Here is a 50,943-nt window from a genome sequence, read left to right as displayed (position 1 = left end):
TAAACTCCTAAACTCCTAAACTCCTAAACTCCTAAACTCCTAAACTCCTAAACTCCTAAACTCCTAAACTCCTAAACCCCTAAACCCCTAAACCCCTAAACCCCTAAACTCCTAAACCCCTAAACCCCTAAACCCCTAAACCCCTAAACCCCTAAACTCCTAAACCCCTAAACCCCTAAACTCCTAAACTCCTAAACTCCTAAACTCAATAATAAGTTTCATATCAAAATCTAAAATTTGTAATTTAACCGTCTATGAATACCCACAACAACAACATCATCATACAAAATTATACCAACGGCATTTATAAAAATCCAGCATCAAATGATTGGATAGATAACTACGAACCTGCTTCCGGTAAGATATATAGTAAGATTGCAAATAGTAATGCACAAGATATTGAGGAGGCGGTAGCTTTCGCGAAAGCGGCATTTAAAACATGGTCTACGACTACTATTGATGAACGTAGCCGTATTCTTTTAAAAATTGCAGAAGGTATAGAAAGTAGACTTCAAGAGCTTGTCGAAGCTGAGAGTCGAGATAATGGAAAACCTGTAAAACTTGCTAAAGCTGTAGATATCCCAAGAGCTGCTTCTAACTTTCGGTTTTTTGGGCATGCCATTACACAATTTGCATCCGAGAGTCATGAGAGCGTAGGACTGCAAGCCATAAATTTTACATTGCGTAAACCTATTGGTGTTGTAGGATGTATAAGTCCGTGGAATCTTCCTTTGTATTTATTTACTTGGAAAATTGCTCCTGCAATTGCAGCAGGTAATTGCGTCATCGCAAAACCTTCTGAAGTCACCCCGATGACTGCATTTCTCCTAGGTGAGATTTGTACAGAAGCTGGTTTACCACCTGGTGTACTAAATATCATGCAAGGATTAGGAACAACGACAGGACAAGCCATTTTAGAGCACCCAGATATTAAAGCGATTAGTTTTACTGGAGGCACAAAAACAGGAGAACACATTGCTCGTACGTGTGCTCCTAAGTTTAAAAAATTATCACTTGAATTAGGAGGGAAAAATCCGAATATCATTTTTGCAGATTGCGATTATGACCGTATGCTAAAAACAACGCTACATTCTTCGTTTGCAAATCAAGGGCAAATATGCTTATGTGGCAGTCGTATTTTTGTAGAACGCCCATTATATGATAGGTTTAAAAAAGATTTTGTGGCACGCGTAAAAGAGTTGGTTGTTGCACATCCCGCTTCCGCGAAAGCGAACTTAGGGGCATTAGTATCTAAATCACATTTAGAAAAAGTACAATCTTATATAACACAAGCGCCTGAAGATGGCGGTACAATTCTATGCGGAGGAAACCAAGTAACTATTCCTGAATATGAAGAAGGGTACTACCTAGAACCTACGGTAATAGAAGTACAAAGCAATCGCTGTAAACTCAACCAAGAAGAGATTTTTGGCCCTGTTGTGACTATCATGCCATTTGATACCGAAGCAGAAGTACTTGAATACGCAAATGATGTTACCTATGGCCTCTCCGCTACCCTATGGACTAAAGATATAGACCGAACCATGAGAATGAGCAACCAAATACAAGCAGGTATTGTATGGGTGAACACATGGATGATGCGTGACTTACGTACACCATTTGGTGGTGTAAAAGCCAGTGGCGTAGGTCGTGAAGGTGGTTTTGAAGCATTACGCTTTTTTACAGAACCTAAAAATGTATGTATAAAGTATAGTTAAATTAATTTTTAATTGCATCACTCACTCTTCGCCAGTCTATAGTCAATAGAAAATGTAAACTACTTTTTGCTAAGTATTAAAAATTGTCTTTTATTCTTAGAAAGGTTAGCCATAATAAAAGTATTATAATCATAATTCCCACTAGAAGGACTATAAAAATCTTTACGGCCATCATTTTCTTTAATCATTTGATAGGTCTCTCCTCCTTGCTCATCAAATACAATATCAAATAATGCCGATTTCTCTAACCAACCCTTTTTGACTTTTTTTCTACCATTTGATTTTTCTTTAATATTCTTCCCTGTATTTAAAAGAATATGCAACTTTCCATCTACAGCAAATGCATTATAAGAAGGTGAATTTGACTTTTTAAGTATACTCCTACCCCAAACCAAGTTTCCTTCTTTATCAAACTTTATAGCAAGAATATTATCATAATGATATGTTGTAATTGTTGTAAACCCGCCATTAGGACCATTATTAACTGTATGTTGAGTAATATAAAACTGTTCGGCTGTTAAATAGGCATTATCTTCTTCATCTATAATCGTGTAATCTAAATAATAACTTCTAAATTCTTTTTCTTTCTTTTTACGACGTTCAGCTGCTGCTTCACTGTACAAATCATTATATATTGATTTTGGAAAAGGAGTAACTTTAGGAGTGACATTTGTTATATCTGTGCCATTAAACACATAAGAGATTCCTCCTTTCATTCTAAAGGAATTCTTTTCTGAATAGAACCCTAATAATCGAATAGCATTATCGGTTTGAGCAAATCGTACTTCTTGAATAAAATTTTCACCTAAATCGATGGTTTTATATGAATGATCATCTTCAGACACTTTATGAAGTACATATTCATAATTTGCTTTTCCTTTTTTCTTATCCTTAAAACCATCTTTATATAACTTCCCGGCTGTTAAAATTTCTGCCTCATCAGTTATTATAAAATCATCAAATCTATATAAGTTTTCAGTTTCTTTGACATACTCTCTTTCGTACATTTCTGTAAGACTTTTATCAAATACTTTTATAAGAGAACTTGTTGTTTTTGAATTTACATTATCTATAGAAAACGCTATATATTCACCATTAGGAGATACTCTAAAGTTTTCTTCATACTTTCTAGGAATTGGGTTAAATAATGTAAAAATACTTGTCTTACGGCGCTTTCCTGTTTCTTTTGAATATAGTTTTACCTTTTCTATTCTTTTAGAAGAGAGAAAATATGTACGACAATACACATCTATATTTTTTTTATCAACTTTATCTGAAGTAAATACCCTTACAAGTCCTTCGGTAGCTACACTACCTATAATAGTTTCTTTTTTTGACGTTTCTAGTTTGATATTAGCAATAAGGTTATGAGATGCATCAAAAGCACTTACTACATAGTCCTTTTTAATTGCGCGTATAAGAACAGCTTCTCCATTATCAAATTGATGTACTCCAAGGAGATTACTTCCCTTTTTTATATCTTTAAAAGGAGCTGTTTCCTCCACATTAAAATAAGTACTTTGACTATATCCTATTGAGTTTATAAAAATGAAGAATGTAATAAGTATAAAATAACGCATATTGATAATTTAATTTTTTGATTTACGAAAATATAGTTTTAATTCAATTAAAGATTCATATACCTTTACATTTACAAAACATACAACATATAAGTATACTCATCTTATTTCTGTTACATATGAATTTAAATCTTACCCATAAAAATGCATTAGTTTGTGGAAGTACCGCTGGTATTGGAAAAGCTACTGCTTTAGTACTTGCACAAGAAGGTGCAAATATTACACTTGTTGCTCGTAATGAAGACAAGTTAAAAAGTACACTTTCTGAACTTTCAAATAACGGATCTCAAACACATTCCTATGTAATTGCTGATTTTACAAATCCGCAACAAGTAGCACAGGCAGTTGTTAACACTAAAAATCAATATCATATACTCGTAAATAATACGGGAGGCCCTCCTGGTGGCGCTATTGTAGATGCAGATGTGTCTGCTTTCGCGAAAGCGTTTACACAACATTTACAAACCAATCATCTTTTGGTACAAACGGTCATTCCTGGCATGAAAGAACTCGGCTACGGAAGAATTATCAATGTGATTTCGACGTCTGTAAAACAACCTCTTGATGGTCTTGGCGTAAGTAATACCATACGAGGCGCTGTTGCCAATTGGAGTAAAACATTAGCTAATGAATTAGGTGCCTTTGGCATCACTGTAAACAATGTATTACCTGGCGCTACAGCTACAGGACGTCTTTCAGAGATCATACAGAACAAAGCAAAAAAGACAGGAAAAACAATAGAAGAGATTGAGGCAACAATGCAAAATGCTTCTCCTGCAAAACGCTTTGCACAACCAGAAGAAGTAGCAAATGCTATTACTTTTTTAGCTAGTGAAAAAGCAAGTTATATTAATGGAATTAATGTTCCTGTAGATGGAGGTCGTACAAAATCATTGTAACGCATCTCCTCACTTTACATTTTGTATTTTTATAAACTACTAACTAACACCATTTCTGCTTTGGCAGAAAATATATATGAAAAAAATACGCATTAACGGACATTCACATTTATTACCCTATCCTGAAGAGATTCCTCAATTTATGAAAGACAAAGGGATTTTTTGGGTGGATAAAGACCGAAAATTCATGCTCCAAAAAAATTGGAGTCGCCCAGTTACAGACTCTAGTTTTTTCTTGCATGAGAAGTTAGAATGGATGGAACGTAATAACGTAGATCATGCAGTAGTTCTTAATCTTTCTCAACTATATGGTAATGGACTCCGCTTAGAAGAGATGAAGCAAGCCTTAAAATTTCAGAATGATTTTAACGCTCGTGTACAAAAAGAACACCCCTCTAAATTTACAACAGGTTTTGTAGTACACCCTGGATTTGTACGTGGGGCTTTATGGGAAATAGAACGTTGTGTAGAAGTATTAGGTATGGATTTATTGTGTCTTCCTACGCATTATATGGATACAATTGGAACATGGCGTTGTATTTTTGATGAAGAGAATGAACCTATTTTTGAGCTAGCTAGCAAGTATAATCTCGCAGTAGAAGTTCATCCATATGATGGAGAAAAATTCATAAAACTAGAAAATACAAACTGGCGTTTTCACTTGATATGGATGCTAGCACAATGCGCAGATGCCTATCATTTTTTAACCCTAAATGGATATGCAAATAAATATCCTGGTATGCGTGTATGTTTTGCGCATGGAGGACAGCTTGCTCAAATAAATTTAGGAAGACGTATTCAGGGATTTGATGGCCGTCCTGATTTATTTGAAGGAAAAGAACATCCTAGAAAATCTGTCGGACACCCAAATATCTTTTTTGACACCTTAGTGCATGACACGAATTCGTTAAAATTAGTGATCGAAAATCAAGGAAGTAAACAAGTACTTATGGGACTGGATGATCCATATCCATTAGGAGAAATGGAAAGTGATTCCCAAAGTAGTTATCCTGGTAAAATTCTGGATCTTGCTTTAGAAAGAAAAATCATAAATGCTACAGAATACGATCAAATATGGGATGATAATGTAGTGCAATGGCTATATGGAGATGATGAAAAAAAGAAAAAAGCTTTTAAGAAAAGAATTCTGGGAAATTAATAACCAATAAAACCACTACGTGATAAAGCGGATGAAATTTCCGCTTTCGCGAAAATTAAATAGATGCACTTCCTGCCCGAAAATATAGACGGATATGTAGTTGCGCACTCTGCACAAGAGCCAACGTATCTCAATAATCTCACAAGAGAAACCTATCAAAAAGTATTACAACCGCGCATGCTTTCTGGTCCCTACCAAGGACGTGTATTAAGTATGATTTCAAAATTGATTAAGCCCAAAACCATTCTAGAAATTGGAACATTTACGGGCTATAGTGCTTTATGTTTAGCTGAAGGATTACCTATTGATGGACTATTACATACTATTGACATCAAAGAAGAATTGGTTGATTTTCAAAAAAAGCATTTTGACACTTCTCCTTATGGACATCAAATTCAACAACACTTAGGGCAAGCATTAGATATCATTCCAACATTAGACACCACATTTGACCTTGTTTTTATAGATGCCGATAAACGTAACTATATTAATTATTTTAACGTCGTTATAGATAAAATGAATCCTGGAGGAGTGATCCTTTCTGATAATGTCCTTTGGAGCGGAAAAGTAGTTGAAACTCTAAAAGAGAAAGACATCGATACAAAAGTACTATTAGAATATAATAAGCTACTTAATGATGATAAAAGAATAGAAACCGTATTACTCCCTATTAGAGACGGACTTACCATAAGTAGAGTTCGATGACTAAAAAATAGAATATTATAAAATTAAAAATAGCCCCATTATATGAGGCTATTTTTTCACTTATAAAACAAATCTATTGAACCGCTTGATTAGCGTCAATATTTCCGTATCCAAATGCGTTACTCCTATTTGGATATAACTCTGATGATTGCCTCATTCTATTAAGAACTTGCGTTCTACTCCAATTAGGATATTTAGCCCAAACCAATGCTGCAATTCCAGCTGTAGTAGCTGTTGCCACAGAAGACCCGCCTACATAATCATTATCGCCTCCATAAAAACCAAGAACAGCTGCTGTTCTACTATTATCGTTATCACGTTCCATTACAATAGTGAATTCAATTTGTGGTCCACTATGACACGTATCACAACGCTTATAATTATTAGCATCTGTAACTCCTGTTACTGCAATAGTCTCAGGCATGCTAGCAGGAAATATTACAGGATATGCATTTGTTATTTCTGTTGAAGTTCCACCTGCTGCAAAAATTAATTTCCCTCTGTTATGTGCATAACGCACAGCATCTCTCACATTTCTAATAGTCCATAAATAACCAATAGACATTGATATTATCTTTACATCACTTCTATCTCCTAACGCACGTAATGCGTTTGACACTCCTTTACGCTCATGATAATCATTAAGTAAAACATCAGCAGTACCTCTGTAAGAAACTAAGTTTGCATCATATGCGACTCCTACAGGTTTATTATCATTATTACGAGGTGCTGTTGCCGCCGATATCATACTAGTACCATGGCCACATCTGTCATTCGGCCCATCTATATTATTAGACCACCACCAAGGCGAATCTATATAAGTTCCGTATTTTTCTACCGTACGATTATTTATAGAATATCCATCTCCAAAACCAGAACTCCCAGGACTTAATAAAGGTTGGTTAGGAGAAATTCCGGTATCTATCACTGCTAACGTAACTCCTGCACCTGTACTTTCATTCCAAGCTTGTGTAACATTATGGTTATCTAAGGTCCAAGAAACTAATGATCCTGGTGCTATAGTACGATAATCATTTGTATTCAAGTTAGATCCTGACATATCACATCCACTTGAGGAGCGTTGTTGTGTAGAAACTGTCACCTCAGGCGTACTAGTGAAATAAGAATAACCGTTAGGTTCTAGGTACCTAATATTTGACATCGCTTTTAAATCTCTAATGGTTTCTAATCCTGTTACATGAATATCTATAACATTAAGAACAGCATCGCTAACATATTTAAGATTACTTTTTGTTTGTGATTCTGAAGCGGCTACCGTTAAAAGTATATCATTTTGTATTCCTTCTAAACGACTACTCTTTCCCTCTCTAAAACTTTCTCCTTTATTTCCATATCCAACAGTAATCATTTCTCTTCCGTGTACCGCAGCGCTCCACAATACATTTGCAGGCACATCATCCCAAGAAAAAGCTCCCTTTTCATTTAGGCTTTTATCTATTATAGTGTTTATCTCTTCAATCGTTAAAAATTCATCAGACTCCTGTTCTACAAGTACTACGTTTTCTTCTGTAATCGGAGATAAAACATCTTCATCACGGGTACAAGAAGAAAAAATAAGCAGAGAAGCCCCTGCAATAATAGCTAGTGTTTTTTTCATGGTTTTTGGTTAATTAGTTATGGTTCTAATATACTAAAATTTCACAATCATTATGCATGCATAGTATTAATTTCGTAAAATAAATGCTAATTGATTAACAATCATACAGAAATAATCAATTTTAATTACGAATAACTAGATATTACATACATATAGTTGATGTATGGAATATTCTTACAAAAGAAAGAATACCCTTTTTATCATACTATTTTATTTATAGGATAGTGCGAAGAAATCTTCTAGAAATAATAGCTAATAGAGTACCCACTAGGGCTCCAATGAGTAAATCTCCTGGATAATGCACACCTACAAAAATTCTACTAAGTGCAAAAAGTAGTGGCCATATAAGAATGAGCCAGATCCATTTGGTATGTTCTTTTAAAACGAGTATAACAAAAATGGAGACTGCAAATGAAACTGCAGAATGTCCTGAAAAAAAACTAAAATCAGTAGCTTCTTGCAAGACTCTTACGATCCCTTTAAGATCAGGTTCATTACTTGGTCGTATTCTTGTTACATAATTCTTTACAAGCGTTGTTATACCTAAAGTAACCCCCATAATAGCTAAGGTAGCTAGGGTGGCAAACAGTGCTTTTTTTCGCGGAAGCTTTTTCCAATATAATATAAAGAAAAGGATATAAAGTGGAATCCAATTTTCTATTTTAGTAATCGTTACCCAGAAATAATCCCAATTCCCAGTACTAAGTCCGTTAAGGTATAGAAAAAGCTCTTTATCCCAATCAAGAATTTGATCCATTAAAGCTGACGTTTAATAGGACCTGTAATATCATTAATATCTTCCTTTGCCTTTTCAATCTCCTTCTTAATATCTTTAGTCACATCAATATCAATACCTTGTTTTTCGGCACTCTTAGTGATTTCAGTTTTGATATCGTTGGTTGCGTCTTTTAGTGTGCGCATTCCTTTACCAAGACCTCTGGCAATCTCAGGAACTTTATCTGCACCAAAAACCATAATCACTATAAAAATAATGAAAGCAATTTCAGTTCCGCTTATAAATAAAGGAAGTGTAATCATAGTACAAAGATAGCAATTGTTATGTGTTGTAGCGTATATATTAGTAGCTGTTTTTGACGTAAAAATAAACGCCAACTAAAATAGTTGGCGTTTATTGATATAAAGTTTTAAAATATAGAAAGGACTATCCTTTTACATTCTCTTTGAATTTCTCAAACTTACCTATCTTTTTAGCCTTAGGCCAGCTGTTATTGGCTGTATCAATATCTGCTGTTTCTAAATCTGGATCTATCGTTACTTTTACAATCTCTTTATCTGATGCAATAGCTTTACTTACTTCGCTATCATTTTTACGCCAGATTTGAGCAGGATATGTAACTTTCTTTTTTGTTCCATCTGCATATTCATACTCTACAATAATAGGCATTGGAATTCCACCTGGTTTTTCAAAAACAATTTTATAAAGATGCTTAGGTTCTTTTATATTAGCACGCTCTTCTGGCGTAAAGTTATCCATAAGATATTCTTTAAGTGTCGCCGAGTTTTCTAACATAGATTTTCCTTTAAGTGCTGGATCAAAATCCTCACTATCTTCATCTACCACATATACCGCTTTTATCGTACTTGGATCTGTAATTCCAAAACGAGCTAATCGTTCTTTTCCTTCCTTAGTCACTTTATCAGTGATATAGTATGATTTTACTTCTTTCACACCAATATCTACACTTTCTGTACTGTAAAACCATCCTCTCCAGTACCAATCTAAATCTACTGCAGATGCATCTTCCATTGTTCTAAAGAAATCTTCTGGCGTTGGGTGTTTAAACATCCATCGTTGTGCGTAGGTTTTAAATGCATGATCAAATAGCTCTGGTCCCATGATAGTTTCTCTTAAGATATTCAACGCTGTTGCTGGTTTTCCATAAGCGTTATTTCCTAATTGATATACATTTTCAGGGTTTGACATGATAGGAGAAATAAAATCTTGATTCCCTTTCATGTAATTTACAATTCTTGAAGGCGCTCCTCTACGTGATGGATATGCTTTATTATCTCCTATAGCTTCTGGAAATTTTTCTCCAAATTCTTGTTCTGTAAGATATTGCATAAAGGTATCTAAACCTTCATCCATCCATCCCCACTGACGTTCATCACTATTTACAATCATTGGAAAATAGTTATGCCCTACTTCATGTATAATTACCGAGATCATACCATATTTTGTACGATCGCTATACGTACCATCTTCATTAGGACGTCCATAATTCCAACAAATCATTGGGTATTCCATTCCTTGTCCTTGTGCGTGTACAGAGATCGCTTTAGGATACGGATAATCAAATGTAAACTTAGAATACGTTTCTAATGTTTGCACTACTGCTTTTGTAGAATACTCTTCCCATAATGGATTTCCTTCTGGTGGGTAAATAGAAATTGCCATGACATTGCGCTCTGGGAAACGAACTGCTTGCGCATCCATAATATATCTACGAGAAGATGTAAATGCAAAGTCACGTACGTTTTCTGCTTTAAGCTTCCATGTTTTTGTCTTTGTTGAACTCCCCGCAGCAATCTGTTCTGCTTCAGCTTGTGTACGAATGATAACAGGAGCATCAAATGATTTTGTTGCTCTCTCCCATCGCTTGTATTCTTCTTTACTGTATACGTCTTTTAAATTTGTAATCTCTCCTGTACCATCTAGTAAGTGATCTGCAGGAACAGTAATATCTACTTCATAATCTCCAAATGGCAATGCAAATTCTCCATTACCCCAGAACTGGTAATTTTGCCACCCTTCTACATCATTATATACAGCCATTCTAGGGAAAAACTGAGCAATGATATACCCTTTATTTCCATCTTTATAGGTTTCATATCCAGAACGAGCTCTATTTACAGTATGATCAGGAATATTATAATCCCACTGAATAGAAAATTCAAAAGAATCACCAGATTTTAAAACTTCTGGCATATCTACACGCATCATCGTAAAATTAATTGTATGCTTGAGAGGTCTTCCATTTGCAGAAACTTTATTTATATTAAATCCACCATCAAAACCTTCTGTCATATACGTAGACACAAAAGAACCTGGCTGACTCACAGCACCTACGCCTCCACCATTTTTATCTTTAGCTGGTGAATCTTGTGCTCTAATATTTTGATCTAATTGTACCCAGATATACTCTAAATCATCCGGTGAATTATTTTTATAGGTAATCGTTTCATATCCAGTGATACGTTGATTTGTATCATCCAACTGAATACTCATTTTATAATCTGCTTCGTTTTGGTAATATTCATGCCCTGGTGCTCCAGAGGCAGTACGATAAGAATTTGGGGTAGACATCTCATTGTAAAGCTGTCTGAATTTATTTCCATTTTCATGGCCTCCTTGACGCTCTTCTTCTTGAGCGTATCCCATAGAAACACATAGGAATAGCATTGCGCATAATGCGTATTTAAAACGAATCATAGTTTGTTATAATTAAATTAAGGCTCTAAAATAGCCAAACCCCAAGTTTTTTAGGAATCTATTCAGAAAAGTTTAACACAGCTTTGGCATTACCATCCACAAGCAACAAACTTTTCTTTTTTCCAAGTATGTCAGTATGAACCATATTCTTCTGTTCTTCAAATGCATCCATAAGCAATGTATTCTCTATTTCAATACGTTGAATAGATGGCACATCAGTGATTTCTATATAGCAAACCACATAGTCATCTTCATACTCTTTCCCTAGATAAGAAAGGACCTTATCTTCTCCATTAACAGTAACTTTGATTTTCTTTTGTAGGTATTTTTTAATATATCCATCTAGCGTCTTTTGATCTGATGTAGCGTCTACAATAATGGTCTCATCATAACGCTCACGAAGAACATCTTCTAAGTCATCATAAAAAAGACGTGTAATCATTTGTAAAGATGCTTCCTTTTCATTGTACTCCATATCTGTTACACTTAAATAATATTTATGTACAGTAAAAGAGGAACATAAAAACAAGCAAATAACTGAGGTAATTCCGACTATTCTTTTCATGATATGTAGTTGTATACGCTTTCGCGAAAGCGTACTATGATTTTTTAAACAAAGGTATGCCTTTATTGTTTCCAAAAAATATGCCGTTATTCTTTTTCACTTTCTTTTAACTCAATATAAGGCTTAGATTTTTGCATCATAAACTCTAAAAGTCCCAGTGCATTATTAGCATCTACAAGCTCTTTTGCATGGGTATCTTCAAATACATAATACACAAAATCTTCTATAAGTTCTTCGGGAATATTTAGATTTTTCATGTACACCGTATCCGAAATACGATAACGACTCTCTTGTACTAATTTTTCAAATCGCGATACCTCAATATGTTTTTTGAGCATTTTAAGTCTCCCCGTAATCGAATTAATAAGGCCATCTAACGGAATACCTGATCCACTAGTAATCGCTGTATAATATCGTCGCTCTTCTATGGTGCGCTTAGGTGCTGTATTTTCAGGTATACCAAGTTCTTTAGCTGTTACTTCTTTTTTAAATTTAGTAGAACGAATATCTTTATTCAAATCTCCCGTAAGATCTATATTACTAATCTCCACAGTTTCTAATTCTGTAACTTTTGGAATAAGATATAGGGATATTTTTTTTCGATTATACATCGTTTCATTCACTACAAATTGTCTTGATTCATATTGAACAGCACTAATATTAATCGTATCATTAACGCGTGCTTCTATTTTAAAAATACCATTAGCATCTGTAGTCGTACCTTTCTTTAAAGAAATATTAACCACCGTAAGTTGTGCTTTATCAATAGTATCATTAAGAACCTGACCTTCTAATTGTATCGCTCTTTGCGCATATGCACTAGAACCAATTAAAAGAAAACATACTATACTAAATTTTATAATCTTATTCATGTTCTTTTTTCTTAATGAGTACTCCTTCTTTTTCTTTTAAAACTAAGTATTTTTTAGATTTTGCAAGCATATAATCCAATAATTCTATTGCATTCTCTGTGCCATCCTTTCCCTCTGCTTTTTTCTCTTCAAAAACAAAATACACAAAATCTTCAATAAGATTTTCAGGTATATGCAAAGACTTCCTGTAAAGTGTATCTGAAAACGTTGAACGAGCTTTTCCAACTTTGATTTGAAAACGCATCACCTCTAATTGTTTTTTATATTGCTTTGCTTGTCCATTTATTGCCATGATGAGTGCTCCAAAAGCACCTGCGCCTGCTGGATTAGCACTATACACTCTTCGTTCTTCTGGTGTGAAGGGAGCATGTTTATTTAATGGAAGACCAAGATCTGTAGCTGTAAGCGTACTTTTAAGAGGCGTATTTAAAATATCTCTACGTAAATCTCCTGTAAGATCAATGTTACTAATCTCAACTTCGTCTAATTGATTAATTTTTGGTACTAAATATAAAGACATACGTTTTCGGTCATACATTTTCTGAGTCACTACAAACTGTCTTGATTCATATTGAACAGCACTTATATGAATCGTGTCATCTACATGAGCAGGGATTTCAAAAATACCATCTGCATTTGTGATAGCACCTTTCTTTAATGAAACATTAACTACGGTAAGTGAAGCTCTCTCTATAGAGTCATTAAGAATTTGCCCTCTAAGCAATACTGTTTCTTGACCTATCAAGATACAAGAAGTAAGAAGAAATAGCAGTAAAAAACAACTTTGACTATTCATTACTAGTTTTATTTTTTATTGACAATTCTTTACCTCTTAATGCTTTATAAGAAATAGATTTCTCATACAAATAATCTAAAAATAGTATAGGGTTATCAACATCGACTTTTTTCAACTTCTTTTCATCTCTTAAAGCATAAAACACAAAATCTTCCAATTGTTCTTTAGGCATTTTCAAATATGTTACCAACATAGAATCAGGAAAACGATTCAAAACATTTTCTATTTGTTCTTGATATTCTAAGACAGCGATATGCTTTTTTAAGCGTTTTGTTTTTCCATTTATAGTATTAATAAGTAAAGGGAGCGGAACAACGAACCCTATAGGGCTAAATGCAGCCTTTCCATTTGTTCCTGTAGTAGCCGTATGTAACCTACGTTCTTCTTTTGTAGGAACTTTCACATCCTTAAGTAATCCTTTGTCGCTCATATTTTTCACAAGCGCTAACTGTGTATCCAAAGAAGAATCACTAGCATCTTTTTCTAAGTTACCCGACAAAAGTCTATTACTTAATTGTACTTCATCCAGCTCAGTAATTTTTGGAATTAGGTATAAAGAAACTTTTTTCTGATTATAAATTTTCTCAGTAACTATAAACTCCCTAAACTCATATTGAACGGCGCTTATATGTATAGTATCATGCAAACGTGCAGGAATTTCAAAAACACCTGCATCATTAGTGATTGCACCTTTATGTAAATTTAAATTCACAACACTCAAGGAAGCTTTCTCAATAGTATCATTCAGCACGTTCCCTCTCAGAATAATAGTTTCCTGAGAAAAAACAGTAACACTTGTAAATAATAGAAAAAGGAATAGTGCTTTATACATACATTATTTAGTTCCTTCAAAGAAACATTTTCGTATGTCATGAAAAACTTAATACGTATATAAACTTTTGTTAATTGAAGATGAATAGCTACTTTTAAAAAAATCAAATACCCATGCCTAAAAAACTTATTATAGCCAGTACTTCTACCATACACGGAAGTGGTTATCTAGAATATCTTTTACCAGAATTAGAAATTCTTTTCGAAAAAGTAAAAACCATTGTTTTTATTCCTTATGCAAGGCCTGGAGGTATTTCTCATGACCAGTATACAGAAATTGCATCTAAAGCTTTTAAGAAGATTGACAAAAAAATAATAGGCGTACATACATATGAAAATCCGACAGAAGCTATAGAAAATGCCGAAGGTATCTTCACCGGTGGAGGTAATACATTTGTACTTGTAAACCAATTATATAAAACAAACGTACTTCCAATTTTGCGAAAAAAAATATTTGAAGGCACCCCTTATTTAGGCACTAGTGCAGGCAGTAACATTTGCGGACTCACCATGCAAACCACTAATGACATGCCTATTATATACCCACCAAGTTTTAAAACCATAGGTGCACTACCCTTTAACATTAATCCGCACTACTTAGATCCTATTGAAGGAAGTACACATATGGGAGAAACTCGCGAAATGAGAATTAAAGAATTCCATGTCCATAACACACTTCCTGTAGTAGGATTAAGAGAAGGAAGTTGGCTCGATGTACAAGACCAAATAATACAACTTAAAGGAAATCCTACAGCACGCATCTTTGAAAAAGATAAAACTCCTTATGAAATTAAGGAAGGTAGTCGTATCGATTTTTAAAAATACGCTTTCGCGAAATGCTATACTGAGCCAGTCGAAGTAATATATAAAGAACCGGTTAAATACTAAACGAAGAGTCTCTACACGCAATAAATTTTAACCCTATTTACATAAAAGAAAAAAACCTCATATTTCTATGAGGTTTTTTTGAGCGGGAGACCGGGTTCGAACCGGCGACATTCAGCTTGGAAGGCTGACGCTCTACCAGCTGAGCTACTCCCGCTGGTTAAGCGGTGGCAAATATAAATATGTTTTTTAAATAGAAAAAATTTATTCCTCATAATTTTCCTTAATCTACTACTTATGTTTATTTAATCTTTTAAAATAAGTCCATGTAGCTATTTCTTTAGGTAACTTACTCGTTTCTTTCTATTTTTAAAGCAAAACAAATAGATACCATTTGTGGACAGTATTGTTATACAAACCGATAGATTATTCTTACGCGAATTTAAAAAAGGGGACGGCATCCATTTCTTTCAAATGAATGGTGATCCTGAAGTCATAAAATATACTGGAGACACCCTTTTTAAGGATGTTGATGAAGCACATACATTTATAGAAACGTATGATGCTTATAAAAAAACAGGCATTGGTCGTTGGGCCGTTATTCGCAAATCTGATCAAGAATTTCTAGGATGGTGCGGTTTAAAATATCATTCTAAAGATCGAGTGATAGATGTAGGTTTTCGTTTTTATAGATGTTATTGGAATCATGGATATGCAACAGAAAGCGCAAAAGCAGTTATAGCCTATGCTTTTAACACTTTAAAATACCCTTTTATCGTTGCGCATGCGCATATAGATAATATAGCCTCACATGGTGTTATTAAAAAATGTAATATGCATTTTTTAAAAGATTTTGACTACGACGGACTCCCCGCCAAATTATATCGTATAAACAACCCTGATTACAATCTAAAGCAAATTACAGCAGAAGAAACTTGGCCAGTGCGTCACCCTGTATTAAGAAAAGGAAGACCACTTGAAGACGTATATATGGAAGCCGATGAAAAAGAATCTACATTTCACGTAGGTATTTTTCATAAAGAAGCTATTATAGGTGTTGCTTCATTCATGGAAGATTCAAAACCTCAATTTTCTGGAAAACAACACCGGCTAAGAGGCATGGCGGTATTGCCTGAATACAGAAGAAGAGGAATTGCTGAACTCTTATTAAAAAAAGGTGAAGAAATACTTAGAGAAAGAGATTGTACCTTACTATGGTTTAATGCTAGAATTATAGCCGTTTCCTTTTATAAAAATTTAGGATATGAAACCATTGGTCCTGAATTTGATATTCCATTAATAGGGCCGCATTATTTAATGAAAAAAGAACTTGAATGAATCGTAGAACATTTACAAAAACAGTCATATTAGGTGGAGTAGCCACTACCCTTCCCTTCCAATTATATGCATCTGCGACAAGGGTCCAAATTTCAGAAGATGAATTATTAGGAAAAGGGAGTCCCTTATTAACCTCAGGAACAGGGTATAAATTACGTCCAGATGCTGCTGTTGCATTTGAACAACTAAAAGCCGCTGCTTTAAAAGATAAAATCCAAATTAAGGTTGTGTCCAGCTATAGAGATTACGCACATCAAAATAGGATTTGGGAGCGTAAATATAACCGCTTTCGCGAAAGCGGACTCTCCCCTATTCAAGCTATTCAAAAAATTATAGAGTACTCTACCATTCCTGGCACCTCCAGACATCATTGGGGAACAGATATAGATTTAATAGACGGCACTCCGAAAGTAACTGGAGATGTTCTTGTCCCTTCGAAATTTCATGGTACGGGCCCTTTCTGTAAGTTTAAAGAATGGATGGATACACATGCAAATTCTTTTGGGTTCTATTTGGTGTATACGGATAGAACTGATCGCAAAGGGTTTAACTATGAACCATGGCATTATAGTTACGAACCATTATCAATTCCCTATCTAAAAAGCTATAAGCATTTAGATATAAAAACAATATTACAGGAAAATAAACTAGTAGGAAGCGAACATCTTACCTCAACATTTATTGATCAGTATATTACAGAGAACATACTTGATATCAATCCGTATTTATTAGGTTAAAGGGATTCTATAATTCTTTTTTCGGCTAGTGCTTCTTTAAAATCTGGACGATCTTCTAAGGCTTTTGAGATCCATACTTCAGCCTTTTGTTTTTCCATTTTATGTCTATAAATCTGAGCAAGTCTATAATATGCCCAGTCTTTAGGGACACCATCTGCTGGAGAATAATTCATTATATATTTATCTAGACACTCTATTCCTTGGTCAAGACCTATTCCATACTGTCCCGCTATTTTACCTAATTGATAATGTAATCTATTTTCAGAATTATACTTTTTACGGGCTTCATCGAGTACTTCTAATGCTTTATTTGGAGCTTTATTTTTCTCATAATGCTCATACAATTTTGTATAGCAAACGACAGAGCCTCCAACTTCAACCGCTTTTTTGTAATTATATTCTGCGTCTTTAGGTCTATCGTTATATTCAGCAATATATCCATGGGCAAGGTATCCATCTACCGGAGATAGTTTAGAGAGCTCATTTGCATATCGTTTTGCTTTACTTTCACTTCCTCCTATGATGCCTGGTAATTGAATATAAAATTCGACTAATGCCCATCGAGCTTCTATATGTGTAGGATCTAATTCGGTTGCTGTGATAAAAGCTTCTTTAATATCTCCTATTAACCCTAAAGCTCTTACTTTATTTATAGCAAGTGCTTTCATTCCTAACACGCCTCCATATTTATAATGATAGTTAGCTACTTTAGGAGCTAATTCTACGAGCTTTTCATAATAATCTATGGCTTCATCCCAATCTTCGGCATAACCATAAATATCACCTAAATACTCTAATGTTTTAAAATCATTCGGGTGTTGTTTCAGATAGGATTGAAAAATAGGTTCGGCTTGTGTATACTTTTTATTATTGAAATAGGTTTCTGCTTTCGCGAAAGCGGAATCAGAAGTACTTCCCTGCGCAAAACTACAGATAGGGAATAGTAAGAAAAGTATCCACTTCATAGGATTTGTAATTTTTGCAAATATATACGAAAATAATGCCAAGCTTGTTTCTATTAGAATTAAGATTTTGGAGGATATTTTTTAAAGATTTTTTCTACTAGTTTTTTAAAGTATGCATCTCTTTGGTTTGGAGTTGCTTTCACCTTTACATCACTTTCGCTTATTGCCTGCCATACAAGCGTTCCTCCATGGTCCATATCGTAAAATTCTAAGGTAATTTGTTGGTGTTGCTCACGTCCACCAATAGGAATTCCACCACTTACTCCAACACCTACATTTCCTCCTCCTCCACCTAGGCCAACACCTATGGTATTTCTAGAGGATGTTTCATACTCTGAGGCCTGTATTAGGATAGACAAACTATTATAATCGGTTCGGGTATATCCTTTTGACTCAAGAATACTATCTGTAAATTTTATAAAGCGTCGCTCGTCAAATTCTGAAAACCCGGTTGGTTCGCGTAAGTCATATTGATACGTTTTATACGAATCAAAAGAGGCTTTTTCATCATAATCATACTCTACATAGGTAGTACCGCAACTCGTTATAAAAATGGCTATACATATTAAAAATAATACTCGCATTATATACGTATTTTATTTAAATGTAAACAAAATGAATTAAGTTATATTGTATTTTATAATTTCTTAACTATTCTTCATTTAACATCTTCCAAAGCGCATCTTTCAATTCGACAAGACCTTGCTGTGCTACAGAAGAAATAAATAAATAAGGAATTGGTAATTCTCTATCTAACTCTTCAGAAAGTTCTGCTGTAAGTTCGTCATCCAGCATATCACTTTTTGTGATTGCAATTAGACGGGATTTATCCAGCATTTCTGGATTGTATTTTTGTAATTCGTGAAGTAATACATCATATTGATCTGAGATGCTATCGGCATCTGCAGGAATCATAAAGAGTAAGGTAGAATTACGTTCTATATGACGTAAAAATCGATGTCCTATCCCTTTTCCTTCGGCGGCACCTTCTATAATCCCGGGAATATCTGCCATCACAAAAGATCTAAAATCTCTGTATTGTACAATTCCGAGATTTGGTTTTAATGTAGTAAACTCATAGTTGGCTATTTTTGGTTTTGCCGCAGTAATCGCTGCAAGTAATGTAGATTTCCCAACATTTGGATATCCTACCAATCCTACATCTGCGAGTACTTTTAATTCTAGTGTAAGCTGTACTTCATAACCATCTATACCTGATTGTGCATACCGTGGTGTTTGATTGGTACTACTTTTAAAATGCCAGTTACCACGTCCTCCCATTCCGCCTTCGGCGGCAATGAATTCCTGACCATCTTCTGTGATTTCGAAAATCACTTTATCCGTTTCTGTATCTCTAAGCGTTGTACCTAAAGGCACTTCGATATACTCATCTTGACCATCATGCCCTGTAGATCTAGATTTTGCACCATTCCCTCCATGTCCTGCGCGTAAATGACGTTTAAATTTGAGATGTAGTAATGTCCAAAGGTTTTTATTACCTTTTATGATAATGTGTCCTCCGCGACCACCATCACCTCCGTCTGGGCCTCCTTTTTCTATAAACTTTTCTCTATGTAAATGCGCAGAACCTGCTCCACCGTTTCCAGAGGTCACGTGAATCTTTACATAATCAACAAAATTTCCTTCAGTCATTTTTCTTACTTCTCGCGTAGGCGGGAATTTGATCCCGAATCACAATTTATATTTATCAGTTGTACGCCTTCTTTATACGCTTTCGCGAAAGCGTACTAAGCCCTATAATTTACTAGGGAATATATATTCTTATAACGTATCAATCACAGTACTTAAACGTGCTGTAATTTCTTCTATACTTCCTACACCGTCTACTCCAAAATACTTGTTTTGTTTCTCGTAAAACCCTTTTAAAATAGCCGTTTCTGCATAATATACGTTGATACGATTACGAATCACAGCTTCATCTGCATCATCTGCTCTACCTGATGTTTTTCCTCTTTCTAAAAGGCGTTGCACTAATACTTCATCATCTACTTCTAAAGCGACCATCGCAGCAACTTCAGTATTTTTTGAAGCAAGTAAAGTCGCTAAAGCATCGGCTTGCGCTTCTGTTCTAGGAAAACCATCAAAAATAAATCCATTGGCATTTGGATTCTTTTCTACTTCTGCATTTAACATATCTATCGTTACGGTATCAGGTACTAATTGTCCTTTATCCATATATGATTTTGCTAAAGTCCCTAATTCGGTAGCATTTTTTATATTGTATCTAAATACATCTCCTGTAGAGATATGTACTAGATTGTATTTTTCTTTTAATACATCAGCTTGTGTTCCTTTTCCAGCACCTGGAGGGCCGAATAAAACAAGGTTCTTCATGTGTGATTGTTTAAGTTTATAAATAGCAGTAAGATTACGTCCTAGCCCTTTATAGTCTAGTCCGAATCCAACAACAAAATCATTGGCAATTTCTAAGCCTACATAATCGATTGTATACGGTTTTGTATAGGCTTCTGGTTTGTAAAATAAGGTGGCTATTTTAAAAGAAGCAACTTCTTCTTGTTCAAGAATCTCTATAATCGTCTCTATGGTATTACCAGAATCTACGATATCTTCTATCACTACGACGTCGCGTCCTTTTAGAGAAGGCTCTGCTCCCATGACGGTAAAAACCTCATCACTCTGCTTTAATCCATCGTAACTTGCTACTTTAATAAAGCTCATCTCACACTCTCCATCAAACTTTTTAATAAGTTCTGCAGCAAAAAGAAAGGCACCATTAAGCACTGTAAGAAATACAGGCCTTCTATCACTATACGCATCATTGATACGCACTGCAACACCATTTACGGCTTGCTGTACCTCGGTTTTTGAGATACATTCTTCAAAGGTAAGTTCGTGTAATTGTACAGTTTTCATAGTATTTTACAAAGGCGCAAAGATACCACCAGAAAAGGACAAATCACAAATTCGGATTCTATAATACGCAAACTTGTGAAAAGCATCTAAATTCTGAGGTATAGAAACGAGGTTTTTGTATTTTTGAGTTTTAAATTTTTATGCTTGTCGTACTTCGGCAAGCTCAGCATAAACCTCAACGCTGTTGAGAGCGTACTCTTTATGAAAAACTATTTTTCTTCACAATTCAAATTAGGTATTTTAGGTGGTGGTCAACTAGGCAAAATGATGCTTTATGACACTCGAAAATATGATATTCAGACCTATGTATTAGACCCTAGTGCTGAAGCTCCTTCAAAAATTGCATGTAATTATTTTGAACAAGGGAGTCTTATGGACTATGATACTGTTGTAGCTTTTGGACGCAAAGTAGATGTACTTACCTTCGAAATAGAGTCTGTAAATGTAGCTGCTCTTGAGACATTAGAAAAAGAAGGGTTAACTGTATATCCATCTGCAGATACGTTACGTAAGATTCAGGATAAGGGTGTTCAAAAACAATTTTATGCAGATCAAGATATTCCAACAGCACCTTTTAAAAGATACGCTTCTGCACATGCTATTTTAGAAGATGCTCCTTCCTATCCTTTTGTATGGAAATCATGCACAGGCGGCTATGATGGGAAAGGTGTTTCTGTTATTAGAAGTGCTCAGGATTTGGAAAAATTACCAGAAGTACCTTGTATTGCTGAAGAAATGATTCCTTTTAAAAATGAGCTCGCAGTCATTGTTGCTCGGAATCCTTCTGGAGAAGTAACTACCTATCCCGTTGTCGAGATGGAATTTCATCCAGAAGCAAATCAGGTAGAATATGTGATTTGTCCAGCTCGTATTGATGAGCAGGTTGCACAAAAAGCAAGAGCTGTTGCAGAAAAAGTATCAAAGGCGTTTGAACACGTAGGTTTACTAGCTGTCGAAATGTTTCAAACTAAAGAGGATGATATCTTGGTAAATGAAGTAGCACCAAGACCTCATAATAGTGGACACTATAGTATAGAGGGAAGTTATACTAATCAGTTTGAGCAACATGTACGAGCTATTTTAGATTTACCTTTAGGAAAGACAGCGAGTAAAGTTGCCTCTGTGATGGTAAACCTCGTAGGAGAAGAAAATTATCAAGGACAAGTGCAGTATAAAAATATTGAAAACATCATGCAAATGGATGGTGTTACCGCTCATATTTATGGAAAAAAGGAAACACGTCCCTTTCGAAAAATGGGACATGTTACAATCGTAGATGAAGACATACGTGTCGCAAGAGCTACTGCTGAAGATGTCAAAAAAATGATTAAAGTAATTTCTGAGTAATAAAAAAACAAAAATATATGAAAGTAGGAATCATCATGGGAAGTACAAGTGATCTTCCAGTTATGCAAAAAGCCATTGATATTCTTGAGCATTTAGGAATTACTACAGAAGTAGATATTGTAAGTGCACACCGTACGCCAGAAAAGCTTTTTGATTATGGTCAAAATGCACATACCAGAGGTATCAATGTGATTATTGCTGGTGCAGGAGGCGCTGCTCATTTGCCTGGGATGGTGGCTTCATTGTCTCCACTCCCTGTGATAGGTGTTCCAGTAAAATCTCGAAATTCTATAGATGGATGGGATTCTGTATTATCTATCTTACAAATGCCTGGCGGTGTTCCTGTAGCAACCGTTGCATTAGACGGAGCTCAAAATGCAGGGATTCTTGCAGCTCAAATTTTAGGTGCTACAGATACTGACATACAACAAAGAATTATCACGTATAAACAAGAATTAAAACAAAAGGTTATTGACGGGGCAAAAAGTCTAAAATAAAAAAGACCACCTCTCCAGGTGGCCTTTCTATCAATGTAACGTTGGGGTATTGAATTTGTATTTATTAACCATCCTAAATAGTATCAAACCTTATGTTTTTACATTGAATTGGGGAATTCTCACTAAAACTCACGTCAAAGATATCATTCAGTTTAAAACCAACTGTTTAAATCCTACCGACATAACCTAAACATCGATGAAATACACAAAAATATCGATGAAATACAAAAATTAATTGCATCTTATATGAACATAGCAGATAACCCACTCTTACAACCTTTTAATGAGGCTCCTTTTTCTAGCATAAAAAACGAACATTTTAAGCCTGCATTTGAAACAGCCATTACGATGGCTAGAGAAGAAATAGATACGATTACAAACAATACAGATACACCTACTTTTGAAAATACAGTGGTCGCTCTTGATTATGCTGGTGCACAATTGGATCGTATTTCTAGTGTGTTTTTTAATTTGAATAGCGCAGAGACTAATGAACATATTCAAAAAATAGCACAAGAAGTATCCCCTTTACTTTCTGAGTTTGGAAATGATATTACGCTTAACGAGCAATTATTTGCTCGTATTAAAAGTGTATATGATCAGAAAAATTCCCTTGACCTATCTGTAGAAGAACATACGCTTTTAGACAAACGTTATAAAAGTTTTGCACGTAACGGTGCCAACTTAGCTGAAGACAAAAAATCTCGATTAAGAGAAATAGATGCTGCTTTAGCAAAATTGAAACTTACGTTTGGAGAAAATGTACTCGCAGAGACCAATGCTTATGAGTTACATCTTACAAACGAGAGTGACCTCGATGGTTTACCAGAAAGTGCTAAAGAAGCCGCTGCTAGTGAAGCCAAGAACAGAGATAAAAAAGGATGGGTGATCACATTAGATTATCCAAGCTACATTCCGTTTATGAAATATGCGACTAACAGAGCATTACGTAAAGAACTCTCTATTGCTTTTGGTAGTAAAGCATTTAAAGGAAATGAGCAGGACAATCAAAAAAATGTGTTAGAAATCGTTCAATTACGACATGAACGCGCCAATCTTCTTGGGTATGATACGCATGCACATTTTGTATTGGAAGAACGTATGGCAGAAACGCCAGACAAAGTCATCTCTTTCTTAAATACACTACTAGAAAAAGCAAAACCAGCAGCTCAAAGAGAATTTGCGCAATTGGAAAATTTCGCGAAAGCGGAAGACAACATAGAACAATTAGAAAAATGGGATGGCTCATATTATTCTGAAAAATTAAAGCAAAAACTATTTAGTCTCGATGACGAGCAATTAAAACCCTATTTCAAGTTAGAAAATGTCATTACTGGTGTATTTACTGTGGCTCAAAAATTATTTGGACTTCAGTTTGAAGAAGTATTTGATGTAGACACCTATCATGAGGAAGTAAAAACCTATCATGTATTAGACGCCGATGGTAATTTTATTTCATTGTTTTATGCAGATTTTCACCCTCGTAAAGGAAAACGCGGTGGCGCTTGGATGACATCTTTTAAATCTCAAATGATGAAAGATGGTGTAAATGAACGACCACATGTATCTAACGTATGTAACTTTACTCCTTCTACGCCCAGCAAACCTTCTCTACTTACGTTTAATGAAGTGACTACTTTATTCCATGAGTTTGGACACGGATTGCACGGAATGCTTGCTAATACAACCTACCCTAGTTTATCGGGAACATCGGTGTATTGGGATTTTGTAGAGCTTCCTAGTCAGGTGCTAGAAAATTGGTGTTATGAAAAAGAAGCGTTAGAGTTATTTGCAACACATTATGAAACTGGCGAAGTGATTCCTATGGAATTGGTTCAGAAGATCAAAGACTCTGCAACTTTCCAAGAGGGAATGCAAACCTTGCGTCAACTGAGTTTTGGATTGATGGATATGGCGTGGCATAGTCAAGATCCATCTGCAATTACTGATGTTAAGGCATTTGAAAGTGATGCATTCTCAGAGACGAGTTTATATCCTCCAACGCCAGAAACGTGTATGAGTACTTCGTTTTCTCATATTTTCCAAGGAGGATATTCTTCTGGATATTATAGTTATAAATGGGCAGAAGTATTGGATGCAGATGCGTTTGAATATTTTAAAGAGCATGGAATCTTCAATAAAGAGATTGCTCAAAAATTTAAGGAGCATGTATTATCCAAAGGAGGTACTGAAAATCCAATGACGTTGTATAAACGTTTTAGAGGACAAGAACCTCAACCTGATGCTTTATTGAGAAGAGCGGGATTGATTTAAATATAAGCTAATAAAAGTGCGACACAAATGTCGCACTTTTATTTTATGATTACTTACCATTAAAATGACCAAAGAAGAATTTTTAATATTAATCAATGGAGCTAGTTTTGTTTCATTTAAGTTTGCTGAAAAGTATTTAAAAGACAAGTTGATTCCTGAATTTAGGTATAATGTATTTCTTAATATTTCTCATGACGATCCTTCTTTAACACAATTTGATATCTATCCCGAAGACAATGACAGAATTGAAGTAGGGCTAACTGACAAACAAGTTCTTGACTTAATTTATAGAAACGGAAAAGTCCCTGTATGGATTGACATTTCTGTTTCCAAATCAGATCGAAAAACAACAACTTTTAAACTTTTGTGTGCAGGGCGATATTCAGATAACAAAGACGAATACTATTACCAATCTGGAGGAACAGGTCCTTTTGGAATCAAAAGCCCAAATTTACCAATCAATTATAAAGAAGGTAAAAAGTTTAGATTAAAAAATAGTCCAAACTAAAAAAATATGCTTCTCAACTGCGCTCGAACGCATAATGCCAACTATATACCATTACTATTCCCCTTTATTCTTCTCCTCAATCCACTTAGACATAAATTTGGTGCTTTGCATCGTGTGATGTAGGAGCATTTGTCCTGTGAAATTGTTGCGTCTGTGTTCTAAAAGTGTATGCTTGCACTTCATGATTACAGCATAAAAATCGTCTTCAAAATCCACTCGTTGGAAGCGATTATTGATGAGTATATGTCCATGATCCTGAGCAACCTTCCACAAGTTTTTATAGGTGTATAAAGTTATGGCCGCTTTCGCGAAAGCGTATACATCATCTTCTATATATCCGCCCCAGGTAAAATCTCCCTGCATCGCCTCTGCTCCTATTTTTGTGGTGACACTTGGTGTTCCGCATTGCATAGCATCTACAAATTTCCCTTTAAGTCCCGCGCCAAAACGTAAAGGCGCCAATAATACTTTCGCTTTTGAAATAACTTCTTTGGCATCTTCAGCCCTTCTTTTTACATAAAACCCTTCCTTTGGATTGTGCAATTGCAATACTTTCTGTGAAGCATATGCGCCATACACATGCAATTGCGCATCAGGAATGGCTTTTCGAATTTCTGGCCAAATGGTATGCTTAAGTTGTAGGGTTGCATCCCAATTAGGCGCATGTATAAAATTACCAATGGAAATAAAATGAGCTCTTTCTTCAAAAGGGATAAAATCTCCCAATACGGGTGGAAGCAAAAAAGGCAGATAATGTAATAGCGTTCCAGGAACTTTAAAGAATTCCTGAAGTAATTCCATTTCATATTGAGAAATCATCAAGGTAAGATCACATCTATACATACTTGCAATTTCTCGTTTGGCAACATCAGAAAGGAGATCATTTTCTTCAAAAGCACGGTTTTCCTTTACCGCTTGATGTCTTGCCTTACGCAAACAATGTAAGTCTTCTGTATCCAATATGCGTAAGGCTTCTGGGCATTGTTGTGAGACACGCCACCCAAATTGCTCTTCGACCATAAACCGATCAAAAAGTACTATCTCTGGTGAGCGTTCTTTGATGAATGTATCAAAACTAGGATCATTGAGTGTTATCGTGCTAGTCTCAATTCCTTTTTCTGTAAGATCTATAGCGTATTCGCTAGGAGATGCTGTCGACGCATAGGTCACGCTCCAGTCTTTAGCAAGAAACAGCTCTATTAATTGCAACATACGACTTCCTGCTGCCGATGATTGTGGTTCTACCCAAACACTTGAAATGATTACTACCTTCACAGGGTAAAAGTAAGGAATCGATGGGTTTTTCAGCTATTGCAGGGTGAGAAGTGTTTAATTGTGAGTTGGTATCTGTTATTTGTTATTTGTTATTTGTTATTTGTTATTCGTTAATTGTTAATTGTTATCTGTTATCTGTTATCTGTTATCTGTTATCTGTTAATTGTTAATCGGTATCTGTTAATTGTTATCTGTTAATTGTTAATTGTTGGAATGGGGTTTATTGTTATTAATTTTTTGCCTTTCGACGAAATTAAATTACCTCTTATAAAATCTCAAATCGCAAATTCTTTCCTCTTTTCTCTCTTCTATATTTCCCTGTCTTTCGACGAAATTAAATCACTCAATCTCTTTAGATGAAATCTCAAATCACAAAAAAACAAATCACAAAAAACTTCATACTTCCCGCTTCCAACATCCAACATCCAACAAATTCCAAATCTCAAATTCTCTTCTTCTATTTTCTGCCTTTCGGCGAAATTAAATCAAGCCGCTTCTTTAGGGTTAAAATGGAAATGAAGTTATAAATGTTTCAAAATATTTTGAAAGTTCGAAAATAATAGTATCTTTGAAGTATGAAATTTGAAGAAGCAAAATCAAAATTTATCCAAACATGGGGAGCCTTAGGTTCGCAATGGGGTATTAATAAGACCATGGCACAAATACATGCCTTATTGATGATATCACCAGACCCACTGAGTATGGAAGATATCATGGAAGAGCTTCATATTTCTAGAGGAAACACAAGCATGAATTTACGATCTCTTATGGATTGGGGGATTGTATTTAAAGAATATAAACCGGGAGAGCGTAAAGAGTTCTTCTCTGCTGAAGGAAATATTGATGAATTAGCTCGTAAAATAGCTAAAGAACGTAGCCGAAGAGAGATTAAACCGACCTTAAGAGTACTACACGATATTAGTGCTATAGATGGTGACGAATCTACAAAAGCAGCTCATTTTAAAGCAAAAACAGAAGAACTATATGATTTTGTTTCTAGAGCCGATAATATGCTTGAAAAGATTACAGAACAAAAAGAAAACTGGATTACAAAAACAATACTAAAATTAATGCGCTAACTATTTTTTTAATTATAAGTTTCAATATTTTCTGAAACTTTAAAACATTCTGATTATGAAAACACTAACATATATAAATACCTTCTTACTCAGTACGCTAATGGTATCAGGTATACTGGGATATATAGAAGAAAGCTTTTGGTTACTCACAATGATACTTCCTGTCATCATTGGTATTTACCAAGGTCTTGTTGGCGTGGTGCTTTTTATAATGCAACCTACGAGTGTTCGTTTCCAATTATACATTGGAGGGCTGATACTATTTATTAGTAGTTGTTACCTACCTACTCCTAATCTATGGATGGTATTACCGATTCCATTACTACTCTACTTCACTTTTATGATACATACGGTTCATCAAAAAAAGCATGAGTACAAAACATTTAAAACATCTTCATTATGAATATTCATATTCCCAATTGGCTTATTATTTTAGGAGGTTGCGGACAGATATTTACCGCGCTTATCTATCCATATATACGTCACCGTGTTTTTGATTGGTATACAGATGTTAAACAATTAAAACCGCTTAATCAAGAAATTGCAAAAACCTATGGACGGTATATACAAGGGCTTAATTTTTCTTTTGGACTCATTGCTCTTTTACTTACTGAAGATCTTAAAAATCAGACGCCCTTAGCTTTGGCAATCACGGGGTTAATTGGAGCATACTGGGTGGGAAAAGTCGGCACTCAGGTAGCTTATTATCCTATGTATGAAATCCCACAGGAACCTATTTTTAAAATAGGAAGCTATTGTATGAATATACTGTTTGTGCTTTTTGCAGTTGTCTTTACAGCGCTATTTATACACAATCTTACAGGAATTATTTAACTAATATCATTATGAGCATTTCACTATCACATATCGTAAAAACGTATCATAAAAAAACCCATGCTACTCGTAAAGAAATCAAGAATTTTTATGATGAAGCAACAGAAGATTATACGTTTTGGAGTCAGGATTTTAATATGCATTTTGGGTATTTCTCTTTTGGAAAAACAAATCCGTTTCGACGTGATTCTATGCTAAATGAAATGAATACACAAGTTTTAAAGAGACTTGAGCTTTCTCCTTCAAAACAATTTGTAGCAGACTTAGGATGTGGTATGGGAGGAACGATGCGTCACTTCTTACAAAGACATGCTGCGCTCTCTATGATCGGAGTTACTGTATCTGATTTTCAAGTAACAGAAGGAAATAAATTATTAAAAAAGGATACTGCTGTTATTATCAAAGAAGACTTTCGTAATACCTCTATACCATCCAATAGTACGGATGGGGCAATTGCTATGGAGAGTTTTTGTCATTCGGGTCATAGTTATGACACCCTCAAAGAAGCATATCGTATTCTTAAGCCTGGGAAACGTCTTGTCATCGCTGATGCTTTTTTAAAAAAGCCACCAAGTAAATTATGTATAGGAAGCTCTTATAGTTATAAAAAGCTTTGTAAAAAATGGAGTTTAGAAGGTCTTGGTGTTATTACTACGGTCAAAAAAGAGTTAGAAAAAGTAGGGTTTTCTAAAGTGACTATTGAAGATATTTCTCCTCGGGTAGCGCCTTCTGTTTTTCACGTGCCTTTTGCCATTCCTTTATTTCTATTAAAGAAGTTATTGAAAAGAGAACCTATCAAAAAACAAAGTTGGGATAATCTAAAAGCTTCTTTTTATGCATTGACTTCTGGATTGCATATGAAAGATTTTGGCTATTACCTCATCACCGCGGAAAAATAATAAGATTATGAAACGACTATATAACATCAATAAGGTTATCATCATTATAAATCTAATACTTGCATTTATTCCTTTTATAGGTCTTTTATTTATGGCCATTACTGGTATTACACAAGTGATATCCTATATAATATATCTTACAAAATGGAGACATCTAGATACCACATTACGTAACTATTTTATCGCATACCCTTTCCTAGTGGCTATTGTATTAAGTATTCTAAGCATTGGAAAAGATATATCATTTACTATAAGCTTATCTATCGCTGCTTTAATTGCTATCTGTTTTCTTTTCCTCATAAAGAAACAAAAAGACATATTTTCCAAACCATTGTCTAATGAACTATAACATCCTCGCTTATCTTATTTATGGGTGTATGATGATATACATTATCTACAAAGTAGGGCTTATTTGTTATCGTAATGGAAATGTCTTTGTCTTACATCTTATGCCTACCAATGCACAACTATGTCTATACATAAATAATATACTCTTAACGGGATATTACTTAGTAAACATAGGATATGCTGTCTACACAATTTCTACTTGGAAGACGGTAAGAAATGCCTATAGCGTCATCGATACGATAGCGTCTCACGTAGGAAGTATTGTACTCATTTTAGCAGGATTACATTACATGAATATCATTGTACTACAACTCTTTTTTAAATCACAAAAACAACACATTTAAATACAATTATTATGGAAACTTCAAAGATCATTATCGGTTATTTTATTTATTTACCTGTTATCATATTACTCACATTTTTTGTTTCAAAGACATTATTTAAGAATGGACGTATCTTTATGATAGAAATCTTTAAAGGCCGTGAAGAGATTGCGCTCTCTACCAATCGGCTTTTTGAAATCGGGTTTTATTTATTAAACTTAGGTTTTGGGCTTTCTATATTAAGAATTGAAAGTTATCATTTTGATGAAACGTATCAAGAGCTTATAGAAGTATTAAGTACTAAAATTGGAGGTTTTTCTATCTACTTAGGGGTTATGCTATTCCTTAACTTATTCTTATTTTTAAGAGGTCGTAAGAAATCAAAATCAACCATTATTCAACGCGTGCAAGGTCCTACTGTAACACAATAAATATATTATGAAAAAACTTATTATTGCTGGAGGCACAGGATTTTTAGGCTCGGTTATCATCTCTTATTTCAAAGATTCTTTTGACGAAATTGTTTTGCTTTCGCGCCTGCCTGCCGGCAGGCAGGAAAGCACCATCAAAGACAATTCTAAAACAGTGATTTGGGATGCAAAAACCATAGATGATTGGGCAACTGAATTAGATGGAGCAGATGTACTTATCAATATGACAGGAAGATCTGTAGATTGTAGGTATCACCAAAAAAACAAAGACCTTATTTTGAATTCTAGAGTAGATAGCACGACTGTTTTAGGTGAAGCTATTGCGGTATGTAAAAACCCTCCAAAGGTATGGTTGAATTCATCTACAGCAACGATATACAGACATTCATTAGATAAAGAAATGGATGAAGAACATGGCGAAATAGGCAATGGGTTTTCTGTAAGTATTGCGAAAGCGTGGGAAAAAGCATTCTTTGAAGCAAATACACCCTCGACAAGAAAAGTCGCTTTACGTACTGCTATTGTCTTAGGAAAAGAAGGAGGAGCACTACAACCTATGACGACAATGACAAAATTGGGTCTAGGCGGAAAACAAGGATCTGGAGATCAAAAATTCAGTTGGATACACGAAGATGATTTTGTTCAAATTATTGATTTTTGTATCAAAAACAGCGAGATAGATGGTGTCATAAATGTAGTTTCTCCACATCCGTCTGATAATAAAACATTAATGAGGTTATTACGTAAAACGCTCAACATTCCATTTGGAATACCAGCTCCTAAACCCATATTAGAAATGGGAGCGTTTCTAATTCGTACAGAAACCGAACTCTTATTAAAAAGTCGCAATGTAATTCCTAAACGTTTGCTTGAACATGGATACACATTCTCCTATCAAAATTTAGAAACTGCCCTAAAAGAATTAACCACATGACCGTCATAACACTACACACAAAAATTCATAGTACCGTAGAAGAAGCTTTTCAACTCTCATTAGATATTGATTTCCATAAGAAAACAGCTTCACAAACCAATGAAGAGGCCATTGCTGGGGTGACCTCTGGAATTATAAAGCATAATGAAACAGTTACCTGGAGAGGAAAGCATTTTGGAGTATTCTTGACACACACTTCTATTATATCTGCCTATGAAGCTTCCTCTTACTTTGTAGATGAAATGATAGAAGGCCGCTTTAAATCATTTAGACATCAACATTATTTTGAACAAAAAGAAGAGAGTGTTCATATGAAAGATGTGATTACCTATCAAACCCCTTACGGGATATTTGGAAAATTATTTGACAAGCTGCTCCTTAAAAAACACTTGACAAGTTTTATTGAAAATAGAAATTCAATTCTTAAAAAAGAACTTGAACGCTAAATAGCATTTTAATTATTTAGCATAAAAAAGGCAAGCAATGTGTGGTGCTTGCTTGCCTTTTGAAAATAAAATATCATTTGTTTTACTCAATAATTATCTTCTTAGTAGTTGTTCCTTGGTCTGTAGTAAATTTCATAAAGTAAATTCCACTACTTGCCTGTTCAGTGATATCCACATCAAATACCTGTGTATTACTTAATGTAGCATCTCTAGAAATAGAAGTAAGCAATCTTCCTGTTACCGTATAAACATCTATTAGAATTTCTTCACTTTGCACATCATTCATACGTATATTCATAATACCATTACTTGGATTAGGAAATATAGATATTGTCTCACTAATAGAAGTTGATACATCATCTACAGCTAAAGTCTCTTCCTGTATTAAAAACATATACCCTTCACAAGCTCCTAGTATAATATCTAAAAGTCCGTCATTATTAATATCTATAAAATCCTGATCATAATTTCCAATATTCCAGATATTATCTTGATTCTCATAAGGATCAATGATAGCACCTCCAAAGACACCTTCATTTTCAAACAGTGTAAACGTTCTAATACCACCATTTTGTCCATTATCTTCAGAAGTATCGCAAGGAGGTTCATCAGTATCTACACTGGCAATAGTAACATCCTGATCGCCATCGCCATCTAAGTCTACCATTTTCACATTTCCTCCCCACACATCAGTTCTATCTGATGTTAACATTTGTTGTGTGTATATTACATTTTGATCTATTTGTATAGCTCCAGTATAATTTACATAATCTTGAAAATCATCAACCGTATAAAAATCTAGATCGCCATCATCATCCAAATCACTTGCAGTAAACATATAAGGTGCGGGTCCAGGAAATCTTTGAAAGTTTGTAAAGGTCCCATCACCATTATTAAACATTGTAAATAACCCTTGATCATTAAATGGAACTACAGGACCTCCTCCTGCGCCAAGACATTTAATAATATCTAAATCACCATCATTATCTACATCGTGAAATTCTGTTGCCGTACCAAAACTAGAGGTCCTTAAATTTCCCATACGACTTTGAGCTTCTTCCGTAAAATTACCGTTTCCATCATTTATATATAATACATCCAACACAGGTCCAGTCTGACTATAATTAACCATATATATTTCTGGATACTCATCTCCTGTAAGATCGCCAGCTATTGCTGCGCAAAATTGTATCACATCTATCGTAAGTGAAGGAAGTCTTGTATCTGTCTGATCTTCCAACCCTAACCAATTTCCATCGGTATCATTACCTCTATTCATATATAACTTAGGTTGATCTTGAAATGTATTTACAATAAAAATATCCATCCAACCATCTAGATCTATATCTACAGTAATTGCATCTCTAGCATCTGTAGGATCTGTTAGAAACTCTGGAGCTAATACATCTGTTTGATCTTCGAGCACTCCATTTCCATTATTCATTAATAGAAGGTCCGTTTTAGCTCCCTCAAAAGAAAAAGGTGTTTTTCGTACAACAACTAGATCTTGAAAAGAATCATTGTCAAAATCTGCTACTAGAAAATCTTTTTCCATATCATCTACAACATCAGGATTTTCATTATCCGTTATCGTCGAGATGACAATACGGTCTTCAGTCTCATCTTCAAAATTTAGCCATTGCGAAAAAGCAGAAGTTCCATTCAAAAAAAATAATAATGTACATACAGGCAGTAATATTTTTTTCATAGCATTTAGTTTTTAGTGAACATATTAAAAGCATAAAAGCCTTTAAATAAATTGTAGTCTTTATATGTATAACAGCTAAAACATATAAACTCCTACGTTTTATTAATCTTAAAATCATATCTTTCCAAAAAACTTTCTAGTAGACTTACTATAAAATTTTGATAAAATTTACATTAACAGTGTGAATTTTATCAAAATTGTTATTTTTGCGTAAACCCTCGATAAAATCGGCTATGCCATCAAACCAAATAGATCCTACAAAATGGGTCGACCAATATTCAGATTATTTATTTAATTATACCATCGCTCGCGTAAATGATAGAGAGATGGCTCAGGATTTAATATCAGAAACATTTCTTGCTGGTCTTAAGTCTATGAAAAACTTTAAAGGAGATGCTAGCGAACGTACGTGGCTTATATCTATTCTTAAACGTAAAATTATAGATCACTATCGTAAATCAAATTCTAAAAAAGGAAAAGCAGAAGTTCACATTAATTATAAAGATGATGAGAGCGAGGGTGACTGGTTAGAAGAACGTGTAGCAGATCCGTTTGATAAAACAGCAGAAGATCAAATTCAAAATGAAGAATTAGGAGAAGCTATTTATGGATGCCTTTCTAAACTTCCAGAAAAACAAGCACGTATTTTCAGAATGAAAACCATAGATGGGTTTGATACAGAAACAATTTGTAATGAATTCGATATTACTCCGTCTAACTTTTGGGTAATCATACATAGAGCTCGTACAGCTATGGCTAGTTGTATGGAAAAAGACTGGTTCTAAATACTCAAAAATTATTAAGAAAGAATACAATATGAAAGTAAAATTAGAATGTCACGAAGCAAATCATATCTGTGACAAAAATCAATACAAAGAAGCTGGTCTCCTAGAGAAGATAAAGCTTACCTTTCACTTGATGTACTGTAGAGCTTGTAGAACATATACTGCAAACAACACAAAACTTACCAAGGCTATGAATAGCCCAAAAGTTGAGACAGTAAGTCAAGATGAAAAAAATGCTTTAAAAGAAAGACTTGCAAAAGAATTAGGGCAATAAAACGCACAGCAAACTCAGTAAACCAAACCAAATCATAGGCAACCCTTCCACAAAAAAAGAAGCATAATACTTATATTGCTTGTCTGAAGAACATAACAAGCATATAGCAGAAAGCATACCTACCAAACATAAAGAAAACACATTTTTATATTGAATATGATCTTTTAAAAATTCAATAATAAAAAATAGTATAAGTAAACCGATCCCTAAAAGCTTAGTATATTTAATTCCTAAGTTTTTAGGGATCGTATTTATCTCTTCTCGATCATAATTCAGATCTCTAATATCAAATGGTAATGTGATAACGATGATAAATAAAAATCGTTGTACAAAAGTAATCCATACGTCTACACTTAATTCTAACAAACCATCTATTGCTGGCAACAATACCGTTACACCTGCCCAAACAATAGCAATCGTATACATTTTTGCTCCATAAAATGAACGTAAATTACGCTTTCGCGAAAGCACAGGCAGCGCATACAACAATGTAAGCAAACCAAAAACAACACACACATATAATACATCATAAGAAAGTTTCAGTGCATAATACACCATACATCCAAAAGACACCAATGAAAATAATTGAATAGCACGTAAGGATTCTGTGAGACTTAAATGGTGCAGTTTAGCTAAACGTGAATACTTTATAAAATTGTATCCAGTTACACTTGCAAAAAAAACAAAAAAAACAAATTCTTTGTGATAAGAAATGTTGAAAGTTTCATTGGTCACAAACACCAACGAAACCACTGCTAAACTCACATGTATACTACTATTGATATAAAAATCAAAAATACGCTTCAACCATTTCATTAAACAAAAATAAGATAACTGTTAATAAGCTCGTAAAATCGTTTACAACTTACCTAATTGTAGGTTTAAAAGATATATTTTTTACACTTATAAGTCGTAATTTTGTTACTTAAAAATTCAATCCAATATGAATACTGATTCATTTGCTTTACGCCATATCGGCCCAAGAAGATCTGATCTTCCTGCCATGCTTCAAAAAGTAGGTGTTGAAACTATAGATCAACTCATTTTTGAAACAATTCCTGATAATATTAGACTTGAGCAACCGCTTACGCTTGATCCTGCTATGAGTGAACACGAGTTTGCAGCCCATATTCAAGAACTTGCTTCACAAAATAAAGTATTCAACTCATATATTGGGTTAGGATATCATCAAGCAGTTACTCCAGCGGTAATACAACGTAATATTTTAGAAAATCCAGGTTGGTATACTGCATATACGCCTTATCAAGCAGAGATTGCTCAAGGAAGGTTAGAAGCATTACTTAATTATCAAACGATGATTACTGATCTTACAGGTATGGAATTGGCAAACGCTTCTCTATTAGATGAAGCAACTGCTGCTGCCGAAGCAATGGCATTATTATTTGCTGTGCGTAGTAGAGATCAGAAAAAAGCAGGAGTTTCAAAATTCTTTGTATCTGAAGAAATACTACCCCAAACATTATCATTATTACAAACAAGATCAACTCCTATAGGTGTAGAACTTGTTATAGGTAATCATGAATCTTTTGATTTTTCGCAGGATTTCTTTGGAGCTATACTACAATATCCTGGAAAATCTGGACAGGTACACGATATAACAACTTTTGTCAGTAAGGCAAATGATGCAGGGATTAAAGTAGCCGTTGCTGCAGATATTTTAAGCCTTGTAAAACTAAAAGCGCCCGGAGAAATGGGTGTTGATGTTGTCGTGGGAACTACACAACGTTTTGGTATTCCATTAGGATACGGGGGACCTCATGCAGCATATTTTGCTACAAGAGAAGCCTACAAACGTAATATTCCCGGACGTATCATTGGAGTTACAAAAGATATGAATGGAAACCGTGCACTTCGTATGGCACTCCAAACACGAGAACAACACATAAAACGCGATAAAGCAACTTCAAATATTTGTACTGCACAAGTATTACTTGCCGTGATGGCTGGAATGTATGGCGTATATCATGGTCCTGAAGGATTAACGCATATTGCAAATAAAGTTCACAACTCAACAACGACTCTTGCAGATGCATTAGAAAAATTAGGATTATACCAGACAAATACTGCCTATTTTGATACTATTCAAGTAAAAACAGATAGTAATAAAGTAGCAGCAATAGCAACTGAAAACAATATTAATTTTTATTATCCTGACACCAACACGGTATCTATATCAATACATGAAGCAACAACTATAAAAGACATCAATACTATCATTGCTGTTTTTGCAAAAGCACTAGACAAAACTCCTTTTGAAGTACAAGAACTTATAGAAGGAACTAGTATTTCTGGAGGAATTGCTCGTGATACTCCTTTTTTAACTCTAGATGTATTTAACAGTTACCACTCAGAGACAGAATTAATGCGTTACATTAAAAAGTTAGAACGCAAAGATCTTTCTTTAAATCATTCTATGATTTCTTTAGGGTCATGTACGATGAAACTAAATGCTGCATCAGAAATGCTTCCCTTAAGTAATCCACAATGGGGAAATATCCATCCATTTGCGCCTATAGATCAGGCACAAGGATATCAGACTATGCTAAAGAAACTAGAAGATCAACTTACTGAAATTACTGGTTTTGCAGGAACATCATTACAACCTAATTCTGGAGCTCAAGGTGAGTATGCAGGATTAATGGTCATACGTGCTTATCATGAATCAAGAGGTGAATCTCATAGAAATATATGTTTAATCCCGTCTTCTGCTCATGGAACAAATCCCGCAAGTGCAGTAATGGCTGGAATGAAAGTAATTGTTACGAAAGCATTAGAGAATGGAAATATAGATCTAGATGATTTACGTGCAAAAGCTGAAGAACATAAAGACAACCTAGCTGCATTAATGGTAACTTACCCGTCTACTCATGGAGTATATGAAAGTGCCATTAAAGACATTACGAGTATCATTCACGAAAATGGCGGACAAGTATATATGGACGGTGCAAACATGAATGCACAAGTAGCACTTACACATCCAGGAGCTATTGGAGCAGATGTATGTCACCTAAATCTTCATAAAACATTTGCCATCCCTCATGGAGGAGGAGGTCCTGGCGTTGGTCCTATTTGTGTCGCAAGCCAATTAGTTCCTTTTTTACCATCAAATCCAGTGATCACAACAGGAGGAGAAAAAGCGATAACAGCAATATCTGCTGCGCCTTGGGGATCTGCACTAGCTTGTTTAATCTCTTACGCATATATTACAATGCTAGGAGAAAACGGATTACGTAAATCTACAGAGTATGCCATTTTAAATGCAAACTATATTAAAGAGCGTTTAGATGGACATTACCAATGTTTATATACTGGAGAACGTGGTCGTGCAGCACATGAGATGATCATAGATTGTCGTCCATTTAAGGCAAATGGTATTGAAGTTACTGATATTGCTAAACGACTTATGGATTATGGCTTCCATGCACCTACAGTATCTTTTCCAGTAGCAGGAACAATTATGATTGAACCTACAGAAAGTGAAAGTAAAGAAGAGCTTGATCGTTTCTGTGATGCGATGATTAGCATTAGAAAAGAAATTGAGGAAGCAGCAAGTGATCCAAATAATGTCATGAAAAATGCTCCACACACACTTACAATGCTGACAGCTGATACATGGGATTTCCCATACACTAGAGAAAAGGCAGCATACCCATTATCTTATATCGCTGAAAATAAATTTTGGCCTACTGTAAGACGTGTAGATGATGCATATGGAGATCGTAATTTAATATGTACCTGTGCTCCTATTGAAGAATACATGGAAGAAGCATAGTATATTTTAAATATAATAAGATACAATAGCAGGTATGTGTATACCTGCTATTTTTTTTCAGTATTCTCAAAAAAAAATAAAAATCCAACCAGCAACAATCGATCTTTTACTATTTTCTCGAAAATAGTTCTAAATTCATAAAAATTTAATCATAAACTCATCATAAATTAACTATTTAATTGAGTTTCATTACTTTTACCAAATACTAATAAAAAGACCATATATGGGTATTAAGATTACAGGAATAGGAAGCTATATTCCTAGCGCGGTTGAAAAAAATGAAGATTTTAATAACCACTTGTTTCTAAATAGCGATGGTTCTTCTATAAAACATGAAAATACAGTTATTATAGAAAAATTTAAAGCGATCACTGGTATTGAAGAAAGAAGATATGCAAAAGATCATCTTACTTCTTCGGACTTAGGCTTTTTTGCTGCAGAAAAAGCAATTTTAGATGCAGATATAGATCCTGAAACTATAGATTATATTATCGTTGCCCATAACTTTGGAGATGTTCAGAAAGGGAGAGAGCAAAGTGATCTTGTTCCAAGTTTAGCCTCACGTATAAAACACAGTTTGCGTATTAAAAACCCTCGCTGTGTTGCTTATGATATTTTATTTGGATGTCCTGGTTGGATAGAAGGTGTTATACAAGCACAAGCTTTCATAAAAGCAGGAATGGCAAAACGATGCCTTGTTATAGGGACAGAAACCTTATCCCGTGTAGTAGATCCGTACGATAGAGACAGTATGATATACAGTGATGGTGCTGGCGCAACTATTGTCGAAGAAAACAATAATAGCGATACAGGTATTCTTGCTTTTGAATCTGCTACATATACCTATGACGAAGCCTATTTCCTATTTTTCGGAAAATCTAATAATCAAGAGGAATCTCATGATACTAGGTATATAAAAATGCATGGTCGAAAAATTTACAATTTTGCATTAACAAATGTACCTCAGGCAATGAAATCTTGTCTTGACAAGAGTGGAGAAAAAATAGAAAACGTAAAAAAGATATTTATTCATCAAGCAAATGAAAAAATGGATGAAGCAATTTGTGAACGTTTTTTCAAACTATATGACTACCCAATGCCTGACAATGTAATGCCTATGAGCATTCATAAATTAGGAAATAGTTCTGTTGCTACAGTACCTACTGTATTTGATCTTGTTATTAATGGCAAAATAAAAGATCAAGAAGTACATAAAGGTGACTTAATTATATTTGCTAGTGTAGGAGCTGGAATGAATATTAATGCTATTGTATATAGATATTAGATTCGTTTTCGCATTGTCTTTCCAAAAGACATTACCTATCTTCGAATATTACGAAATGAGTTTCTAATATGTACGAAAACACCTTTCCTAGCAAACGCTATAAACACACTATAGAATTTCTAAAAGAAGTTGTACCAAATACAAATGTCAACATCTTAGATCTAGGAGTACGTAATCCATTTGTAGATTTTATGGAACGTGAAGGATATACCGTACAGAATACGACAGGAGAAGACCTTGATTTGGATACCACTGCAGTTCAAAAAGAAGATTATGATGTACTTACTGCTTTTGAGATTTTTGAACACCTCCTCTCTCCTTTTCATGTCGTAAAAGATGTAAAAGCAACTAAAATTGTAGCAAGTATCCCACTTAAGTTGTGGTTTTCTGAAGCGTATCAAAGCAAAACAGATCCTTGGGATAGACATTATCATGAGTTTGAAGATTGGCAATTTGATTGGGTTTTTGAAAAAGCAGGATGGGAAATTAAAAAACGACAAAAGTTCACAAATCCCGTAAAGAAATTAGGAATCAGGCCGCTATTACGACTATTTACACCAAGGTATTACCTCATCTATGCCGAAAAAAAGTCATAAATGGATGTATATATTGTCATACCCTGTCATAATGAGGCTACACTCATTTCGCAAACATTAGATTCTCTCGTAGTTCAGACAATGCTTCCTAAAAAGATTGTTGTCGTAAATGACCATAGTACTGACAATTCTGAGGAGGTAATATCCGCTTTCGCGAAAGCGTACTCATTCATAACCCTCGTTAATTCTAATGCCGAAGCACAGCACTTGCCCGGCAGTAAAGTAATACAAGCATTTCAAAAAGGATTAGAAACATTAGATGACCACTATGATATTATATGCAAATTTGATGCAGATCTTATCTTCCCTCCTAATTATCTAGAAACCATCATTTCTCATTTTAAGCAAAACCCAAAAGCAGGAATGGTAGGTGGATTTTGCTATATCAAAAAACAAGAGCAATGGGTTCTAGAAAACTTAACTAATAAAGACCATATTAGAGGAGCGCTTAAAGCCTATAGAAAAGATTGTTTTAAACAAATAAACGGGCTTAAAGCTGCTATGGGTTGGGACACTATTGATGAATTACAATCAAAATATCATGGATGGCACATCATTACAGACGAAAAACTCGCTGTAAAACATTTAAAGCCTACCGGAAACACCTATACAAAAGCAGCAAAATACAAACAAGGACAAGCATTTTATGGCATGCGTTATGGTTTTATACTTACAGCAATAGCCTCCTTAAAGTTAGCATTTCGTAAAAGAAAAATAGGATTCTTTTTTGATTATATGAGTGGTTATTTTCGCGCAAAGCGATATAAACAACCGTATCTTGTCACAAAGGAAGAAGGAATATTTATTAGAAAATTAAGATGGCAAGGTATTATTTCTAAAATCACACCATAAATTCTTAACACTATCCTGATAAAATACCTTTTATATATTAGTATTTTTACACCTTTATAAAGCACACATTATGTCTACATTTAGATTTCAATTTATAGCGATCGCATCGTTATGCATATTATTTTCTTGTGCCACCAAGGAAATTACTACAACACCGCAATCGCCATCTGTCCCACAAACACCTCCTGTAAAAAAGAAAAAAGCACCAAAAAACATCATTATGATGATTGCTGATGGTACGGGGATAAGTCAAATATCTTCTACACAGTTTTATCATTCAAAACCTTCTAATTACGAGCGATTTAAACATATTGGACTCATAAAAACATCCTCTGCAAGTGATCTCATTACTGATTCTGCAGCAGGAGCTACTTCATTTGCCTCAGGAATAAAAACCTATAATGGTGCTATAGGTGTAAATACAGATACTATTGCAACACCTACCATTCTCGAAGAGTTATCTGAGCGCGGATACGCTACAGGAGTGATTGCGACCTCAACCATTACACATGCAACACCTGCAAGCTTTTATGCGCATGTAAAATATCGTAAAATGGAAGAAGAAATTGCAGAAGCACTCACCTACTCTTCTGTTGACTTTTTTGCTGGAGGCGGACTTAAATTTTTTAATAATAGATCAGATCAAAAGGACTTACTAAGCGATCTTACAAAAAATGGATTTGACGTAGCTACTTCTGCTATTAACCCTACAATGCCAACAGATCCAAATAAAAAATATGGATTTCTTCTTTCAGATGGAGGAATACCAAAAATGATTGATGGAAGAGGTTCTTTTCTTCATGATGCCACTTCGTTGGGTATTTCTTATTTAAATAAAGATAAAGATGGTTTTTTCTTAATGGTAGAAGGTTCTCAAATAGACTGGGGAGGGCATGCAAATGATGCAGATTACCTTATAGGAGAAATGATCGATTTTGATGTCGTTCTAGGAAAAGTATTAGATTTTGCAAAAAAAGATCAAAACACGCTTGTTATAGTAACTGCCGATCATGAAACTGGAGGGTTTACACTCGCTTCTGATGAAGGTAATTACAATAAGATCAAGCCTTCATTTTCTACAGATGGACACTCAGCGACGATGGTTCCTGTTTTTGCTTATGGTCCAGGTGCAGAAGATTTTTCTGGAATCTATGAAAACACAGATATCTACAAAAAAATTAAAGCGTTACTCAAATTATAGAACTATCACAAAGCCATAACAAAATAATGCTTCACTAGTTTATTTTGTTAATTTAGCTTTCTTAAAGCAATTGCATGACATATCTACACGATATAGGTAAATACTTCTTAATGATAAAAGAGACCTTTGTGAAACCAACAAAAGGGAAAGTCTTGAGAGTATTGATATTTAAAGAAATTGATGATTTAATCATTGGTTCTTTAGGGATTGTAGCCTTTATCTCTTTTTTTGTAGGAGGTGTAGTTGCCATACAAACCGCTTTAAACCTTACCAATCCTATAATTCCGAAGCAACTTATTGGTTTTGCTTCTAGGCAATCTGTTATACTTGAATTTGCGCCTACCTTTCTCTCTATTATTATGGCTGGAAAAGTAGGTTCTTTTATTACTTCGAGTATAGGCACTATGCGTGTTACTGAGCAAATTGATGCCTTAGAAGTCATGGGAATTAACTCCTTAAACTATCTTGTATTCCCTAAGATAGTTGCCATGTGTTTTTATCCTTTTGTCATTGCCATCGCTATGTTTTTAGGAATATTGGGAGCATATATTGCTGCCGTATACGGAGGCTTCACAACTGCCGATCAATTTTTAACAGGTTTAAAAGATGATTTTATTCCATTTCATATCGTATACGCTTTTTTAAAGACCTTTATTTTTTCTTTCCTACTAGCTACTATTCCATCTTTTCACGGATTTTATATGCGTGGTGGGGCTCTTGAAGTAGGTAAAGCGAGTACAACATCTTTTGTTTGGACGAGTGTCGCTATTATTGTCACAAATTATTTTATAACTCAAATGTTGTTAAGCTAATGATAGAAGTAAGAGATTTAAAAAAAGGATTTGGTGACGTAGAAGTTCTTAAAGGACTAACGACTTCTTTTGACAAAGGAAAAACCAACCTCATTATTGGACAAAGTGGATCTGGAAAGACTGTGTTTATCAAAAGCATGTTAGGTTTATTTAGACCTGATAGTGGCAAAATCCTATATGACGGAATTTGTTATTCTGATTTAGATTTTGAAGATCAACGTGCTATTAGAGAAAAAATAGGAATGGTTTTTCAAGGAAGTGCTCTTTTTGATTCTATGACTGTTGAGGAAAATATTATGTTTCCGCTACAGATGTTTACCAAGATGAAAAAAGGAGAAATGCGTGAACGTGCAAACATAGTAATAGATCGTGTAAATCTTGAAAATGCTAATCATAAATTACCTTCAGAAATCTCTGGAGGAATGCAGAAACGTGTTGCCATTGCTAGAGCTATTGTAAACAATCCTAAGTATCTTTTTTGTGACGAACCAAACTCTGGGTTAGATCCACATACAGCTACAGTTATTGACAACCTAATTCAAGAAATTACCGAAGAGTTTAATATCACAACCATTATCAACACGCATGATATGAACTCTGTAATGGAAATTGGGGAAAAAATTGTTTTCCTGAAAGAGGGGCATCTTGCTTGGGAAGGCGATAAAACTCAAATTTTCAAAACAGATAATGAAGAAGTAACCAACTTTGTATACTCTTCTAATCTATTTAAAATGGTTCGTAAGGCTCAGAATTCTCAGTAAAAGTTTATTTTAAAATACGAATACAAATTTATCGCACAATAAGTGTATCCAACTTCAATTTAAAATCCAACCATTTGTACAAACGTTCTTTATCTTTTGTAAGTACATCATCTGCTATAGAATCTTTCCATACAGCATCAAATACAGTAAGTGTGTCTATATTCTCTAGATTAGACATATACGTCCTAGAATAACTTAACGCTTTGAGGTTTTCATATTGAATCTTTGCTTCTTCGCAAATTTCTGAAAAAGGAATCAATGCTTCCTCAAGTTTGCTTAACTGCAACACTTTTTGTTCTAAATAAATAATCTTTTGGTCTTTATTAAGAATATCTAAAGAATCTCTAGATCGTAATTCAGCCATATAACGCACCTCATCTTTATAATCATCACCGTCATCATTTCTTTGAAAAGGCAGTGTTAATCTAACTCCTTGTAACGCACTGTAATCTTGAAGCCTTGCTCTGAGAACATTCATAGTCTCCTCAGATATCTTATCATTTCCAAATGGAGTAATATCGATACTAGAAATATCACTCTTATTATAGGTGTAGCTAGCATATTTTTTAATAAAACCAGCGTTAGGCAAGGCATCAAATTCTTTTTCTATAAATCGTTTTGCATCATTTTTAAAAGTACTTTCTTTATAAACACTCCAGAATGTCCACGCTGGAAAAATCATTACCAAAAAAGCGACAATAGATGTTAGTCTTGCAATATTCTTTCTTCGTTTAGAATTTGCATAACGAATCATTGGGAATCGTAATACTTTAAGTACAATAAATGTAGCCAGGGCAATAAATACAGTATTTATTAAAAACAAATACATGGCTCCACCTGCAAAACCAAGCCCTTTTTCATTACCAATAAAAGCTTCAGCTAGCCCATATCCTACAGTACATAAAGGAGGCATCAAGGCAGTGGCAATAGCTACTCCAAAAATCACACTGGCAATGGTTCCTTTTTTAGTACGAGCAATGATTAAAGCTAATCCTCCAAAAAAGGCAATCAATACATCTCTTATATCTGGCTTAGTACGTGCTAATAACTCTGAAGATTCTTCGCGTAAAGGAAATAACCAAAAGAATAAAAACGCAGTAAGTACACTTAGAAGAATCATTACACCAAAATTGATAAATGATTTTTTAAGTGTGAAAATATCATTAATTGCAATAGACATTCCTATTCCTAAAATAGGTCCCATTAATGGAGAAATAAGCATGGCTCCAATAACAACTGCTGTAGAATTTGCATTTAACCCTATGGAAGCCACAAAAATAGAACATATCAAAATCCAAGCGGTTGCTCCTTTAAAAGGAATATCACTTTTAATGTGCTCTATAGTGACTTCACGATCTGTATCTGCTCTAAAGTCAAGAAGTTCCACCACAAAAGATTTCAAACTTTCCCAAAGTCCTTTTGCATCTTGTTTTACAGCTTCTTTATTTTTGTTTTGTTGGATTTCTTTATCTGCTTCGTCCATATTCTTCAAACTATAAACTTGATTTTAATCTACCCTAAGTTACTACCAAATTTTGATTGTACAGCATTACGTATTTCTTTAATATCTTGCTCTTTAGATTTTGGCACTATAACGAGAACATCTTCCTTTTCAACGATAATATAATCCTTAAGACCATCTACCACTACCACTTTATCACGTTCAGTTCTAATAATAGTTCCTGAAGTATTTGAAGTAATCACCTTTGCGTTTATAATGGCATTTTCATCTTGATCTTTATCCATTTTTTCATATAAAGAACCCCAAGTACCTAGGTCATTCCAATCAAAAGTAGCAGGCACTACTTTTACTTGCTTGTGTTTTTCCATGATCCCATAATCAATACTTATATTTTCGGCATCTGGATAATATTGATTAATAAATGCTTGTTCGTCGGGAGTATTATACACAGGAATACCATTTGCAAATAGTGTATACATTTCTGGAAGATGGGCTTTAAACCCATTAAGAACGGTTTGTGCGCTCCAGATAAACATTCCTGCATTCCATAAATAGTCGCCGCTTTCAACAAATTGTTTGGCTGTAGGATAATCTGGTTTTTCTGTAAAACGTTTAACCGCTTTCGCGAAAGCGGAATCAGATTGATCATAATTTATATAACCGTATCCAGTATTAGGAAACGTAGGTTTAATGCCTAATGTCGTAATTACATCTTCTTCTTGTGATGCGTCAAATGCAATTTGTAAATCACATACAAAAGCATCTTCATCTTCTATCCAAGCATCACTTGGCGCCACAATCATTACTGCATCAGGATTTTCTTTTTCCACCTTTAACGCTGATAATAAAATACAAGGTGCCGTATTACGCATAGCAGATTCTAATACAATATTTTTCTGTGCTATCTGCGGGATTTGCTCTTTAACAAGCGCATTATACTTGCTATTTGTAAGCACTAATATTTGATCTTCAGGTACAAGTTTGGCTAATCTATGAAAGGTTTTCTGTAATAAAGTTTCACCAGTACCCAACATATCGTGAAATTGTTTAGGATAGGATTCAACACTTACAGGCCAAAATCGTGAACCGACACCGCCTGCCATTAATAATGCATAATAATTTTTATTCTTTTCACTCATACTTCTCTTAATCCAATTGTTCAATCTCAGCATTAGGCTGAAATAAGTACACCTTTCCCGTAGCTAATTCTACACATTCATAGCGTTTTACACGCTTATTCCCTTTTCTAAAAATTTTACCATTATAAATTCTAAACCTAGACCCTGGTGGAATCTCAAAGATATAATTTTTATCAGTGGGCGGATCATACTTTTTAAGTGCTACAGACAAGTGTGCATCTGTATCACTACTCGCTTTAGGGTTTTTAAAATGACGCGCTATATATGGCAACACTTCTTGTGGAAAAACATCAGGCCTAATAAATGGTAACATCAATAATTGAAAGGTTTGTTTCCACTCCTTACCATGTGGCTTTATAAAACGTCCATACTTTTCAAAAGCTACCAAATGAGCTATCTCATGAATAAGTGTCATTAAAAATCGATATTTATTAAGACTTACATTTACTGTAATTTGATGTTGGCCGTCGGGCATTCTCCTATAATCTCCATGTCGTGTAATACGTTCATTTACAATTTTCAAATACACCCCATGTGTTTTGATAAGCTCAAAAGCAGGTTGTACGGCACGTTCTGGAATATATTTAGTAAGTATTTCTACCATAGGAATCTTCTTCTAAAGTAAGAATATTCTATATGTCTGACAAGTACTAAAAGTGTTTCATTTTATTAGTGAAATTCTATTTTAAAAAGTTAAGGATGAATTCAAAATAAGTAGTTAAACAAATCCCGCTTTTTAAGCGGGATCTAGAATTTCATACTGTAATTATTAAGATTTCTAATTTCAACATTTAGCTCTTTTATTTTAAATCTTTGTTTTTTCTTATGCGATATACTATAAAAATCCCTATACAAATAAGTATCAAAGGCCAGATACGAAACAACACTAAAACAAGCACTTCCAATATTGAAAGTCCAAAACGTAAACTCTCTTTTATCTCACTTAAAAATGATGGTCCGTTATCTGCGGGGAGCTCTACAGCAGGGAGTTCCTGATACACATCAACTTGTATCGTACTATAACTTATCTTATTAGACATATAACGCAATCTCCCTTCTGCTGATTCTATCTCTTCTTGAAGAATTCGTATTTTTTCTTCAGCCTGAAGTACTTCTTCTACGGTTTTAGCTTTTCCTCTCAATATAGATTCATATCGATCTTTCACCTCTTTTTTCGTTTTTAATCTACTTTGAATATCTACGTATTCTTCAGTAACATCTACCGTGGTAATACTTTTTGTTTCTATTGTTTTTGAAAGCGTACTTATACTATCTAATAGATCATCAAAATAAGATTGTGGTATTCGTATGGTAAATCTGTTTTCTTTACGATATGCATTTGTATTCATTCGTTCATCAGAAACATAGCCTTCATAATATCTTGCATAGTCACGTGCTATACGAGTAGCTAATAGAACATCGTCTACTTCCATTCTAAGCGTCGCATTTTTGATAATTTTTACTGTTGATGTTGCAGCTTTTGATTTAGAACTTTCCACTTCATTTGTCCCAACAGATTTGAACATTTCAGTTTCCCCAGTGCGCTCTACAGCTATAGCTTCAAAAGCAGCATCACTTTTATGCTTGCTACACGAAGTATATAAAAATGATGAAACTATAAAAAGAAATAGTACCTTTAAAATTGATGTTTGTGTCTTCATATTTTTTAATTATTGATTACTGAAGTCAAACATAAAATCTAAATCAAGCCATGCATTGTAAGACGCTTGTAAAAGGTTTGTAAATCGTTTTACAAACACACAAATAACTGTAAATAAGAATTTTATCACCAAAAAAGAATACATATTATTTACTGCATTAACGCATGCAGTTCTAACCACTTTTAGGAAACATCATCCTGCTATAGACACCCCTATTGCTTCTTGGAAAGGACAGGATATAGTGCTGTTTCAGGAAGACTTAGTCACTCACGTAAAAGGAAGCATTAGTGAAAAATCATTTTATACGTATTTTAAAAATGAACCCAAAAAACTTCCAAGAGTCGATGTTCTCGACCTATTATCACGTTATACAGGAGCTACCTCTTGGTCTGTGTTCTGTAACGAACAGAAAATAGCTACTCAAGAGAAAAAGAAAACTACATCTTTATATAAATATATAGGTATTGGACTCACACTTTTCATTACTATTCTAGTGTTGATGAGCGCCTATTTCAAATCAGAGAACACGTTTCATTTCTGTTTTATAGATACAGATAGAGGTGCTTATATCAATACTATTCCTTTAGATATTACCATTTTAAATAATGATCAATCACCCACCTATATAAAAAGTGATAGCCTAGGCTGTTTCTCTTGGAAAACAAAAGCTGACTATATACAATTTGTAGTGCAATCTCCATATCATAAAACAGATACGATCAAAAGGTATATAGACACCTCCATTTCTGAAGATATTCCTTTACATACTGATGACTATAGTTTGATGTTACATTTTTATGCAAATAATAACCTAAATGATTGGAAAAAACGGAAACAACAATTACAACAGTTGATTGCAGAAAACGCCATTCTCATAAAAGTACTTCCCTATGATGTAGGTATTGAGATGTATACCAAGGAAGAGCTTATAAACAAGCTCACTACACCTACTCAAAGCTTACAAGGTTTTGAAATTATAGAATCAAAGCGACAAGGGGGCAAAATTGTAAAACTTAAATTTAGAACTAACTATGAATAAAGTACTTCTCTTTATATGTATGTGCGTGGTGTTAGGGTGTTCTAATAGAAAAGAGTTTGCACCATCTAACGATAGTATTACTATAGAAAAAGCACCTACTACTATTTCTTTAGAAAATGCTTACAAAATCTTAATTGAAGAAAAAATACAAGATCATATTGACACTCAGAAACTTCAGCTGCAATACCCTAATTTTAAGCAACTTATTGACACGACTACATCATTAAAATTAAACTATCAAGAAACTATACAAGACATTACCTTATTAGACGCCATTATTTTTGAAAATGAAAATTCTACAGACATACAAACGGTTATCACATATGACGGTAATAAACAGGATACCATCATTGTAACTATAAAGCGTACTAAAGTGCTGTTAGATGGAGAAGAAATCACTACTTCTAAAATAGTTTTAAAGGAATATAAAGAATAATTTTCTCTTAAAAACCACTTCCCTATTTTAAACAAAATAGGGATTTAACTATTTACAAATAAGAGTTTTACAAACAAAAAGAATGTATCTTGAAAGGGATATTAATAGTAACTTATAAAAATCTTATTATGCTGAAGAAAACATTAGATTTAAAAGGTGTTAGAACATTATCAAACGCCGAACAAAAAGAAATTAAAGGAGGATATTGGGGAGGTTGTCAACCTCAACTTGTTCAATGCTATGATGACAATGACTGTCCTTGTGGTCGTAGTTGTGGAATTACAGTAAACACCCCACAAGGGCCTATAGAGTTTTTTGATGTATGTCAATTTAATTAAACATGTTCTAATCATTTAAACATATCTCATGCTAAAGAAAACATTAAATCTAAAAGGTGTTAGAACACTTTCAAACACCGAACAAAAAGAAATTAAAGGAGGATTCTGGGGAGGCGGCTGTCAAGCCCAACTTATAGATTGTTCCAGCGATAGTGATTGCCCATTCTGTAGTTCAGGGTGCGGTATTTCTTTTGAAGTAAACGGACAAGTATTTTTAGAAAATTTCTGTAGATTCTAATAAAAATATTTTTTGAAATTTAAAGTCATCTAGAAATAAGTTTCTAGATGACTTTTTATATTTTAAAGCGTAGTAATCTTATTTCCAAAATCTTTAAGTACATCTATGTTTTCTAAAGAATCAACATGAATGTTTCCGATATAATTCATTCCTAAATAACCAGCTGTTTTTTTAAAAGGATGCCAAAACTCCTCATCTACACTTCCATTCATACAACAACTAAGAGCTCCAAAACCTTTCCCGCGAAGCTGCCTACCTAAGTCTTTTTCTATGGTTAATAGATCAGAGATTCTATCAAAAAACACTTTTAGGATTCCGCTCATCGTATACCAATACACAGGTGTTGCAAAAATGATGTTTTGGTAATCACTAATGATACGTTTCATTAAAGGCAGGAAATCATCGTCTTTA

General features: G+C 34.3%; 54 protein-coding genes and 1 tRNA gene (1 of these 55 cut by a window edge). 33 read left to right on the top strand and 22 right to left on the bottom strand.

The genetic code is table 11. From position 1 onward, the window contains the following. Positions 1-254 precede the first annotated feature (254 nt). Complete coding sequence (locus Q1A60_RS18710) at positions 255-1,718, top strand: aldehyde dehydrogenase (RefSeq protein WP_299767763.1); 1,464 nt, start codon at positions 255-257, stop codon at positions 1,716-1,718. A 59-nt stretch (positions 1,719-1,777) separates the two neighbouring features. On the opposite strand, the gene Q1A60_RS18705 is transcribed toward Q1A60_RS18710, so the two are convergent. After that, positions 1,778-3,298, bottom strand: coding sequence for a hypothetical protein (locus Q1A60_RS18705; RefSeq protein WP_299767765.1), 1,521 nt, complete (start codon positions 3,296-3,298; stop codon positions 1,778-1,780). Positions 3,299-3,417: 119 nt separating this feature from the next. On the opposite strand from Q1A60_RS18705, the gene Q1A60_RS18700 reads away from it, so the two are divergent. From Q1A60_RS18700 to Q1A60_RS18690, 3 genes are all read left to right on the top strand, one after another. Then, a complete protein-coding gene (locus tag Q1A60_RS18700) occupies positions 3,418-4,197 on the top strand; it encodes an SDR family oxidoreductase (RefSeq protein WP_299767767.1) in 780 nt (259 codons plus the stop codon). A gap of 76 nt (positions 4,198-4,273) precedes the next feature. Then, a complete protein-coding gene (locus Q1A60_RS18695; RefSeq protein ID WP_299767769.1) occupies positions 4,274-5,356 on the top strand; it encodes an amidohydrolase family protein in 1,083 nt (360 codons plus the stop codon). Between the two features lie 63 nt (positions 5,357-5,419). Next, the gene (locus Q1A60_RS18690; protein WP_299767771.1) at positions 5,420-6,061 is read left to right on the top strand and encodes an O-methyltransferase; all 642 of its coding nucleotides are present in this window, start codon (positions 5,420-5,422) and stop codon (positions 6,059-6,061) included. Between the two features lie 73 nt (positions 6,062-6,134). Here Q1A60_RS18690 and Q1A60_RS18685 read toward each other — a convergent pair whose 3' ends face one another. The 8 genes from Q1A60_RS18685 to Q1A60_RS18650 form a co-directional block, all read right to left on the bottom strand. Further along, the gene (locus Q1A60_RS18685) at positions 6,135-7,679 is read right to left on the bottom strand and encodes a S8 family serine peptidase (RefSeq protein ID WP_299767773.1); all 1,545 of its coding nucleotides are present in this window, start codon (positions 7,677-7,679) and stop codon (positions 6,135-6,137) included. Between the two features lie 214 nt (positions 7,680-7,893). Further along, positions 7,894-8,436 carry a phosphatase PAP2 family protein gene (locus Q1A60_RS18680; RefSeq protein WP_299767775.1) on the bottom strand — a complete coding sequence of 181 codons (543 nt, stop codon included), beginning with the start codon at positions 8,434-8,436 and terminating at the stop codon, positions 7,894-7,896. Further along, positions 8,436-8,717, bottom strand: a complete 282-nt coding sequence (locus Q1A60_RS18675) for a twin-arginine translocase TatA/TatE family subunit (protein ID WP_299767777.1) — start codon at positions 8,715-8,717, stop codon at positions 8,436-8,438. The genes Q1A60_RS18680 and Q1A60_RS18675 overlap by 1 nt, the downstream gene beginning before the upstream one ends. 124 nt (positions 8,718-8,841) lie before the next feature. After that, a complete protein-coding gene (locus tag Q1A60_RS18670) occupies positions 8,842-11,133 on the bottom strand; it encodes a M1 family metallopeptidase (RefSeq protein WP_299767779.1) in 2,292 nt (763 codons plus the stop codon). Between the two features lie 58 nt (positions 11,134-11,191). Further along, positions 11,192-11,698 carry a DUF6702 family protein gene (locus tag Q1A60_RS18665; protein ID WP_299767781.1) on the bottom strand — a complete coding sequence of 169 codons (507 nt, stop codon included), beginning with the start codon at positions 11,696-11,698 and terminating at the stop codon, positions 11,192-11,194. A gap of 86 nt (positions 11,699-11,784) precedes the next feature. Continuing rightward, complete coding sequence (locus Q1A60_RS18660; RefSeq protein WP_299767783.1) at positions 11,785-12,570, bottom strand: carboxypeptidase-like regulatory domain-containing protein; 786 nt, start codon at positions 12,568-12,570, stop codon at positions 11,785-11,787. Beyond that, the gene (locus Q1A60_RS18655) at positions 12,563-13,366 is read right to left on the bottom strand and encodes a carboxypeptidase-like regulatory domain-containing protein (protein WP_299767784.1); all 804 of its coding nucleotides are present in this window, start codon (positions 13,364-13,366) and stop codon (positions 12,563-12,565) included. Before Q1A60_RS18655 ends, Q1A60_RS18660 begins: the two co-directional genes overlap by 8 nt. Then, positions 13,359-14,078 carry a hypothetical protein gene (locus tag Q1A60_RS18650; RefSeq protein ID WP_300008188.1) on the bottom strand — a complete coding sequence of 240 codons (720 nt, stop codon included), beginning with the start codon at positions 14,076-14,078 and terminating at the stop codon, positions 13,359-13,361. The genes Q1A60_RS18655 and Q1A60_RS18650 overlap by 8 nt, the downstream gene beginning before the upstream one ends. 233 nt (positions 14,079-14,311) lie before the next feature. Between Q1A60_RS18650 and pepE the strand changes: the two genes are divergently transcribed. Next, positions 14,312-15,016, top strand: coding sequence for a dipeptidase PepE (pepE, locus tag Q1A60_RS18645; protein ID WP_299767786.1), 705 nt, complete (start codon positions 14,312-14,314; stop codon positions 15,014-15,016). Between the two features lie 150 nt (positions 15,017-15,166). Here pepE and Q1A60_RS18640 read toward each other — a convergent pair. Then, positions 15,167-15,239 (bottom strand) — tRNA-Gly (locus Q1A60_RS18640). 179 nt (positions 15,240-15,418) lie between these two features. On the opposite strand from Q1A60_RS18640, the gene Q1A60_RS18635 reads away from it, so the two are divergent. Next, positions 15,419-16,360, top strand: coding sequence for a GNAT family N-acetyltransferase (locus Q1A60_RS18635; RefSeq protein ID WP_299767787.1), 942 nt, complete (start codon positions 15,419-15,421; stop codon positions 16,358-16,360). After that, complete coding sequence (locus Q1A60_RS18630; protein ID WP_299767788.1) at positions 16,357-17,097, top strand: M15 family metallopeptidase; 741 nt, start codon at positions 16,357-16,359, stop codon at positions 17,095-17,097. Before Q1A60_RS18635 ends, Q1A60_RS18630 begins: the two co-directional genes overlap by 4 nt. Here Q1A60_RS18630 and Q1A60_RS18625 read toward each other — a convergent pair. The 4 genes from Q1A60_RS18625 to Q1A60_RS18610 all read right to left on the bottom strand — a co-directional run bounded on the left by Q1A60_RS18625 (position 17,094) and on the right by Q1A60_RS18610 (position 20,957). After that, complete coding sequence (locus tag Q1A60_RS18625) at positions 17,094-18,062, bottom strand: tetratricopeptide repeat protein (protein WP_299767790.1); 969 nt, start codon at positions 18,060-18,062, stop codon at positions 17,094-17,096. The genes Q1A60_RS18630 and Q1A60_RS18625 overlap by 4 nt on opposite strands. A gap of 59 nt (positions 18,063-18,121) precedes the next feature. Then, positions 18,122-18,646, bottom strand: coding sequence for a DUF4136 domain-containing protein (locus Q1A60_RS18620; RefSeq protein WP_299767792.1), 525 nt, complete (start codon positions 18,644-18,646; stop codon positions 18,122-18,124). A 67-nt stretch (positions 18,647-18,713) separates the two neighbouring features. Next, the gene (gene obgE / locus Q1A60_RS18615; protein ID WP_299767794.1) at positions 18,714-19,715 is read right to left on the bottom strand and encodes a GTPase ObgE; all 1,002 of its coding nucleotides are present in this window, start codon (positions 19,713-19,715) and stop codon (positions 18,714-18,716) included. A gap of 129 nt (positions 19,716-19,844) precedes the next feature. Then, positions 19,845-20,957: an adenylate kinase gene (locus tag Q1A60_RS18610; protein WP_299767796.1), complete on the bottom strand. Its 1,113-nt coding sequence runs from the start codon at positions 20,955-20,957 to the stop codon at positions 19,845-19,847. Between the two features lie 201 nt (positions 20,958-21,158). Between Q1A60_RS18610 and Q1A60_RS18605 the strand changes: the two genes are divergently transcribed. The 4 genes from Q1A60_RS18605 (at position 21,159) to Q1A60_RS18590 (ending at position 25,583) form a co-directional block, all read left to right on the top strand. Continuing rightward, positions 21,159-22,304 (top strand): 5-(carboxyamino)imidazole ribonucleotide synthase, encoded by a 1,146-nt coding sequence (locus Q1A60_RS18605; protein ID WP_299767798.1) that lies wholly within the window; start codon positions 21,159-21,161, stop codon positions 22,302-22,304. 17 nt (positions 22,305-22,321) lie between these two features. Continuing rightward, complete coding sequence (purE, locus tag Q1A60_RS18600; RefSeq protein ID WP_299767800.1) at positions 22,322-22,801, top strand: 5-(carboxyamino)imidazole ribonucleotide mutase; 480 nt, start codon at positions 22,322-22,324, stop codon at positions 22,799-22,801. Between the two features lie 246 nt (positions 22,802-23,047). Then, entirely contained in the window at positions 23,048-25,075 is a 2,028-nt protein-coding gene (locus tag Q1A60_RS18595) for a M3 family metallopeptidase (RefSeq protein WP_299767802.1), read from the top strand. Positions 25,076-25,139: 64 nt separating this feature from the next. Beyond that, positions 25,140-25,583 (top strand): hypothetical protein, encoded by a 444-nt coding sequence (locus tag Q1A60_RS18590; RefSeq protein ID WP_299767804.1) that lies wholly within the window; start codon positions 25,140-25,142, stop codon positions 25,581-25,583. 54 nt (positions 25,584-25,637) lie between these two features. Here the strand turns inward: Q1A60_RS18590 and Q1A60_RS18585 are convergent, their stop codons facing one another. After that, positions 25,638-26,858: a glycosyltransferase family 4 protein gene (locus tag Q1A60_RS18585; protein WP_299767806.1), complete on the bottom strand. Its 1,221-nt coding sequence runs from the start codon at positions 26,856-26,858 to the stop codon at positions 25,638-25,640. Between the two features lie 575 nt (positions 26,859-27,433). Here Q1A60_RS18585 and Q1A60_RS18580 point away from each other — a divergent pair. The 9 genes from Q1A60_RS18580 to Q1A60_RS18540 are packed head-to-tail and all read left to right on the top strand — an operon-like array spanning position 27,434 to position 32,152. Further along, a complete protein-coding gene (locus Q1A60_RS18580) occupies positions 27,434-27,937 on the top strand; it encodes a MarR family transcriptional regulator (RefSeq protein WP_299767808.1) in 504 nt (167 codons plus the stop codon). Between the two features lie 55 nt (positions 27,938-27,992). After that, positions 27,993-28,340 carry a hypothetical protein gene (locus Q1A60_RS18575; protein ID WP_299767810.1) on the top strand — a complete coding sequence of 116 codons (348 nt, stop codon included), beginning with the start codon at positions 27,993-27,995 and terminating at the stop codon, positions 28,338-28,340. Next, positions 28,337-28,771, top strand: a complete 435-nt coding sequence (locus Q1A60_RS18570; RefSeq protein ID WP_299767812.1) for a hypothetical protein — start codon at positions 28,337-28,339, stop codon at positions 28,769-28,771. Before Q1A60_RS18575 ends, Q1A60_RS18570 begins: the two co-directional genes overlap by 4 nt. Before the next feature lie 11 nt (positions 28,772-28,782). Continuing rightward, the gene (locus Q1A60_RS18565; RefSeq protein ID WP_299767814.1) at positions 28,783-29,670 is read left to right on the top strand and encodes a class I SAM-dependent methyltransferase; all 888 of its coding nucleotides are present in this window, start codon (positions 28,783-28,785) and stop codon (positions 29,668-29,670) included. 7 nt (positions 29,671-29,677) lie between these two features. Further along, entirely contained in the window at positions 29,678-30,019 is a 342-nt protein-coding gene (locus Q1A60_RS18560) for a hypothetical protein (protein WP_299767816.1), read from the top strand. After that, on the top strand, positions 30,009-30,362 hold the full coding sequence (locus tag Q1A60_RS18555; protein WP_299767818.1) for a hypothetical protein: 354 nt from the start codon (positions 30,009-30,011) through the stop codon (positions 30,360-30,362). The genes Q1A60_RS18560 and Q1A60_RS18555 overlap by 11 nt, the downstream gene beginning before the upstream one ends. Before the next feature lie 11 nt (positions 30,363-30,373). Next, on the top strand, positions 30,374-30,772 hold the full coding sequence (locus Q1A60_RS18550) for a hypothetical protein (protein ID WP_299767820.1): 399 nt from the start codon (positions 30,374-30,376) through the stop codon (positions 30,770-30,772). Positions 30,773-30,779: 7 nt separating this feature from the next. Further along, entirely contained in the window at positions 30,780-31,706 is a 927-nt protein-coding gene (locus tag Q1A60_RS18545) for a TIGR01777 family oxidoreductase (protein ID WP_299767822.1), read from the top strand. Next, a complete protein-coding gene (locus Q1A60_RS18540) occupies positions 31,703-32,152 on the top strand; it encodes an SRPBCC family protein (protein ID WP_299767824.1) in 450 nt (149 codons plus the stop codon). The genes Q1A60_RS18545 and Q1A60_RS18540 overlap by 4 nt, the downstream gene beginning before the upstream one ends. Before the next feature lie 82 nt (positions 32,153-32,234). Here Q1A60_RS18540 and Q1A60_RS18535 read toward each other — a convergent pair whose 3' ends face one another. Beyond that, entirely contained in the window at positions 32,235-33,860 is a 1,626-nt protein-coding gene (locus Q1A60_RS18535) for a T9SS type A sorting domain-containing protein (RefSeq protein ID WP_299767826.1), read from the bottom strand. Positions 33,861-34,093: 233 nt separating this feature from the next. Between Q1A60_RS18535 and Q1A60_RS18530 the strand changes: the two genes are divergently transcribed. Both Q1A60_RS18530 and Q1A60_RS18525 read left to right on the top strand, forming a co-directional pair. Then, positions 34,094-34,645, top strand: coding sequence for a sigma-70 family RNA polymerase sigma factor (locus Q1A60_RS18530; RefSeq protein ID WP_089372902.1), 552 nt, complete (start codon positions 34,094-34,096; stop codon positions 34,643-34,645). 31 nt (positions 34,646-34,676) lie between these two features. Then, entirely contained in the window at positions 34,677-34,919 is a 243-nt protein-coding gene (locus Q1A60_RS18525) for a hypothetical protein (protein WP_299767829.1), read from the top strand. On the opposite strand, the gene Q1A60_RS18520 is transcribed toward Q1A60_RS18525, so the two are convergent. Then, positions 34,908-35,735: a hypothetical protein gene (locus Q1A60_RS18520; RefSeq protein ID WP_299767831.1), complete on the bottom strand. Its 828-nt coding sequence runs from the start codon at positions 35,733-35,735 to the stop codon at positions 34,908-34,910. The genes Q1A60_RS18525 and Q1A60_RS18520 overlap by 12 nt on opposite strands. Before the next feature lie 127 nt (positions 35,736-35,862). On the opposite strand from Q1A60_RS18520, the gene gcvP reads away from it, so the two are divergent. The 7 genes from gcvP to Q1A60_RS18485 all read left to right on the top strand — a co-directional run bounded on the left by gcvP (position 35,863) and on the right by Q1A60_RS18485 (position 44,219). Beyond that, positions 35,863-38,712 (top strand): aminomethyl-transferring glycine dehydrogenase, encoded by a 2,850-nt coding sequence (gene gcvP, locus Q1A60_RS18515; RefSeq protein ID WP_299767833.1) that lies wholly within the window; start codon positions 35,863-35,865, stop codon positions 38,710-38,712. Positions 38,713-38,935: 223 nt separating this feature from the next. Then, positions 38,936-39,997, top strand: coding sequence for a 3-oxoacyl-ACP synthase III family protein (locus Q1A60_RS18510; RefSeq protein ID WP_299767835.1), 1,062 nt, complete (start codon positions 38,936-38,938; stop codon positions 39,995-39,997). Between the two features lie 68 nt (positions 39,998-40,065). Then, positions 40,066-40,593, top strand: coding sequence for a methyltransferase (locus Q1A60_RS18505; protein ID WP_299767837.1), 528 nt, complete (start codon positions 40,066-40,068; stop codon positions 40,591-40,593). Continuing rightward, complete coding sequence (locus Q1A60_RS18500; RefSeq protein WP_299767839.1) at positions 40,594-41,445, top strand: glycosyltransferase family 2 protein; 852 nt, start codon at positions 40,594-40,596, stop codon at positions 41,443-41,445. Positions 41,446-41,515: 70 nt separating this feature from the next. Then, positions 41,516-42,646, top strand: a complete 1,131-nt coding sequence (locus Q1A60_RS18495; RefSeq protein WP_299767840.1) for an alkaline phosphatase — start codon at positions 41,516-41,518, stop codon at positions 42,644-42,646. Positions 42,647-42,720: 74 nt separating this feature from the next. After that, positions 42,721-43,458 carry an ABC transporter permease gene (locus Q1A60_RS18490; RefSeq protein WP_299767842.1) on the top strand — a complete coding sequence of 246 codons (738 nt, stop codon included), beginning with the start codon at positions 42,721-42,723 and terminating at the stop codon, positions 43,456-43,458. Beyond that, entirely contained in the window at positions 43,458-44,219 is a 762-nt protein-coding gene (locus Q1A60_RS18485) for an ATP-binding cassette domain-containing protein (protein ID WP_299767844.1), read from the top strand. Before Q1A60_RS18490 ends, Q1A60_RS18485 begins: the two co-directional genes overlap by 1 nt. A gap of 28 nt (positions 44,220-44,247) precedes the next feature. Here the strand turns inward: Q1A60_RS18485 and Q1A60_RS18480 are convergent, their stop codons facing one another. The 4 genes from Q1A60_RS18480 to Q1A60_RS18465 form a co-directional block, all read right to left on the bottom strand. Further along, the gene (locus Q1A60_RS18480) at positions 44,248-45,702 is read right to left on the bottom strand and encodes a DUF389 domain-containing protein (RefSeq protein ID WP_299767847.1); all 1,455 of its coding nucleotides are present in this window, start codon (positions 45,700-45,702) and stop codon (positions 44,248-44,250) included. 29 nt (positions 45,703-45,731) lie between these two features. Next, positions 45,732-46,820 (bottom strand): mannose-1-phosphate guanylyltransferase, encoded by a 1,089-nt coding sequence (locus tag Q1A60_RS18475; RefSeq protein WP_299767850.1) that lies wholly within the window; start codon positions 46,818-46,820, stop codon positions 45,732-45,734. A gap of 7 nt (positions 46,821-46,827) precedes the next feature. After that, positions 46,828-47,424: a SprT-like domain-containing protein gene (locus Q1A60_RS18470; protein WP_299767853.1), complete on the bottom strand. Its 597-nt coding sequence runs from the start codon at positions 47,422-47,424 to the stop codon at positions 46,828-46,830. 196 nt (positions 47,425-47,620) lie between these two features. Then, entirely contained in the window at positions 47,621-48,481 is an 861-nt protein-coding gene (locus Q1A60_RS18465; protein WP_299767855.1) for a DUF4349 domain-containing protein, read from the bottom strand. 241 nt (positions 48,482-48,722) lie between these two features. Here Q1A60_RS18465 and Q1A60_RS18460 point away from each other — a divergent pair, with 241 nt between their 5' ends. The 4 genes from Q1A60_RS18460 (at position 48,723) to Q1A60_RS18445 (ending at position 50,532) form a co-directional block, all read left to right on the top strand. After that, a complete protein-coding gene (locus Q1A60_RS18460) occupies positions 48,723-49,520 on the top strand; it encodes a hypothetical protein (RefSeq protein ID WP_299767857.1) in 798 nt (265 codons plus the stop codon). After that, positions 49,513-49,956, top strand: a complete 444-nt coding sequence (locus Q1A60_RS18455; RefSeq protein WP_299767858.1) for a hypothetical protein — start codon at positions 49,513-49,515, stop codon at positions 49,954-49,956. Before Q1A60_RS18460 ends, Q1A60_RS18455 begins: the two co-directional genes overlap by 8 nt. A 128-nt stretch (positions 49,957-50,084) precedes the next feature. After that, positions 50,085-50,294 (top strand): hypothetical protein, encoded by a 210-nt coding sequence (locus Q1A60_RS18450; protein ID WP_299767860.1) that lies wholly within the window; start codon positions 50,085-50,087, stop codon positions 50,292-50,294. A gap of 28 nt (positions 50,295-50,322) precedes the next feature. Continuing rightward, positions 50,323-50,532, top strand: a complete 210-nt coding sequence (locus tag Q1A60_RS18445; RefSeq protein WP_299767862.1) for a hypothetical protein — start codon at positions 50,323-50,325, stop codon at positions 50,530-50,532. Positions 50,533-50,594: 62 nt separating this feature from the next. On the opposite strand, the gene Q1A60_RS18440 is transcribed toward Q1A60_RS18445, so the two are convergent. Next, positions 50,595-50,943, bottom strand: partial view of an NAD(P)H-dependent oxidoreductase gene (locus tag Q1A60_RS18440; RefSeq protein ID WP_299767864.1) — the 3' portion only. 149 nt of this gene lie beyond the right edge of the window; the window shows 349 of its 498 coding nt (coding positions 150-498); its start codon lies beyond the right edge, outside the window — the gene reads right to left on this strand; its stop codon occupies positions 50,595-50,597.

The organism is uncultured Dokdonia sp. (assembly GCF_947492535.1).
Classification (GTDB): domain Bacteria; phylum Bacteroidota; class Bacteroidia; order Flavobacteriales; family Flavobacteriaceae; genus Dokdonia.
The sequence above is the reverse complement of the archived record's forward strand: the minus strand, read 5'-3'. Positions and strand labels throughout refer to the sequence as shown.

Bases quoted from the DNA above. Each gene is read 5' to 3' on its own strand.
- pepE (WP_299767786.1), top strand. From the start codon at position 14,312: ATGCCTAAAAAACTTATTATAGCCAGTACTTCTACCATACACGGAAGT.
- Q1A60_RS18565 (WP_299767814.1), top strand. From the start codon at position 28,783: ATGAGCATTTCACTATCACATATCGTAAAAACGTATCATAAAAAAACC.
- Q1A60_RS18450 (WP_299767860.1), top strand. From the start codon at position 50,085: ATGCTGAAGAAAACATTAGATTTAAAAGGTGTTAGAACATTATCAAAC.
- Q1A60_RS18570 (WP_299767812.1), top strand. From the start codon at position 28,337: ATGAATATTCATATTCCCAATTGGCTTATTATTTTAGGAGGTTGCGGA.
- Q1A60_RS18695 (WP_299767769.1), top strand. From the start codon at position 4,274: ATGAAAAAAATACGCATTAACGGACATTCACATTTATTACCCTATCCT.
- Q1A60_RS18595 (WP_299767802.1), top strand. From the start codon at position 23,048: ATGAACATAGCAGATAACCCACTCTTACAACCTTTTAATGAGGCTCCT.
- Q1A60_RS18475 (WP_299767850.1), bottom strand. From the start codon at position 46,820: ATGAGTGAAAAGAATAAAAATTATTATGCATTATTAATGGCAGGCGGT.
- Q1A60_RS18470 (WP_299767853.1), bottom strand. From the start codon at position 47,424: ATGGTAGAAATACTTACTAAATATATTCCAGAACGTGCCGTACAACCT.
- Q1A60_RS18680 (WP_299767775.1), bottom strand. From the start codon at position 8,436: ATGGATCAAATTCTTGATTGGGATAAAGAGCTTTTTCTATACCTTAAC.
- Q1A60_RS18495 (WP_299767840.1), top strand. From the start codon at position 41,516: ATGTCTACATTTAGATTTCAATTTATAGCGATCGCATCGTTATGCATA.
- obgE (WP_299767794.1), bottom strand. From the start codon at position 19,715: ATGACTGAAGGAAATTTTGTTGATTATGTAAAGATTCACGTGACCTCT.
- gcvP (WP_299767833.1), top strand. From the start codon at position 35,863: ATGAATACTGATTCATTTGCTTTACGCCATATCGGCCCAAGAAGATCT.
- Q1A60_RS18455 (WP_299767858.1), top strand. From the start codon at position 49,513: ATGAATAAAGTACTTCTCTTTATATGTATGTGCGTGGTGTTAGGGTGT.
- Q1A60_RS18500 (WP_299767839.1), top strand. From the start codon at position 40,594: ATGGATGTATATATTGTCATACCCTGTCATAATGAGGCTACACTCATT.
- Q1A60_RS18505 (WP_299767837.1), top strand. From the start codon at position 40,066: ATGTACGAAAACACCTTTCCTAGCAAACGCTATAAACACACTATAGAA.
- Q1A60_RS18605 (WP_299767798.1), top strand. From the start codon at position 21,159: ATGAAAAACTATTTTTCTTCACAATTCAAATTAGGTATTTTAGGTGGT.
- Q1A60_RS18520 (WP_299767831.1), bottom strand. From the start codon at position 35,735: ATGAAATGGTTGAAGCGTATTTTTGATTTTTATATCAATAGTAGTATA.
- Q1A60_RS18580 (WP_299767808.1), top strand. From the start codon at position 27,434: ATGAAATTTGAAGAAGCAAAATCAAAATTTATCCAAACATGGGGAGCC.
- Q1A60_RS18485 (WP_299767844.1), top strand. From the start codon at position 43,458: ATGATAGAAGTAAGAGATTTAAAAAAAGGATTTGGTGACGTAGAAGTT.
- Q1A60_RS18480 (WP_299767847.1), bottom strand. From the start codon at position 45,702: ATGGACGAAGCAGATAAAGAAATCCAACAAAACAAAAATAAAGAAGCT.
- Q1A60_RS18700 (WP_299767767.1), top strand. From the start codon at position 3,418: ATGAATTTAAATCTTACCCATAAAAATGCATTAGTTTGTGGAAGTACC.
- Q1A60_RS18590 (WP_299767804.1), top strand. From the start codon at position 25,140: ATGACCAAAGAAGAATTTTTAATATTAATCAATGGAGCTAGTTTTGTT.
- Q1A60_RS18630 (WP_299767788.1), top strand. From the start codon at position 16,357: ATGAATCGTAGAACATTTACAAAAACAGTCATATTAGGTGGAGTAGCC.
- Q1A60_RS18550 (WP_299767820.1), top strand. From the start codon at position 30,374: ATGGAAACTTCAAAGATCATTATCGGTTATTTTATTTATTTACCTGTT.
- Q1A60_RS18540 (WP_299767824.1), top strand. From the start codon at position 31,703: ATGACCGTCATAACACTACACACAAAAATTCATAGTACCGTAGAAGAA.
- Q1A60_RS18705 (WP_299767765.1), bottom strand. From the start codon at position 3,298: ATGCGTTATTTTATACTTATTACATTCTTCATTTTTATAAACTCAATA.
- Q1A60_RS18510 (WP_299767835.1), top strand. From the start codon at position 38,936: ATGGGTATTAAGATTACAGGAATAGGAAGCTATATTCCTAGCGCGGTT.
- Q1A60_RS18665 (WP_299767781.1), bottom strand. From the start codon at position 11,698: ATGAAAAGAATAGTCGGAATTACCTCAGTTATTTGCTTGTTTTTATGT.
- Q1A60_RS18675 (WP_299767777.1), bottom strand. From the start codon at position 8,717: ATGATTACACTTCCTTTATTTATAAGCGGAACTGAAATTGCTTTCATT.
- Q1A60_RS18490 (WP_299767842.1), top strand. From the start codon at position 42,721: ATGACATATCTACACGATATAGGTAAATACTTCTTAATGATAAAAGAG.
- Q1A60_RS18670 (WP_299767779.1), bottom strand. From the start codon at position 11,133: ATGATTCGTTTTAAATACGCATTATGCGCAATGCTATTCCTATGTGTT.
- Q1A60_RS18545 (WP_299767822.1), top strand. From the start codon at position 30,780: ATGAAAAAACTTATTATTGCTGGAGGCACAGGATTTTTAGGCTCGGTT.
- Q1A60_RS18525 (WP_299767829.1), top strand. From the start codon at position 34,677: ATGAAAGTAAAATTAGAATGTCACGAAGCAAATCATATCTGTGACAAA.
- Q1A60_RS18575 (WP_299767810.1), top strand. From the start codon at position 27,993: ATGAAAACACTAACATATATAAATACCTTCTTACTCAGTACGCTAATG.
- Q1A60_RS18555 (WP_299767818.1), top strand. From the start codon at position 30,009: ATGAACTATAACATCCTCGCTTATCTTATTTATGGGTGTATGATGATA.
- Q1A60_RS18690 (WP_299767771.1), top strand. From the start codon at position 5,420: ATGCACTTCCTGCCCGAAAATATAGACGGATATGTAGTTGCGCACTCT.
- Q1A60_RS18620 (WP_299767792.1), bottom strand. From the start codon at position 18,646: ATGCGAGTATTATTTTTAATATGTATAGCCATTTTTATAACGAGTTGC.
- Q1A60_RS18535 (WP_299767826.1), bottom strand. From the start codon at position 33,860: ATGAAAAAAATATTACTGCCTGTATGTACATTATTATTTTTTTTGAAT.
- Q1A60_RS18655 (WP_299767784.1), bottom strand. From the start codon at position 13,366: ATGAATAGTCAAAGTTGTTTTTTACTGCTATTTCTTCTTACTTCTTGT.
- Q1A60_RS18710 (WP_299767763.1), top strand. From the start codon at position 255: ATGAATACCCACAACAACAACATCATCATACAAAATTATACCAACGGC.
- Q1A60_RS18610 (WP_299767796.1), bottom strand. From the start codon at position 20,957: ATGAAAACTGTACAATTACACGAACTTACCTTTGAAGAATGTATCTCA.
- Q1A60_RS18560 (WP_299767816.1), top strand. From the start codon at position 29,678: ATGAAACGACTATATAACATCAATAAGGTTATCATCATTATAAATCTA.
- Q1A60_RS18530 (WP_089372902.1), top strand. From the start codon at position 34,094: ATGCCATCAAACCAAATAGATCCTACAAAATGGGTCGACCAATATTCA.
- Q1A60_RS18465 (WP_299767855.1), bottom strand. From the start codon at position 48,481: ATGAAGACACAAACATCAATTTTAAAGGTACTATTTCTTTTTATAGTT.
- Q1A60_RS18660 (WP_299767783.1), bottom strand. From the start codon at position 12,570: ATGAATAAGATTATAAAATTTAGTATAGTATGTTTTCTTTTAATTGGT.
- Q1A60_RS18685 (WP_299767773.1), bottom strand. From the start codon at position 7,679: ATGAAAAAAACACTAGCTATTATTGCAGGGGCTTCTCTGCTTATTTTT.
- purE (WP_299767800.1), top strand. From the start codon at position 22,322: ATGAAAGTAGGAATCATCATGGGAAGTACAAGTGATCTTCCAGTTATG.
- Q1A60_RS18625 (WP_299767790.1), bottom strand. From the start codon at position 18,062: ATGAAGTGGATACTTTTCTTACTATTCCCTATCTGTAGTTTTGCGCAG.
- Q1A60_RS18445 (WP_299767862.1), top strand. From the start codon at position 50,323: ATGCTAAAGAAAACATTAAATCTAAAAGGTGTTAGAACACTTTCAAAC.